Raw genomic sequence first — 57,671 nt, forward strand, 5'->3', positions numbered from 1 at the left:
GATTGTAGTCGTAAGTCTGCCGCTCCAACGGGGCGCCACCTCCGGCAATACCCAGCTCTTTTGCTTCCAGCTGACCGATGGGATCATAGGTGTTCCTGGCTACCGTCCGGATCAGACCAGGATTATCGTTCAACTGTTTATTGACTGCTTTCACCCTTCCCTGCGCATCATAGAACATAGTGGTGAGCACGGTGGTTTGCGGCGTAACCCCGCTCCGGTTATTTTTATGCCGTTGATAAGTGCTGACTACTTTTCCATTGAAATCGTAACGGGTAGTAATCACATCTGTACCGCCGGCAGCGTTATCTGACAGTATCTGACTTACCCGCCCTTTATCATTATAATAGCTGGTCGTGGTTAGCCAGGTATCAGTCCCGAGTATACGAACACGCGTTCCCGTTACCAGTCCTTTGGTGAGATTCCCTACTGTTACAGGTTCCACATAAAGGTTACCGGAGTCAGATGGTTTACCGAAATCGCTGCTCAGGGACGGTTTCACCCCCTGATAATCGTATTTGTCATAAAAAGTAAAAGTTAATGGTATCAGCGTACCACTGCTGAATACATCCGGCAGCGGATTGGTGACAACCATGTTCACCCCACCATTGTTCATAGAGGGGTTAATATTGATGTCGGCATCTGCGCCATTCCCGGTATCAAAACCACCTTCCAGTGTCACTGAATTGGTAGCTTCATAGAGGCTACGGTCATGGTAAGCGACTGTCAGATCAGCTGTACCCGGGAAAACATAGCTGCTGTTACCGGTATTTGTAGTTGCGCCGTTCATTTGGACCTGTAAAGCCTCCCGCGAGATGTCCCTGTTGTAGAGCGCTGTCTCCACCGGGCGGTTCAAGCCGTCATAGAAGGTCACATGCCACTGGTTCAGCGCACGCTGGTTGGCATCCCTCGTGAATACCAACCGGTCACGCACATCATACACCATTTCTACCATCCCTGCGCCGGGAACCTTTTTGGTGATCATCCGGTTTCTGCCATCGTAGGTATATTGAAAACAAAGTCCATCTGCGATAGCCGCCGTATTCCAGCCTCCTGTGATTTTCTCTACTCCCAACGGCGGAATCACAAAACGCAGATTGTTCAGATCATCATAGATATAATAGGTACACAGCCATCCCATATGGGCGGTACCGGCATTATTACCATTCAGACGTAACTTTTTAAGCACCAGCTGACCAGATTTGTCTTTATATTCCACCACCTGGCCTCCGTCTTCGTCTGTAGTCACTGTTACAGACAGCTGTCCGGCGGCATAAATACCCGGACTGACAGCGTTTCCGGCAGCATCCATATTCCATATACGTACAGAATCTCCTACCGCATTCACGAGATATTGAAGCGTCACCGGTTTGGTAGCCCAGCTGTTGCCTGGGACATATGTTTTCAGCACCCGGTTCAATGGAGATGCCTCAAACTCTGTTTTGCTATAAAATATCCGCTCATTGGGGTACTTACCGGAATTCCGGTAAAACTGGTCCTGATCGTTGAAAGCAGTCGTTTTGAACTTGCCGTCGGCAGCGGCGTGTATATAAGGGAGATACTTAAACTGTTCCCGACCGAAAGCATCGTATATCACCGGGGTGACCATATCATTCCCAGTGCCGCCCATACCTTTCGCTACCGTCTGCAGCGGCCGGCCAAGTCCGTCAAAGTATTGCGTGGCCTGCTTTACATCGGCTATCGGATTACCCTGGGCCACGACCGCCGCAGGGTCCGTAAGCGGCTTGGAAGGCTCCCAAGTCCGGATATAGTTGATAACCGTATTCATATAGGCACCGGGGATATTTTCAGGCGTAACCACAGGAAGGCCACTACCGCCAGGTTGCTGGCCTGAGACCATCTGGCTACCAGACAAAATAGCCGTAAACAACAAAAATGCAGAAATTTGGCTATAGCTACGTTGGTTTCTTTCTCTCATAGGTATTATTCTTGGGCAACAATTGAAAAGGGGATTTCACGAGATGAATATATAGAATCTTTCCCAGATGAAATAATACTATAAAAGAGAAGACCTTGGCAATAAATAATCATCGCTAAGGTCTTCATTTTTATTCTCTATGCTACAATATTAGCCTATTTGTATCCCGGATTTTGTTCCAGATTAGGATTCGCATCCAGCTGCGCCTGCGGAATAGGAAACAGTTTCCTGAACGCTGCATCAGCAGGATGGAACTGCCATTCACCGTTCCATTTGCCGAAGCGGATAAGGTCCTGCCGGCGGCAGCCTTCCCAGATAAACTCCCGGCCTCTTTCGGCCAGCAGGTTATCAAGCGTAAGGGTCACGAGTGGTTTGGCCACAGCGAAATTGCGGGCACGCACTTCATTCACCAACGTGAGGGCCGGACCAGCCTGACCGGTACGCAACAGGCATTCTGCTTTCAGCATGAGGGCATCGGCATAACGGAAAATTACGAGGTCGTTGTCCTGATCAGCGTAGGGAGTGTTCTTCTCGATTGCATATTTGACAATACGTACGCCTTCGGTCTGGGTGGCATTGGCCAGGTCATTAATTTCCGGTGTGAAGATCAATGGAGCACCCTGTTCTGTCTTCAGCGGCGTGCCATCCTGTGCGTATTGCTGCCCTACGAGGAACATGGTTTTACGTTTGTCATCATTGTCATAGGATTCATAATGTGCTTTGAGCGTACACCAGCCGTTCCATGGCGCGCTGGGCAAACCATAGGTGTAGCGGTTGTTGTAATGCAGCGTGAGATAGTGCAGCATCATACCTTTGGCATTGATAGCATCATAAGGAACGACAAAGATGTTCTCCTTGGAAGATTCATTGTGCGTGGAGAAATTGGCGAAATAGTCCGCCTCCAGCTGATAACCTTGCTTGGTAACGGAATCGCACATACGGATACAGTCGTTCCAGCGTGGCGTACCCGTATATACTTCAGCGTTAGCATACAGTCTCGCCAGCAACATGAAGCCCATGCCTTTGGTGACTTTACCGTAATTTTTGGTGTTCAGTTCTGCGGGTAACGCCTGGATATTATCCAGGACTTCTTTTTCAATGAATGTAAAGGCCTGCGCACGGGGCGTATTTTTAGGCGGCTCCGCCTGGCTAAAGGAAGTCACAATAGGAATATTACCGAAAGCGTCCATGGCCAGATAAAAGTGAAACGCACGCAGCACTCTCATCTGGGCCTTGATCTGGTCTTTGGTGGGCAACTGAATAGTGGATTGATCCAGCTTTTGCAGGATGGCATTGACCGGGTTTACACCATTCTGGTAGATGCTGTTCCACATATCGTTGATATACTGATGTGTTACCGGAAACTGGTGACTGATCAGCACGCGCCACAGGCCACCTTCGTTCCAGTCGGCGCCGCGGGAAGGCACCGTGGTTTCGTCGGTGGTGACTTCATTCATCTTCCAATAGGCGTCACGGTAGCTGCGCATATTGGCGTAGGCACCGTTGGCAAAAGCGTTGAGCTCATCTTCTGTTTTGAGGAAGTTATCATCTGTACCACGGTCATAGAAGGTTTCATTCAGCTTGGTACAGCTGAAAACGGAACAGGCCATGCCTGCCAGTAAGGTATATTTTAAGATACTTGTTTTCATGATCATCTTATTTATTTAAAGTTCACCGTAAAGCCCACTGCGAGGGAGCGTGTTTTCGGGTATACGTTCCTGTTATCGATACCGGGCGCAAGGCCGTCGATGGGCAGCTCCGGGTCCAGACCGGAGTACGCCGTCAGGATGAAGAGGTTCTGCCCGGAGATATAAACCCGCGGATTGGCGAACCGCTTACTGTTGGCCGCAGGGATGTTGTAGCCCAGGGTGAGGTTATCGAGCCGCAGGAACGCACCATTTTCGATGAAACGGTCAGACACGTAAGTACCGCGGATATTGCTGTTGGCATATTTGGCGATGATGTTCCTTCCGGGCATCCGGCTGAAACGGTCGCTGAGCACCAGTTCTGTGGCGTTGAAGATCTGATAGCCGAACAGGCTGCGCAACAGGAAATTAAGATCGAAGTTTTTGTAGCGGAAGGTATTCGCAAGACCAGCCTGATATTTAGGCAGACCGTTACCAGCCACGCGGCTGTCGCTGCGGAAGTCGAAGGAACCGTTGCCGTCGAGATCTTTGAACTGCTGGTTACCGTTGGCATCTACCCCGTCGAACTGCGGAATGTAGAAGGTACCGATGGAGTAACCCGGTACTACTTTCACGATCTGTACGGCGGTGAGGCCACGGGCGCCCACGGTGCCGGCATAGATAGCGTCGCTCTTGAACTGGTCGTTCGCGATAGACAGTATCTCATTATAGTTACGGGAGATGTTGAAAGAAACATCCCAGCTAAAATCTTTCCGCTGGATCACCCCGGCACTGAGTGACAGCTCCACCCCTTTGTTACTGATCTGTCCTACGTTGGCCAGAATAGTGGGGAACAGGTACGGCGGGGAAGGCACGTTGTAGTTAAACAACAGGTCTTTGGTGCGTTTGTCGTAGTATTCAAGGGTACCGGTCAGCCGGCCTTTGAATATACTGAAGTCGATGCCGGCATTAAACTGTGCGGTAGACTCCCAGCGGAGGTTGGGGTTTTCATTTTGTCCGATGATATAAGACGTTACCCAGCGGCCGTTGTCCAGTACTTTACCACCGGGACTGTAAGTCAGGGGTGATTTGTAGTTGTCGATTTCCTGGTTACCAGTAACGCCATAGCCTACACGCAGTTTCAGGTCTTCCAGCCAGGTGGTGCCAGAGAGGAAGGGTTCCTGTGTCATGCGCCATGCGAAAGAGGCTGACGGGAAGGTGCCCCATTTTTTATCCTTACCAAAACGGGTGGAACCATCACGACGGACAGTACCGGTGAGCAGGTATTTATCATGATAGCTGTAAAAAGCGCGACCGATGAAAGACACCAATGCGTTCTCTCCTGCCCCGGAGCCAACAGCCGGCAGATCGGCCTGTCCGGCGCCGAGATTATTGTAACCAAAGATGTCGGATACGAACTGGGTGTTACCAGCAGTCATGGAGTTGTTGAAGAAATTCTGATAGGAATAACCGGCAGTTAGTTTCAGGTTGTGCTGCTTCCATTGTTTACCATAAGTGAAATAGGTCTCCAATGTTTTGTTGTCCCAGGTTTTGGATTCGCGGGTGGCGGTACCGTTGCTGCCGGCGCCTTCAATTACCGGTGACTTTTTGGAATAATACATGCCTCTGTCGGCGGAAGCTCTTTCCAGTCCTAATAACAGATCGTAGGTCAGGTTTTTGGTGATATCGTAGGTAATCTTGGCAGATCCGATAAATTTATTGAATGCGCGCTGATGTTTGATCTGGTTACCCAGTGCTACCGGGTTGTAGTTATCGTTGATATCGAGCTTTTCGAAATAGGTGCCATCGGGTTTGTAAATCGGAGCGGTAGGGTTATAGGCGATGGACTGTTCCCAGATGCGGTTATCCCCCTGGTCATCCGGGTTCAGGCCCTGGTAGCGGTTTTTCTCCCCTACATAGTTCATGGACAGGCCTATACGAAGCCGGTTCTCAAAGATACCCTGATCGAGTGTGATGCGGCCGATGATACGTTCCAGTCCGGAATTGATGATCGCTCCTTCGTTGTTGAGATAGTTCACCGAAGCACTGTAGCGGGTATCGCCTTTACCGCCGCCCATGGAGAGATTATGGTTGTGGCTGACGCCTGTATGGGAAATAGCTTTCTGCCAGTTGGTACTGGAACCAAGGTCAAAACCATTAGGGTCGATATTATTATCCTTGAGATATTGGCGGTACTGGTCAGCATTCAGTACGTCATAGGTATTAGCGATTTGGTCGAAGCCCACATAGCCGCTGTAAGACACCTGTGGGGCCCCTTCTTTACCACGGCGGGTAGTGACAATGATAACGCCGTTGGCACCACGGGAACCGTAGATCGCCGCCGCAGAAGCGTCTTTCAGCACATCGATGGACACGATGTCATCCGGCGGCACCACGTTGATGTCGATACCGGGAATACCGTCCACCACAAACAGCGGTTGGCTGCTGGCCGACAGGGAGGAGGCGCCTCTCAGCCGGATGCTGATTTTTCCATTGGGGTTGCCGCCGGGTTTACTGATCACCAGACCGGCGACTTTACCCTGCAGCACCTGTACCGGATTGCTGATGATACCTTTATTAAAATCTTTGGGGGTGACGCTCACCACAGAACCGGTGAGGTCTTTTTTCTGGGTGGTACCATAACCAACCACCACTACTTCAGAGAGCGCACTGGAAGATTTTTTCAGCTGCACCTGCATACTGCCTTTCACCGGCAGTTCCAGCTGGTCATATCCAACGTAGCGGAACAACAGCGTGCCGCCGGCGGGCGCGTTGAGCTGAAAGCTACCGTTTTCATCCGTCACCGTACCAATGGCCGTGCCTTTCACCTGTACTGTTACGCCGGGCAGGGGACTGCCATCATCAGCGCCGGTCACTTTTCCTTTTACCTGGATGTTGTCCCAGCCGGTGTTCTCGGGGATAATGACCACCAGTTTGTTTTCCAGTTCTTTATAGGTAAATCCGCTGCCAGCCAGCAGTTTGTCCAGCAGCACGGGCAGCGGTTCATCTTCCGCATGCAGACTAACTTTCCGGTGCAGGTCCACTTTACGGTCGCTATACAAGAAACGAACGTCTGTCTGTCCGGAGATACGGTCCAGCACTTTTTTGATCTCCGTATCCTTGACCGACAGGGATACCCGGCGCTGGGAGTAGCCGGTGGCGGCCACCTGCAGACAGGACAATAAAACAATAACAAAAGACAGCTTCATAATGACTAGAGGCTTTAGTACCGCCGTTCTTCGCCGGCGGCAACGCGATTGGTTGACATTTTGCATTACATTTGTGATGATGGGTGAGAAAATAACAATGCCTTGTCCGCCCGGCCAAAGGGGATGTGCATTGTTTCTTTACCTGGAATTACAGGAAATGTTAGTAGCATTTCCTGTTTTTTTTCTGTGATGTTCTACTGTTTTTTTACTGATTCATAACGGTTTTTGCAGCTTATTTTTTAGTTGACGTGCTAAATATGGTAATAGTATTGCCCTCTACTTCATAGCGGAAATCTTCGATCAGCTGCATCGCATCCAATGCCTGTGTGACAGTCTCGCTGGCAAAGGCGCCGCTGAAGATATAGTGCTTTGGTTTTTCATCCCGGAAAGTGATATGTACGCCGTACCAGCGTTGCAGCAGTCTGGCCAGTTCTTCAAAGTCGATCTCGTCAAATTGCAGCCGGTTGCTTACCCAGGCGGTTTCTGTCAGGCTGCTGTCGGCCAGTGGCGATACGATCGCTGTTCTCGTCTGAGGGCCAACGTGTATGGTTTTCAGGTTTATTTTTTTCACCGGCGCCGCGATCGATGCGGTGGCGTCCAGCGATATTTTTTCGTAGGGCCGCAACCGTATCCTGCTGTCGGGGGTTTTATCAGCATATACTTCCACAGCACCTTCCAGCAAGGTGGTTTCACAGGACGGTTGTCCATGATAGGCTTTTACGTTAAAAGCGGTCCCCAATGCGTGGATATTAACGCCGGAAGCATGTACGACGAAAGGCCTGGCGGGGTCGGGCGCCACTTCAAAATAGGCCTCCCCTTCCAGCCACAGCTCACGGCGGGAACCGGTTAACACACAGCGTAGCTGGCTGCCGCCATTGAGATGTACGGTGCTGGCATCTGCCAAACGGAATGTTTTCCGTTCTCCGTCGGCCGTCCGTACTATTTGCTGATGGTCCCTGCCACCGGGCCTGAATAAAAGAAACATGCCCAGCAGGGTAACTGCCGCCGCTCCCCATATAGCCCAGGACTTTAGTCCTGGGAAACCTTTTGTTGTTGTTTTTTCGGGAGATGGGTGGGCCGGCTCCGCCACGGACATGATATGCCGGAAAACGTCCGCAGGTGGCGTACCGGTAACCGGAACCGCTTCCCAGTACTGTTCCAGCAAGGCTACCGTGGCCTGTTGTTCCGGGTGTGACCGCAACAGGGATTCCAGCTCAGCCCTCCCATCAGCATCGATGGTACCGGCCAACCGGGCAGTAATCAGTTCGTTCAGGCGTTGTTCATCTGTCATCATTCTTCCGGAAAGAAGTGCTCTCCGGATAACCAGACACGAAAAAAAACATGATTACGTACAAACGTTAAATTTTTTTTTGAAAGACCGTCATGGGTAGGTAAACGGAACAATTGGTTTACGATACAGGATTAGATGATTGCGTAGGCGGCGCCGGCCTATCGCACGGGATGCTGCATCGTTTGCAGCACTTCACGCAGCCTTGCCACTGCCCGCACCAGTTGAGTTTCCACCGTACGCGGGGATACATCGAGGATAGCTGCCACCTCCTTGTATTTGAACCCTTCTTCACGCACCATGCGGAAAACAGTTCGGCATTGCGGCGACAGCCGGCCTACCGCTGCATCCAGCTGCTGCTGCAGTTCTTTCCATTCCAGAGAAGGCTGCTGTGTGGGTTCCGCCGGCTCCTCTATGCTGTCAAGCCCCAGCCAACGGTGCCGCTGCTGGTCACGTATATAATTATAGCTGCGGTGACGGACCGCTGTATATAAATAGGTCTTCAGCCGTATAACCCCCACCGTTTGCCGGCGGTTTTTCCATAACTGCACAAATACATCCGATACGATCTCTTCCCCCGCTTCATGGGAGCCAGCCAGATCAGCCGCAAAACAAACCAGCCGGTTGTAGAAGTAATCAAACAACATACGGAACGCCGACTGATCATCCGCCCCACAGACCGACTGCCACAGGGTGTTTACTTCAGCGTCTCCCATACAATAGTTTTTAATAATACGTGCACCCGGGAAAACTACTCAAATTTTTATTGTAAAGCGATTTTTTCTCGCAAAGAACGCAGAGGGGCAAAGGGCGCAAAGATTTAGGAGAGCAAGTGTGCAAATACTGCTTCACTTCACTAGCTGTCCTGTTACAAAAAACAAGCGGAATGACGACAAGCAATCCGAAATTACATCACCAACCATCAGCATTTGCCAGAGATACCTTCCGGAAAAAAAGTAGTGGAAAACGGGCTTGACCTAACGGAAATGAATAAACTGCTATTGAAAAAAGCAGAAGAACTTACTTTATATATTATCAGGCAGGACAAGGAAATGACAGCGATGAAAAATCGAATGGAAGCTGTTGAAAAGCACTGAGCACAAACAGACATATGCCGCAGGCAGATAAGAGCGTACCCATTATGCTCTTATCTATTTGCGTTTTTATTCTCCGCTAAAATCTTTGCACACTTTGCGTGACTGCGTTGCCGTTTTCTGTGAAAAGGTTTAACTTCCTGTCATGAAAAATACCCTGCTGCTATTGTTACTATGCATAGGCAGTATCCGGGAGCTCACTGCACAAACGCGGGAGAAATGCTGTGACAATGCCACCTGCAGAGCTAAAGCGGTATCCTATGCACAAACCATATCTGCGCTCACAAAAACCCTGGGAAAATATCAACCACAGGACAGCGCCAACGAACAGCTGCTCACCCGGCTGAAACAAAAAAATCCACAAAGCTACCAGGATTTTATCCGGGTCAGCCGGCAAACCGCCACTTTCATCAACGACACCCTGAATGGTACCTGCTTCTCCGACGCACTGCCAGATGATGAGGCCAACAACGTATTTCAGTGGCTCGTGTATATGAACCGGCAGGATATTTCCCATCCGGATTTTCCCTCGTCAGAATTTTGCGGCGGACTGGAGAAACGCTTCGAGCTCAGTCAGGGCGCAGCCAATATCTTCAGCAACCAGGTGGCTTACCTCGGTACGCTGAGGGGTTATCTCAGTTATACTTTCGCCGGAGCCGGACAGTGTGGTGGCCGCCTTCGTGTGATGGCCGGTCCCGCCGTTTTCCTCCGCGGCAATACTTTCTACACCACCCTTAGCACCCGGCTGGCCGTCCGCGTCACCGATATCTCCGTGAAAAAGATACCCGTAGGCGTTGGTAACCTTAACGCCTACACAGAATACAATACCAGCTTTGTACATTTTAATCAGGTGGCATTGGGAGCGGAATTACAGCTAGGCCCATTTGGCCTCAACCTGTCGGTCAACAATGAACTGAAATCCGCACGTATAGGCTTTGCCGTAGGCATTGTCCTGTTCCATCAGCCTTTCAAAAAAAGATCATGAACGTACTCATTACCAGCGGCGGTGGCGCCAAAGGCGCCTTCAGCGTGGGAGCACTCCGCCAACTGATGACCACCACCGGCATCCGCACTTTTGATCTCATCAGCGGCACCAGTACCGGCGCCCTCATTGCAGCCATGGTGGCAGCCGATAAAATACCGGAGGTGACGGACATATACCTGAGCAACAGCAATGCCGATATCCTCAACAAACAAAACGCCATCGACAACATCCTCAATAACAAACCTTATCTGTATGACACCACTCCGCTGGAAAATCAGATACGGCAACAGATGACCGATGACGCCTGGAATACCATCCGACAATCGACTTCCGTGTTGTGTCTCAATGCCGTTTGCCTGCAAACCGGCCGCCTCAGCATTTTCTCCTCACGCCCTATCCAGGCCAGTATCCATTATGACAACCTCGTGATCAACTCCTCCGGGATGCTGATAAAGGCACTGCAAAGCAGTAGCAACCAGGCTGTTTTTATGCCGCCAGTCACCATCAACGACCGCCAGTATGTAGACGGCGGTAACCGTGAGGTAGTGCCTACCCGCGCCGTTGTCACCAATCTTTCGCCTGGAGAGGAGCACCGGATTTATATCCTCAGCAACAACCCCGATGCACAACAACCGGGCAACGACAATTACACCGCCCTCCTCGATGTGCTGATGCGTGCCGTGACTATCTTCATACAGGAAGTACGGGAAAACGACCTCGAAGTGCTACGCAACTTTCAACGCACCGCCACGGGCCCCGTCAAGGTATATTATATCAGCCCGGAAGCAGAACTGGACCCCGACTTCCCCACAGGCCTGCGCTTTGACAGGCTGCTGATGCAGGCCTGGATGAAACAGGGACAGCTACGCGCCAAGGCCATACTGGAGCAGTACCCTGGCGGCAATTGGTAGATGAGCGGATTTTATACCCCAGCTACATTCCCGGCATATACGTTTCCTCCAGGTGCATCTACGTGTTGGTTCACGTGCTGATCCACCTGTAGATATTGTCCACATGCATAGCATGCTACCGGTTCCACACACCACGTACGAAATCGGACACATTTGCGCCAAAACCGGACGGACATCAACTGCTTACCGCCTGACAGACAAGGGTTTCGAACATGGCATCTTCTTAGCGGGATCAGCTACCAGCAGATTAAAATTCCCGATTATGCTAAAAAACTACTACGCCGCTACCCTCCGGGGGATGATCAAAAACAGATTATTCACCTTTGTCAATATCAGCGGACTGTCCATCGGTCTGGCCCTCGGCATTATCTTCCTCCTCTTCGTAAAAAATGAGTTGCAATACGACCGGTTCCACCCTAACCTGTCCGCGATCCATACCATTATGGTCAACGATACAAGGGAAAACATCATTTATACCGGTCAGGCCTCCACACCGGCCCTGGCATCAGCCATCCGTGGTGGGTTACCGGAAGCAGACCATGTGGCGCGTATTGCCAACGGCGGCGATCAACTGTTGGGCATCGGGGACAAAAGCACTTACGAAAACGGTCTGTATGCCGAACCAGATTTCTTTAATATTTTCCAGTTCCCCGTTATTGCAGGCAATCCCGTTGCGGCCCTCTCCGATCCCGGCTCCATTGTGATCACTTCCCGCACTGCCCGTAAGTTCTTCGGCACCGATGATGCCATCGGCAAAATTTTTCAACATAATCGTGCCCGTAGCCTCAAAGTGGGTGCCGTCATCAAGGATATTCCCGACAACAGCAACTTCCGGTTCGATGTGATGTTGCCCTATCGTCTTATAGAGCTACAGACGCCAGGCATCTCAGATCGATGGAATTATAACGCCATGCAGACTTACATCACCCTGAAGCCACATGTCAATCTGGATGTATTTAACGCCAAACTAAAGAAACTCGTTGGCACCCGCTATGGCAACTGCACACCGTTTGCCTATCCTTTCGCCGATTCACATCTGTACAACCGTTTCAAAAACGGGCAGCCTGCAGGTGGCAGAATACAAATTGTGCAGTTCACCGTCATCATCGGCATCTTTGTATTATTGCTGGCCTGCATCAATTTCATGAATCTTGCTACTGCCCGCTCCGCACAGCGCGCAAAGGAGGTAGGTGTCCGTAAAACCCTCGGTGCCACCCGGCGGCAAATTATGACACAGTTTTTCACAGAGTCGGTGGCCATGGCCTTTAGTGGATTGATAGCCGGCATTCTGCTGGCCAAACTGAGCCTGCCTGCCATGAACCAACTCCTTCGCACCCACCTGGAGATGGACCTGTCTGACTGGAAACTGTGGTTGTTCATGATCGGTCTTACGTTTTTTACCGGCCTGACAGCTGGTAGTTATCCAGCCTTTTTCCTCAGTGCCTTCCGTCCCGTGAAAGTGCTGAAAGGCCCGATATTCCAGAGCCGCAGCGGAGGCCTTCTTCGTAAATGCCTCGTTACTTTTCAGTTCATGATTTCCATTTTTCTCATCATATCAACACTCGTTATCTTCCGGCAGCAACAATACATACAACAGCTCCCCCTCGGCTATGACGCCGAAAACCTGATCGATATTCCAACCCGTGGCAATATGGCCGGTCAATATGACGCCATGCGGGAAGCCTTCCTGCAAATTCCCGGGGTAACACAGGTGTCTGCCGGCAATGACAACCTTGTGCGCTACAACGGCGCCACTAATGACCTGGTATGGCCCGGCAAAACGGAGGACCAGAACTTTATGGTCAGCATCAGCCAGGTACAATACGATTGGGTGAAGACCGCCGGCCTGTCACTCGTGGAGGGCCGTGATTTCAGCCGCGACTTCGGCGATACGACCGGCTGTATCCTGAATGAAACAGCCGTAAGAAAGATGGGGCTCAAACCTCCGGTGACCGGCACTATGTTAGGCAACAACATGGTTATCGGGGTAGTGAAAGATTTTTCCTTCAATGACCCGTTTGACACCCCTGCTCCGCTGGCCGTATATCTCAATACCGGCACGCTCAACCATATTTTCGTGCGACTGGTAAACGATGGGCAATGGCAGCAGCAGGTGAAACAACTGGAAGCAGCCTTTAAAAAAACCGCTCCCGGTTATCCCTTCGAATTTCATTTTACCTCAGAAGCGCAGGAACGCAGGTTTGACGGCGTTCGTTCTACCTGGCACATGATCAGTGTCATCGGCACCCTTGCCATTCTGATCTCCTGCCTGGGATTACTCGGCCTTGCCGCTTTTATGGCAGAAAAACGCACGCGCGAAATTGGTATCCGCAAAGTATTTGGCGCCAGTATCACCCGGTTGTGGCTCATGTTGTCCGGCGAACTGCTAAAACCTGTGCTGCTGGCATTCCTCCTGGCATCACCACTGGCCGCGTGGGCCATGCATCTACTGCTGCGGAACCTGGACCATCATGCACCACTCTCCTGGTGGATGTTTCTCATCGCTGGCGTATTATCAGTTGCCATAGCGCTGTTAACTGTCAGCTACCAGGGTGTCAAAGCTGCCATGACCAATCCGGCCGACAGCCTGAAGGCAGAATAGGAACCAACATTATACAGTAGGGACAGACACCGCAACAATGCCCAGGGGGTTAGCCGCCAGTTACCTTCCCAGCGGTCCCGATGCGCCTAGGCTCCCAACAAATACAGCAGCTGGTCAGCCTCTCCATTTTTTCCGGGAAGTATATGCAAATGCACTTCCAGTCCGGGGTTGACCGGATGCTCCGTTTGCCGCAACGGCTTCAGGAGATATAAGGTATCACCTAAACGGATATACGTCTCATGTGCCGCTTTGCCTCTTTGTAAAGGGAACAAAACCTCCGTGATCTTACCTATAATAATAACCTTCTCACGGTTATGATATTGGCTTACCAGCCGTTTATCCGTTTCCGTTAACACCGCCGGCGCTTTCACCGCCAATGCATCCGGATATGTTACCTGTAACAACACACCAGTAACACTGATATGCAGCTGTACATGTTCACCCACTGCACCTGTGGCCCGTTCAATCACGCCCGGATACCAGGAAGCCAACTGCCTGCCCAATACCGAAACACCCGGCAGCGGCACCGCTACCCGGTACACCTCGCCATTGTCTGCCACATAATCCACCCCGCCCCGGCCATTGGCCAGTAACGCCTTCAACTCAATATCCACAATTCCTTTGCGGCCATTATCAATACTAAGCTGACTACGCCGCCGCATCAACCACACTCCCCGCCACATAAAATAACAAAGCGAGAACATCAGCAGAAATATAAGCCCCACGCCAATCGTAAAACCGGCGGTATCAGACGGGATAAACAGCAACAGCCCAAACACCAGCGTAACAAGGGTAAAAAATATCAGCAGCCTCAAACGACGCCCCTTCACCCGGCCCAGGCTTTGCAACAATTGAATATCAATATCAGTCAGTTGGGTTTCTTGTCTCGTCATACCGCGAAGGTACTAAAAGGAAATTGTCAGAACGATGACAACCCCCACCCCCAAAGACTCCACTCCCTGGATTCGGTATCTTTGTAAAAAAGAAAATCATGACATCTATCTATATTATTCGTGCGACTCTGGAAAATATCACACCATTACAGACACTTTCTGTCACAACTTTCCGGGAAACCTATGAAGCCTACAATACACCGGAAGATATGCAACATCACCTATCCACACACTTTAATACGGCACAACTCTCAACAGAAATCAATTCCCCCGACATCAGCTACTACATTGCCTTCCAACAAAACACCCCCATCGGCTATATCAGGCTCAACACCGGCCAGGCACAAACAGACCTGAAAGATCAGGACACCCTGGAAATAGAACGGATCTATGTATTGCAACAATTTCAGGGACTCAAAGCAGGACAACTGCTGCTCGACAAAGCCATCGCGGTAGCCCGGGAGAAAAAGGCCGCCTTTATATGGCTGGGCGTATGGACCAAAAATGAAAAAGCACAGGCATTCTATCACAAGCAAGGTTTTGTTCCCTTCGGTCAACATATCTTCCGGCTCGGCGCCGATGAACAAATGGATATCCTGATGAAACGGGATATTTGATTTGCATTCCCGGAATGACGTCCCCGCCCCTGGGAATCCATGCCACAAGATCCCAGGGTTAAAACCCTGGGCTACGATGTTATTCAGGCTGTTTTTGTGCCATGATTTTCACAAAAATGCGATGGCTGCGAAGGAGTCTACAAAATCAAAGCCCGAAAACTTTAGCACTGAAATTAAAACCCTGACCCTGTCCGTAATAAAATTGTATCTATAGCATTTTATTAGATTTCCTGCCTGAAAACAGCCTGAATAACATCGTAGCCCAGGGCTTCAGCCCTGGGTTTAATGGGTTTAATGGGTTCAATGGATTTAACACGTTTAATCCGTTTAATGAATCACCGGCAACACCACCGATGAAGGATGCGCTGCATCATGATACACCCGGATATTAGCCTTCTTAAAATCTTTTTCCTGTGCTTCGTAAATATTAATGAACTGCTGCGGATTGCGGTCTGCCAGCGGAAACCAGCTGCTCTGTACCTGCACCATGATACGATGTCCCTTTAAAAAAGTATGAGCGATGTCGGGCAAATCAAAACGTACTTTCTCCACTTTTCCGGGTGTAAAAGCCTCCGGATGAACGAAGCTGTTACGGAAGCGGCCACGGAAAATATCACCACGCACCAGCATCTGATACCCACCCATTGGATGCGGGCCACCGGCATCACGGGTCATATTGGGCTGCGAAGCGCCCGGGTAACTAAAATCATCCGGGAACACATCAATGACCTTCACCACAAAATCAGCATCGGTACCGGTAATGCTTACACTGAGATCGGCGGTAACAGCCCCTCCCAGCGTAACCGGCGCGGTGAGCGGCTCCGTTTCAAATGTCAGCACATCGGAACGACGGGAAGCAAACCGCTGGTCATCGGTCATATAGTCACGGGTACGTATATAATGTATGTCGCCGGTATAAGGCACCGGATGGGCCGGATCACTCACATATTCGCTGTAAGGGCGCGCAGCGGCGGCGGGAAGCCCCCACCCCAACGCGCCACCGGACTGGAAGTACAAAGGCTTGTGCTGCACGTCCGGCGATGGCCATGTGGTAAACTGCCGCCAATGGTTTTCTCCTGTAAAGAAGATAGTGGCTTCGGACAGCGCTGTCAAGGAGCCTTTCTCTTTCAGGTAATAATTAAAGAAAGGCACTTCCACATGTTCCTGGTACCAGGCGGCTGTATTATCGCCAAATTGTATGTTGCCCAGCCGGGAAGCATCTGTGGCAGCCCATTGACCATGATACCAAGGCCCCATCACCAGTTTGTTGAAATGGGCAGGCTGTTTTTTCTGTTCAATAGCCTTGTACAAATTCCAGGCGCCGTAACAATCCTCTGCGTCAAAAAGACCACCCACCACCAGCATGGCGGGTTGTATCCGCTCCACATGCTGCCGCGGGTCGCGGGCCTTCCACCAGTCATCATAATTGGGATGGGAGATGATCTCTTTCCAGAACGCGAGACTGTCGCCTGTCAGCTTCGTAAAATTGGGAATGGTACCGATCTGCAGATAGGTCTGGTAGTTATCGGCACAAGGCAGCTGTAACTGCTGTACCGGCGCGACTGACACCGGGTGAGGATGAGGATACCCGAAACCTTTGGCATAAAAATTAAAACAGTCCATCAGGAAAAAGGCACCGTTGTGATGGAAGTCATCGCCATAGAACCAGTCCGTCACCGGCGCCTGCGGACTAACAGCCTTCAATGCCGGATGCCCGCTCAATGCGCCCATGGTGCTATAAAACCCGGGGTAGGAAATACCGAATATACCGACCCTCCCATTGTTATGCGATACATGATGCAAAAGCCACTCAATGGTATCATAGGTGTCGCTGGCCTCGTCAATATCGGTTCCTTTCTTATCCGGATTAAACGGACGGATATTGGTAAACTGTCCCTCGCTCATCCAACGGCCACGCACGTCCTGTATGACAATAATATAACCCTCACGGGCATACGTGTTCCAATAGGAGTTCCACAGTTTGGGTGACAGGTCTTTGCCATAAGGGGCGCAGGAATAAGGTGTCCGGGTCATCAGCACCGGGTGCTGCTCACTGCTGTCAAGCGGTTGATAGATAGTGGTGAACAACTGCACCCTATCACGCATACGGATATACTGTTCTTTTTTGATATAGTGGGAATGTACCCATACGGAGTCCGCGGCAGACCGTGCGGCTGCTGTCAATGACAACAGCACGCACAGTATACCTGAATAAATATGTTTCATGGTTCCTCGTTTAACCGCCTTTAATACCCCTTGTTCTGCGGGAAATTGGCGGGATCATTATGGATATTGATTTCACTCTGTGGGATGGGAAACAACAAACGGTCGGCATTTAACACCGGCGTGGCCAGGTTGTACTCCTGCTTCAGGTGAGCCTGTAATACCGCCACGCCATTGGTGCTGCGGGCCAGGTCAAACCAGCGGTCGTTTTCAAATGCCAGCTCCACTCTCCTTTCACGGAAAACAGCATTGCGGAAACTGGCCTGGTCCGGCAGATCTGTCGCTGTTTTCTCCGCCAGCCCGGCCCTTTTGCGGACGGCATTGAGGAACCCGAAAGCTGTTCCCGGGCCGGTAGCGCCGCTGTACGCCTGCTCATTCAGTGCCTCTGCCTGCAATAGCAGGATATCAGCATAACGGAGCACCGGGAAATTGCTGCCACCATCGTTGGTGGCGCCGGGCACATCGAAGTATTTTTTTACATAGTTGCCCTTTACCACATTGGTAGCGCTGTTATTATAGATGGTATCCAGCGATACACCCAGGCGTTTGTCTCCCGGCTCATAATTCGCCACCAGGTCATGGGTAGGCCGGTTATTGTTGGAACCACCATATTGCACACCATTATAATAGAAAGACACCGGTACCATATCGGCGAAGTAGTTGTTGCCCTCGGAAGGATTAAGGCCTTTTTTGAAACGCACGGCAAACAGCATTTCCGGATTCACCACGTTGGCCGGTTTGTAGAGATCAGCGTATTCATTGAGCAGACTGTAGGTGCTGCCGGTATTCTTCAGGACTGTCAATGCATCGGCCCATTTTTTCTCTGTCACCAGCACTTTTCCCAGCAGACCGTAGGCACTGCCGGCGGTGGCCCGCCCATAGTCGTTAGCGTTAGCATATACTGCCGGCAACAAAGACGCGGCGGTTTGCAGGTCGCTCTCTATCTGCGCATATATTTCTGCTGCGGTATTCCTTTTATGGTTCAGCGCCTGCGAGGTGGTTTCCATTTTGGTGACCAACGGCACCGGTCCGTATAGCCGTACCAGGTTAAAATAAGACAACGCCCGCAGGAACAGCGCCTCCCCTTTATATTGTTTTTTGGAAGCGTCAGGTATAGCGGAAGCATCGATCTGGTCCAGCACCGCATTGGCCCGTGTGATGATCACATAAGCACCGGCATAACCGTCACTGATAAAAGGATTGGTGGTTACTTCGGTAAAAAAGTCGATCTGGGAAGCTACGCCCGCCAACGCTCCACGGTCCCAGATATCGGTATTATCACTCCGTACTTCCATCAGGTAGTAATAGGTTTTGCCGTAGGTCTGGGTACTTTGCAGACCATCATAAATAGCATTTACTCCCTGTTCAAAATCAGATGCGGTCTTAAAAAAAGTGGACGTAGTTTGGTTGGACTGCGGCGTGAGGTTGATAAAATCCTTGCTGCAGGCGCTGAAGGTAAGCATGCCCAAAAGCGGTAGTATATATTGACGTTTCATATGGCCCTGGTTTTAGAATGAAAGATTTAAGCCGGCGATAAAGGTTTTCGGTAACGGATAAGTACCGTAGTCTTCTCCCTGTGACAGCGGACTGTCAGGCCGGGCATTTACTTCGGGGTTGTAACCGGTGTAATGTGTCCAGGTATAGATGTTCTGTCCGGACACATACACGCGCAGGGCGCTGACATGGTTGCCCAACAGTTTTTTGTTGAAGGTGTAGCCGAGGGTCACATTACGCAAACGCACAAACGAACCGTCTTCCACATGGAAAGAGCTGATCTGGGCGCTGTTGGCATTGGTGACGCGGTTGGCACGCATCACGTTGCCATCGCCGGGGTCTTGCGGCGATTTCCAGTAAGACAGGGCATCAGCCATCTGGTTGGCGTTACCTTCCATATTAAAGATAAAGCGGCGTTGCAGGTTCAGGATCTCGTTACCATGCACCCCTTGCAGGGATATCGCCAGATCGAAGCCCTTGTACCGGAATTCGTTAGTCATCCCCCAGATAAAATCCGGGAAATAGCTGCCGATGGCGGTACGGTCGTTGGCATCGATTTTTTTGTCGCCATTCACATCTACGAAACGACGGTCGCCGGGTTTGGCGGTGGCGTAATGCGGATAACCGTTGATCTCGTCCTGGTTTTTAAACACGCCCCCGTTCACGTAACCGTAGTAGCTGCCGATAGGCTGGCCCACCGCGGTGATAAACAGTTGGGAGATGGTACCGTTACCACCGTCTGATAGGATCGGGGCGTTACCCGGACCGAGTTGCAGCACTTTATTTTTGTTGGCCGACAGGTTGAAGTTGGTGTTCCAGCTGAAATCACCGGTAAGGTTGCGGGTAGTCAGACCGAATTCCACGCCGCTGTTCTGCACCTTGCCCACATTTTTGAGCGCAGTAGGAAAACCGGAGCTGAAAGGCACCGGCACATTCAGCAGCAGGTCGGACGTGGTGGTTTTATAATAATCCGCGCTGAGGTAGACACGGTTTTGGAAGAGGCCGAGGTCCAGGCCGGCATTGAACTGCACTGTCTTTTCCCAGGTCAGGTCCGGATTGGCTGGCTGGGCAAGCCCGGCGCCGTTGACCACATTGCCGTTGCCACTGCCAAGTATATAGTTATTGGAGGCCAGCAGATCGTAAGAAGCGTAGTTGGCGATCTGGAAGTTACCGGAGGTACCATAGCTCACACGGGCTTTCAGCTCGGAGATCACAGGCACTTTAAAGAAAGCTTCATTGCTGATCAGCCATCCGCCGGAGACAGAGGGGAAATACCCCCATTTGTTGTTGGCACCGAAACGGGACGAGCCGTCGCTACGCAGACTGGCGCTCACGAAATATTTGTCGTCGTAGTTGTAGTTGATACGGCCCAGATACGACAACAATGACCATTGGGAGGTGTTGGACGTGCCGCTGGTAATGGTAGCTGCATTAATCGTATGTACGGCATCGTTAGGAAAGCCGGTGCCCACGGTTTCGTTGGCCCTGGTGGTATTTTTCTGGGAGGTATACCCCGCCAGTACGTCGAAGCGGTGTTTGGATGCTTCGAAGTGGTAGTTCAGCGTATTTTCCCAAAGCCAGTTCACCGATTGCGCCGTCTGGGCGGACCCTTTCGGCACGGTGGGCGCTGCCTGCTGGATGGGTTTATAACTACCCAGGGTGGAAGGCCGGTAATAGTTACGGTTGAAATAATTGATATCTGTTCCGAAGAAGGTCTTAAAGGTCAGTCCTTTAATAATCGTGTATTCACCATAGATATGTCCGAGGTTACGCACGTGGTCCAGCTTATCTTCAATCTGGGTGGCAAGGGCCACCGGGTTTTCCCCACCGGAATAACCATAGGCCCACACGTTTTGTTTGTTGGTGGCCAGAGAGCCATCGGGGTTATACACCGGGAAGATAGGCGATGCTTTGAGGGCATTGCTCAGGATACCGTCAAATGTCCAGGGCCCTTCACTATTGATCAGGTCATAATGATCGAAGGTGGGGTTCAGGGAGATGCCGACTTTCAGCCGGGGGGTGAGATTGGCCGTAAGATTAGCCCGTACGCCATATCTTTTATACCCGGAAGCGATCACGATACCTTTTTGATCGAGATAATTACCGGAGATATAATACTGGAACTTATCATTACCGCCGGAAGCGGAGAGCGTATGGTTTTGTACCGGCGCCGTGCGGAATACCGCATCCTGCCAGTCGGTATTCACCAGTCCCTGTTCTCCTTTGATGTAGGGCAGTGTTTCCGGGGCTATCTGGAAGTTGGAGTTGCCGCGGGTGGCGTTATCATCGTTGATACTACCGCCGGGTTTAGCGTCCAGGTAGGCGTTGTTTTTAGCATCAAGGGAGAGCCTGGCCCATTGGTAGGCGTCCAGCATTTTGATCTTTTTGCTTACCTGTTGAAAACCGCCGTAGGCGTTATAACTAAATGAAGGCGGACCTTCTCTTTTTCCTTTTTTGGTGGAGATGAGCACTACGCCGTTGGAGGCCCGGGAGCCATAGATAGAAGCTGCGGAAGCATCTTTAAGGATTTCGATGGACTCGATGTCGTCACTATTGAGGGTGCTGAGCGGGTCCGGCGATTTCTGAAAGGAGGCCTGGCCGGTGATGCCGACGACATCGGTGGTGCCTTGCAGGTTCTTCAGATCATTGGACAACGGGAATCCATCTACGACGTAGAGCGGGTCGGTGCCGGCAGAGATGGAATTGAGGCCTCTGATGCGGACGCTGAGGCTGCCGCCGGGCGCGCCGGTGTTCTGGATCACCTGTACCCCGGCCACTTTGCCGGCGATGGCCTGGGCAAAGCTGGATACCGGCTGGTCTTTCAGTTCCGCTGCGCGGATGGAGGACACAGCGCCGGTCACCTCGCGGCGGCGTTGTACGCCGTAGCCCACCACGACTACCTGGTTGAGGGAGGAAGCCGATTCTTTGAGGATGATGTTGACCTGAAGTAGTGTTCCTGCTTTGAGGCTATAGCCTGAAAGCTCCTGGGGCTCCAGGCCGATGAAAGTGATGCGGAAGGTGTAAGGCCCTCCGGGGGAAAGGTTGGGAAACTGAAACACGCCGGCCGCGTTGGTCTGCGTGGAGGAAGAGGTGCCGGTAGCCGTATTGATGGCGGTAACGGAAGCTCCCGGCAGGACTTCGTTGCGGTCGTTGCGTACGGTACCGCTTACGCCTGCACGCTGTTGCGCCAGCAAAAACATCGGGGAAGCAAGGGTCAGTATCAACAGGAGGATAGCCCATGTCCGCTTACGTGCATTAATGTAGAATAAGTCCATAGGTAACTTTTGGTTTAAACAAATGTGTGGTTTTACCAGGTGCCCTGGTAGTGGTCCTAGTAGTAACAGCTTGACAATCTTTTTGTAAAAAATGATGGCGCAGGTGTGCCAGCGCTATAACAAGATCCCAATTTCAGGACTGGTGGTTTTGACATTTTTAGCCCATGACTTCAGCCGGGAGAAACGTGACATCCATCCATTATTCTCCCTGAAAATGATGGTGATTCACCTTTCGTCGGTAGCTGCATATAGGGGGTCCTGTTATATAAAATATGTCAACTGCGATTGATTCCGGTTGCCGTACTGCTGCCCTTTTGTCAGCAGCATGATGATTATTCTGTAAGCGCGGTAAAAGTACTCACAAGTTTTTAGTCTACCAAATTTATAGACTTTTAACTTTCCTTGTGCCCTACCACTCATGTATTTTTAAATTCTTCCGATAGTTATTATCAATTTAAATTAAATTATTATATTCGTGAAAATATATATAAACGATGACCGCAATCAGTCATGATAAATTACTGGAGTTGGGTTTCATTTTTCAGCCGGCAAAAAGGTCGTATAAAATCGAAATCGGGGGGTCAGCATTCGGGGTAGTGGAGAGTGGTCCACGGTGGTTGTTTTCACCGTTACCGATGGAACACGTTTCACTCGTTACCGTTAATTCACTGGAAGAACTGGGCGACATCGTTTTTGCGGAAACAGGGGTAAGACCAGGGGCCGGACAAACAGCATAACCGGAGATTGCGGGCACTACTTAAAGTTTTACTTTACTTTAAACAATTTTAATAAAACTATTGATAATCTGATAGTTAAAATATAGACATCTTATCAACCAGATATAAAAAAATGCAGGTCTAAAAAACCTGCATTTTTATTAAGTACTACATAAAAAACGGGCTATTTCAGCCATTTTTTGAGGTCATTAAGAAAAGAAACCTGCTGATCGGCGAACACATTATGCCCCGCTCCCGCTAAATAACCGACCCGGTCGCTGCCAATTATATCCGTCACCGCTGCTACCTGTTTTTCAGAAAACAGTCCGTCATCCTTTCCATAAACCGCATATATTTTCACCCTCTTGGCCACCAGGTTTTTGAGCTCCGGCAGCATGTTCAACGTAGTGTAATGTTCATGCTCCCAATAACCGGTTGGCGCCAACCGCGTCATCTGGCTGGCATATTTTTTCACCACGGAATCCTTCTTTGTTTCCTGGTAGATAACCTTCGCCTCTTCTGAAAAATGCGTCGGTCCATACAAGCCATTCATCATCGCATGCCCTAGCGTATAAGAGTTATATGCCAATCCGGCAGTATCCATTTGTTCAATCATCCCTATATACCGAAGGCTCATACTGTCTTTTTTCTCCTGGTAAATGCCTTTCACTTTTGCCAGAATGGTACGGTAGGTTTCCTGCGCATTCAGTAACGCGTCTGCCAGTACAATGGCATCCACCGCAGCCGGATTTTTCCCGGCATACTTAACGGCCAGCACCCCTCCGAAACTATGACCCAGCAAAACCGCCTTTTTCAGTTTATAGGTTTTATAAAGACCATCAATGTCTGCCAGCGCCTCGCCGAAAGTAAATTGAGCGGTGCTGTCCGGAGAACGGCCTTCGCCCCTGCGGTCATAAACGATCACAAAGAAACCTTTATCGGCCAGCCGGGCAGCAGTGCTTACTTCAAAAAAAGCAGCATTGTACCCCGGGCCTCCATGCAGGAAAATGACCGGTTTGTCTTTAGGGTTGCCATAAGTCTTTACATATAAGGTCTGGGAATGCGCCCGGCAAAATACCAGGCATAACAAGGCAGTGAGGATTTGTTTCATGAAACGGGAAAGGGATTTTTTTACCGGGCGAAAGTAGTAAAAAAGCACCTTACATTTGCGCTCTAGACATTTATTATGAAAGCTACAATTTGTGTAACCTCCCTTGTACTGGCGATACTGTGCCTGTCTTTCACAACCGGGCCAAGAAAACAGTATTGCAACAACCGTTTCCAGTTTTGTATGGAGTATCCGGACGATTTTAAAGCCAACGGGGAATCAGGGAACGGCGACGGCCAAACGTTTTCTGCCCCTAAGAGCACGGCTAAAATATGGGCCTACGGTCACCTCGCACTCGACCCAAGAGACCTGGACGAAAATGCCGACCCTGATCCCCTGAAGCATGAATTCAAAACATCCACCGAAGGGCTTAAACTGGCTTACAAAGTCATCAAACCCAACTTTTACATCTTTTCCGGCACTAACGACAAAGGAGATATTGTCTACTGTAAAACTGCCAGACATAAGATCAACTACATGGGCAGCCCTGATTCCGAAGTGCTTCAGAGCATCATGATCATTTACCCGGCAGCCGAACAGGATAAATACAAAGATTATTGTACCTACATCGCGGGAAGCCTCAAATAAAAGAGGCTCCCCTTTCTCCCCGTTTATTGATCCTACGCGAATTATTATTACCTTCCCTGCCTGAATAAAAACAACCAAAGTCAGTAACTGTTACCACGTGAACATGAAACAGGATTTCACCAACAATCCTGTCAAAACAGCTGAATAATTCTCCGGATGAGCAATGAACCAGTAACATTCCGCGACCAGCCCACTGCCGGCCAACCGCAGGCGGATACCGCCAACGCCCAACTATGGGATGAAGTGCGCCAGAACAATCAGGAGGCACTGGTAGCCCTGTACGAAAAGATGTACCTGTCGCTGGTCAATTACGGCATCCGCAGCTGTGGCGATGCGGAACTCACCAAAGACGCCATCAACGATGTTTTCCTGGAAATATGGGACAAACGCCACCAGCTGAACAACGTCCGCAATGTGAAATCGTACCTTTTTACGTACCTGCGCCGCAAAATATTTGCCGGCATACGCCAGTCACAGCAGACCGGCGCCGCAGCCGATGCTTTCGCGACGGCAGCCCCTTACGAGCTTTCCTATGAAGCCCGTATTGTGGCCGTACAAACCACCGAAGAGCTGCGGCAGAAGGTACGCAGGGCCATTTCACAACTCACGCCCCGCCAGAAGGAACTGGTGGAGCTCCGTTATTTCGATGGACTGCCCATGGAAGAAGTGGCCCGCCGCACCGGTATCACTACCAAAACAGCCTACAACACACTCGGCTCGGCACTCAAAATATTGTCTGCCGCCTTCTCCCTGCTGATGCTGTTGCATATCAAATCGCTCCGTACCCTGCCCGCACAGGATGCCACCTTGTCCATACACGACAAAGGTCCCCTCATCGGCCCACTGTCTGTCAACCTTTATTTTAATATCATCAACACACTGAAATAAAGGCCTTTATCTCCCTTTAACTTATATAGAAAAAAATATTTTGGGATTCTTTGGGAATAACCCGGGATTCCACACACTATATCATAGTAACACGTCATGGAAAACGCTTTTATCTCCACTGAAGATTTTTTACAAGACGATTCCTTCCTGCGCTACTGTATGGGCGTAAGCGAGGAAGATACCCGCCATTGGGAAGACTGGATACGGGAGAACCCCGACCGCCAGGTACCCTTTGAGCAGGCCAGAAAGATATTTGATGCCATTAACGGGCAACAGGGACAGCTACATGCTGCAGTCGGCCAATTCAGGTTGTTGCTCCGGGAGCATGTTGCCAATACAACTGCACAGGCGCCTGCTGCCTTAACCCCTCCTGCCCGGGGCCAACAACGCCGGCTCTACTGGTGGTCTGCCGCCGCAGTACTGGTACTCGTGGCTGCCACCGGATGGTACCAGTATAGCCGTTACCGTGAACAGCAGCACTTCACCGCCGCCCGGCCGGCCCATGATGTACTGCCCGGCACCACCAAAGCGATGCTCACACTGGCCGACGGCACCTCCGTTCCCCTCGACTCCGCCGGCTCCAGCCAGTTTGAAGAAAAAGACGGCACCCGTATTAGTAAAGGCCAGGGCTCCCTGGTATACGACCACTCCGGCAATACCGAAGAAAAAATACTGTTCAATACCCTCGCCACGCCACGCGGCGGTGAATACCAGATCACCCTCCCCGATGGCAGCAGGGTATGGCTCAATGCCGCATCATCCCTGCGCTTCCCCACCCGGTTCGCCGGCAACGACCGTACCGTATACCTTAACGGGGAAGCCTACTTTGAAATAAGTCCCAATGCACAGCAACCATTCCACGTACAGCTCAGCGACAACCAAATCACTGTATTAGGCACCAGTTTCAACGTTATGAATTATGCCGATGAAAACAACATCACCACCACGCTCGTCACCGGGAAAGTCATGGTATCCCGGCCCGACGGACAACAAGCCGTTCTGGCCCCCTCCCAACAGGCGGTCATCACCAAAGGACAAAACCGTATCACGGTATCCGAAGCAGACGTCGATAAAACCATCGCCTGGAAAACAGGGATGTTTGAATTTGAAGATGACAATCTCCCGGCTATTATGCGGCAGATCGCCCGGTGGTATGATGTAGAAGTTGTCTATAACGGCAATATCCCGGACCAGCACTATTCCGGCTCCATCCGTAAAACGTCTACCCTGTCGCAGGCCTTACGCATCCTGCAAACAGCCGGTATTCAATATTCCATCACCAACAAAACCATTACAATTAAGTCATTTTGATATTTGGCCATTTGGTCATTGGAAGTCAGCCAGATTACGTTAGGATCTACAGTCAGGAAAATCAAAAAATAAACAAATGCCTAAATGAAAAAATGCCTAAATGAAAAACCGGACATGTCGCCACATGCCCGGTAGAAAGTTCTGGCAAACAAAAAACAATTGTCGTAAAGCCTTATTGCTCACCAAAAACCTAACAAAGTTATGCCATTTAGAAATGCCGTCAAACACCGGTGGTCCCCGGTGTGCGCGCAAATGCTGAAAGTTATGAAGCTAACTGCTTTTCTGCTGCTGGTACTAGCCCTGCAGGTCAGTGCTACCGGTTACTCGCAAAAGCTGACCCTGGACATGCGCCGTGTACCACTCACCAAAGTGCTCCGGGAAATCAGAAAACAAACCGGCTATACCTTTTTCTACAACACCGAAATGCTGAAAACGGCCGACAAAGTATCCGTTTCCGCCAGTCAGGCCAGCCTGGAAGATGTCATGGCCCAGTGCCTGGCAGGCAACAAGCTGAACTACAGCGTGGTGGACAATACCATCATCCTGTCGGTTAAAACCGATGGCACGGACGTAAAGCCTGTCGCCAATATTTCCGTATACGGCCGTATCACCGACGCCCTCACCGGCGAACCGCTGACAGGCGCCTCTGTTAAGCTGAAAGGCAGCACCAAAGGCACCAGCACCGACGCTAAAGGCAACTTCGCCCTCGAACTGCCCGATGGCGGCGGCACCCTCGTCATCTCCTTCATCGGATATGAGACCATCGAGAAACATGTCACCAAAGCCGGTCCCCTCGATATCACCCTGCAACAGAAAGCAGTACAGAGCGAGGAACTGGTGGTGGTAGGCTACGGTACCCAAAAACGGAAAGACGTGACAGGCTCCGTTTCCTCCGTTCGCGTGAATACCATCAGCGCCAATGTCTCAAAAAATATCAGCGGCGCCATCCAGGGCCGCGTTCCCGGCGTATCCGTGGAATCCGCCAGCGGCGCTCCCGGCTCCGGCCTCAATATCACCATCCGCGGTCTCAGCACCCTTGGCAACAATGCACCACTGTTTATCGTAGACGGCGTGTTCGTGAACAGCATCGATGGCGTAAGCCCTAACGATGTGGAATCCATCGAAGTATTGAAAGATGCGGCCACCGCCAGCATCTACGGTTCCCGCGCGGCCAACGGCGTGGTGATCGTTACCACCAAAGGCGGTCTGAAAGAAACAGCTCCCAAACTGGAAATCGACAGCTGGTTCGGCGTTCAGTCCGTTCCCAAGAGAATGAGCCTCCTCAACGGTGAACAATGGACTAAACTGATGCAGGCCAACATGACCGGCATCCCCAACTACAACGGCGTTAACACCAACTGGCAGGACGCTATCTTCCATCAGGCTACGATTGCCCGTACCAACGTTAACTTTAGCGGCGGCTCCAAAAACTTTACGTACAACCTCTCCGGCGGATACCTGAAAGAAAACGGTACCATGATCAATACCGACTACTCCGCTGCCAACTTCCGTGTAAAAACACAATACGAAAAAGGCAGAATTAAAATAGGCGAGACCGTTATTATCAAAAGAGGTGTCAGCCGCCTCGCTCCCGGCGGCGGCGACCAGACCCACAGCCTCGTGGGCAGCGCCCTCGTGATGCCGTCTACCGTACCGGTATACGATCCCACACAGGACCTCGGCGGCTACGGCAGAAGACCGATATACATGAAAAACCTGTCCAACCCCGTTGCCCTGCTGGAACAGGTAAACAGAAGCTCGAAAGACCTGAACCTGCTGGCCAACGCCTTCGTGGAAGTGAAACTGATCGAAGGGCTCCGCTACCGCTTCAACGTAGGTCTGACGGAAGCACAGGGTTATATCCGCACCTATACCGGTATCTACAATGACGGCAACGCCGCCAATACCTTACCCGACCTTTCAGAGGGCAGCTCTATCTCCAACTCCTGGCTGGTGGAAAATACCCTGAGCTATACCAAAAAACTGGGCAAACATAACATCGATGCGGTAGCCGGTTATACCGCCCAGAAAAATACCTACTCCGGTTTCAACGCTTCCCGCAACGATCTGCCGGACGGTACTTCCGTACTGGGCGCCGGCACAGCCAACTCCCAGAAAAATGATGGCAGCGCCAGCACCAGCGCTATCCTGTCCACCTTCGGACGGGTGATGTATTCCTACGATTCCAAATACCTGTTCACCGCATCTATCCGCAGAGACGGTTCCTCCCGGTTTGCGAGCGACTACCAGTTTGGCTCCTTCCCTTCTTTCTCTGTTGGCTGGAACATCCACAATGAAAACTTTTTCTCCGGTCTGCGTGATGTTGTCAGCAACCTGAAACTGCGCGGCAGCTGGGGCGTACTGGGCAACCAGGAAATCGGCAACTATCTTACGCAGTCTGCCATCTCCAGCGGTATCAACTACGTACAGGGCAATACGCTCTGGCCAGGCGGCACCGCCAGCGCTTATGCTTCTCCCCTGGACCTCTCCTGGGAAGAAACCAAGATCGTCAATGGTGGTATCGATGCAGGCTTCCTCAACAACAAACTGTTCTTCATCTTTGAAGTCTTCCATAAAAAAACCAATGGCGTACTGCTCGGTGTGCCATTCCCCCTGTCTGTGGGTAAAACGGGCACGCCTACACTCAATGCCGGCGTGATCGAAAACAAAGGATATGAAGCTTCCGTGGAATATGCCGACCAAACCCGCAGCGGTCTCAAATACCGTGTGATGTTCAACCTTTCCCATACCGCCAACGAAATGACAGCCATCACTGTCGGCTCCGGCAGACAGGAATTCGGCGACATCTCCAGGGCCAAAGTAGGCGCACCCATTGGCTCCTTCTTCCTCATCAAAACCGATGGCATCTTTAATTCCCAGGAGGAAGTCAATACCTATAAAGGCAAAGACGGCAATCCGATCCAACCGGACGCCAAACCTGGTGATATCCGCTTCGTAGACTACAACGGCGACGGCAAGATCGATAACCAGGACGTACAGAATGTTGGCAGCCCCTTCCCAAAAATCACCATGGGCCTGGCCGCTAACCTGTCTTATAAAAACTTCGACCTGAACCTCTTCTTTGAAGGCGTGTCCGGTAACAAGATCTATAACGGCAGAAGACAATGGATGGAAAAAATGACCGAAGTGACCAACCTGTCCACCGCCGTACTTGACGCATGGACACCGGAGCATCACTCCAACTTCCCCCGTTTCACCCTCTCCGATCCTAACAATAATAAAAGAGAAAACAGCGACAGATGGCTGGAAGACGGTTCCTACATCCGTTTCAAACGCCTGGAATTAGGTTATACCATGCCTACCGCTCTCACTGGCAGATGGGGCATTGACAAGGTCAGATTTTTTGGTTCCGCTGAAAATCTCTTCACCGCCACCAAATACAAAGGTTACAATCCGGACCTGGGCGGTGGCGCCCTCTCCCGCGGTATGGACAATTCCTGGGATGCCTATCCCCTGTCACGCACCTTCCTGCTGGGCCTGAACCTTTCCTTCTAACCATCAAAAAAAGTTGTACGCAATGAAAAAATCAATCAAATATATCGGCGCACTGGCACTGACGATGGCGCTGGCCGGCAGTTGCAATGAACGCGACTTCCTGACACAGACAGATCCCAACAGGATCACCGAAACTAATTTCTGGAAAGACGAAAGCAGCTTAAGCATGGCGCTGGCCGCCACCTACAGCCCGCTGCGCCTTCCGCTCTACGGCTACTGGGGCGCTTTCACCGGTGTACAGGACATCAACGCCATGGGCGACGATGTATTTACTATCCCCGGTGAAGAAGCAGGTACCTGGGCCATCGCTTCCTATACCAACGATGAAAACAACAGCGACGCCGCCGATATCTTCGACAGGACCTATCAGTGTATCCATCGCGCCAACCTTATCCTGGCACGTATCGACAAAGTGCCCATCGATGCCGCTAAAAAAGAGATCTATATCGCAGAAGCCAAATTCCTCCGTGGTCTGTCCTATTTTATCCTTGCCTCCAACTGGGGCGCCGTACCACTGCGCACCGAACCGGTGGAAACCACCAACGCCTATGCCGCCTCCTGCGCCAGTAAAGACGAAGTATGGCAACAGGTGATCAGCGACCTGTCCGCCGCCAAAGACAAGCTGCCGGTAAAACGCGATCCCAAAGAGCAAGGCAGGGCCACCAGTGGCGCCGCTATTGGTTTCCTTGGCAAAGCCTACCTCTATATGGAGAACTACCCGCAGGCCGAAGCGACCCTGACGCTGCTCACACAGGCTCCTTACAGCTATGGCCTCGTAGACAATTTTGAAGACAACTTCACCGACGCCAACGAGTTCAACAAAGAATCCATCTTTGAATGGGTATGTGCGCCCCTCGGTGACCCGTATGGCCCATGGGGCGCTGAAACCGCCAACTCACCGATGTTTAACTACATCCCGCAGTTTATCGGTCCCCCGGCAGGTGGCGGATGGTTTAAATATGTGCCGTCCAACTACCTCGTGTCACAGTTTGTAAAAGAACCGCGCCCGGCTGGTTCAGATACCAAATTCGACAAACGCATGTACGCCACGCTGATGTGGAAATACTCCACCCTCGGCGAAGCAGACAACACCTTCTACGATAACAAAACGTTCGACGACCTGTGGGGTTCCGCACGCGCCAAAATCTTGCGCCTCTACCCTGATACCAAGCTGGATACCACTACCAACGGCCGTTTCCTGATCAAAAAATACACGGGCGCCTGGCGTAATGTGGCCAATGCCGACAACTACTGGGGCGCCACACCATCTACCGCCAACTATCGCGTGATGCGTTTCGCGGAAGTCCTGCTCATGCGCGCAGAAGCAGCCACCCGTAACGGCCACACCGGCGTAGCACTGGCAGACATCAACCAGATACGCACCCGCGCCGGCCTTGCGCCCAAAACCGCAGCAGACCTGCCCGGCGCCGATCAGCTGATAGCAGAAATAGATCACCAGAAACTGCTGGAAATGTTCTACGAACAAAACAGGATCTATGACCTGCGCCGCTGGAACAAGTCAGCCGCTCAATTAGCGTCCATCCTGACAGCCCGTGAGAAACAAGGCGCCAACACTTTCAAAGCCAAACACTATGTATTGCCTATTCCTGCAAGAGAACTGAATGCCAATCCCAAGGCTACACAGAACGATCTGTGGAAATAATATTCATCACCCCGGGCCAAAAGCCCGGGGCTATTTCGTTTCCCAGGACTGAAGTCCCGGGCCAAGCTAACTGCCATGCACACACGCCTGCTATGCCTGCTGCTCCTGCTCTGCAGCTGTACCGCCCACACCGTCCGCATCAACATGGATGTTCCGCCAGCCCTTCAGGACCAGCTGAAAGCCACTGCTGTACCCGGGGAAAGCCTGCCGCCGGAATTTGAGCAAGGGTTACTGTTACTGAATCAACGCGATGACCCCGGCATGATATACCTCGTCAATGCCGCCGGACGTATTGTCTGGTATCACCAGGTGAAAGGTACCGGTTTCAAAACCGCACACCTGACCAACGAAAAGACATTCCTCTGTATCCTGGGTGATAAAACTTTCCCCACCAGTTATGGCAATGAAATACTGGAGATCGATCTGCGTGGCGACACCCTGCTGCATCTGAAAAAAGGTCAACAGGATTTTAATGCGGACGTGCACCATGAGGTACTGCGCAAAGGTCAGGATGCCATCGTAGCGCTTACCAGCGTTGAAAAGATAGTAGACCTCTCCCTGCAGGGCGGCAGTGAACAGGACACCGTAAAGAGCGACGGCATCGTGGTATTTGACCGCGAAGGCCACCGCCGCTGGCAATGGAGCGTATTCGACGCACTGGAACCTACTGCCGATACAACTATCATGCACACACGACATGACTGGATGCACGCCAACAGCTTAAGCTTCGACAAAGACAGCAATTATCTTATTTCCTTCTACAACAATGGGCAGATCTGGAAAATCAATGCACAAAGCGGCAAGATAATGTGGAAGTTCGGCAAAGGCGGCGACTTCGCCATTCCCGATTCCGCCGCATTCGACATGGGACATGCCGTACATATCAATGCCGACAATGACCTGATGTTGTTCGACAACGGCGTATCACGCCAACAGTCGCAGACGCTGGCTTTCCGGCTCAACGACAGTTCCCGGCAGGCTACCGTGACGCTCCGGTCTGTACTGCCACCCTATCTCTTTAATGAAAGGATGGGCAGCGCTTACCTCGTTGGCCATAATCATGTAGTACAATGCTGTTCCAAACGCAACACCGTCATACTGACCAGCCGCAACGGCCGCCCGCTGTGGACCTTGCGCACCACTTTCATTCCGTACCGGGCTGAGTTCATCTCTCCCTCGCAGTTATTACCCTATGTCATCGCAGAATGACATACAAAGCTTTTGTTTATGACTACAACACAATATATCCGTACCGGTTGTTTCCTGGCAGCAGCTGCTGCTGTGATGATCTGGTCCTGTAATACCGGCAGCAGCGCCAAAACACCGGCAGCAACGATCAGCACCGCACCGGAGTTGTTGAAAGTGGATACCAGCACCATCCCGAAAGACAAGTACGGCGAGATGGTCCGTTATGGCCGCGAGCTGATGCTGAACACCGCCTATTATATCGGTCCGGAGGGTATAAACGGCCGTTACCTGGGCAATAAAATGAACTGTACCAACTGTCACCAGGATGGCGGCACCAAAGCATTTTCGTTCAACCTGATGTTGTCCCATCAGGAATATCCGCAGTACCGCGCCCGCGAAGGAAAGGTGCTTACGCTCGCAGAACGGATCAACAATTGTGTAACGCGGCCGCATAATGGCAAACCGCTGCCACTGGACAGTAAAGAGATGGTCGCTTTTCTGGCGTACCTGAGATGGATCAATAGTTTTGTGCCGAAAGACAAACCGCACCAGGGCAGTCACAACCTGGCGGTAAAACTGCCTGATACCGCCGCTGACCCGGAAAAAGGAAAAACATTATACCAGGAACATTGTGCCCGTTGTCATGGCAAAGACGGAGAAGGCCAGCTGGCCGGCGTTACGTACACTTATCCACCGCTGTGGGGGCCTAATGGTTACCAGCCCGGCTCCAGCATGCACCGTGTGATCAAGCAGGCACAGTGGCTGAAGGCCAATATGCCTTATGACAAAGCTTCGTGGAACAAACCGTTCCTCACCGATGAAGAAGCCCTCGACATCGCCGCGTTTGTGAACAACGACAGCATACATGCCCGTCCGGATGTCAAAAACTACGACTATCCGCATGTGGCTGAAAAGGCCATTGACTATGACAAAGGGCCTTTCGCGGATACTTTCTCCGCACGGCAACATAAGTACGGGCCATTCCGCCCGGTGATCAGTTACTGGGAACAGAACGGCATGAAAGCGTCTTATTAATCAGGAATCCTAATCATTAGCTATACTACGACACCCTGCAAAAGCTTCCCTTACCGGGAAGCTTTTTTCATTTTCGTCTCCGGGGATTATAAAAAATCTCCTAAAAACGTATAGCCTCCTCAGAAAAATAATTTGGTTGTAATAGAATTAATCTCTACCTTAATTGTCGGATTTCTACTATGCTCTTTTTTCCTGGCCGCGTCGTAATAGAACCTCAAAGATTAGTGGATACCCCCAAATAAGCCAGGAGGAAGACCCGAGAATAGTATTTCAATTTGTTTAAGACGGGAAGTTCAGAAGAAGCGTAATTAATTGTTGCTTATGTCATTTCCAGCGGCGACTATCGGGGATCTTCATGTATGCTCACATGGAGGTGGCCCTGTCCTTGGCCCGGGATGCCCAACCGTATTAATTGGTGGCAAACCAGCGGCTGTTATCGGGGACAGTTGTGTTTGTCCTTTAGCACCTGATGCCATCATTACTGGCTCTGCCACGGTGTTGATTGGTGGTAAACCGGCAGCACGTATAAGCGATAGTACAGCCCATGGAGGTGCCGTAACAACAGGTGCCGCGAATGTCCTGATTGGCTGATTTCACAGATTATCAAAACATTTTTTGTGTTTATTGTTTGCCTTCGGCAGATGATGAACAGGGATTGGATTGCATTTTCTTAACGTTGGTCTTTTGTCTGCTTCAAGACAGGAGGCCGATCGGGAGTGGATTGTTTTTTCCTGAACATGGATGTTCTGCCTTCGCCCCCCTTTTTAAAAAGACACAATTTTATATATACAGTTGTTTGCAGCAAAAGGATACAGTTTAAAATATACATATGCTGACCGAAATACTGACCATCATCAGGGATAGTCTTACGCCCCAATTTGCAGGCGGAGATTTCGATCTGGGCAACATCGCCAGTCCGGGTAACGCAGCACCGTCTGTGCTGCTGACACTGGTGAACCTGAAAGAAGAACCCTCCCTTAAAAACACAGCTTACTCCCGGGTAAACAACGCCACCCTGAGAACGGAATATTTCAATCCCTATGTATTTCTGAATGCGTACATCCTTTTCAGTTCCCGTAAAAGCAACTATAAGGACGCCGTATCAGACATCGGAAAGATCATTCGTTTCATTCACGGACAAAACCAGTTTTCTATCAACTACAATGGTACAGACTATCGTGTGGTATTAAACATGTATTCTCCGTCGTTCGAGGAAATGAACCATCTGTGGGCCATCCTGGGCGGCAAGGTATATCCCAGTATTATGTATGTGATGCGCGTGATTGAACTCCACAACACCAACGTGGTGACAGGCGACGGCGTGATCGAAGCCATCACCGGAAAATTCAGTGTTATTGACCCTAAAAAGTGATTACCTCTGATGGAAAATATAACCGTAGCATATCAGCATGTTTGTGAAATTGCATTGTCCCACCAATATGTGACAGCCACCCAGCCGGCCCTGCCGGCAACTGAGTGGATACAGTGGTATCCTGATATCGCCACGCTTCAGTTGCTGGATGATAAAAAACTAACCGTGAGGGCCTTCAATGGCGGCCTGCGGCTGATCACGGCCATCAAAGCAGATAAAGACCCGATTTGTGATCTCAGCAATACGAATATCAGGATAGGGTTTACATTCATTCCCGCCGTAGCGGCCCATACAAAACTGGACGCTCACTTTCTCGTGGGCAACCAGGAAGGAAGATATGTATTTGGCAATGCCATTGCCAAAGCCAATGGCAGCACTTATCCTGACATTTCCCAGCAGACCGTTACCGTGGCCGCTCCTACAGACAGTGAAAGGCTTTTCGGTTACATCGAAATCAATATCATCCGCGGCCCCGGTAACTATGACCTGCTGGATACCGGTGGTAAACTTAAATACCAGAAAGGAACAGCCAACAGCAAATTCTCCCTGATATTTCAACAATAAACTTTTTATAACCATCACTTCTTAAACCCCATCACATGCTCAATTTAACTGCCATCAAAACACCCGGCGTTTATATAGACGAAGTGCCCAGGTTCCCGCCCTCTATTGCAGCGGTGGAAACAGCCATCCCGGCATTTATCGGGTATACGGAAAAAGCAGACATGCTGAGCCCCGGCGACCTGCACAATACACCAACACGTATCGGCTCCATCGCCGATTACCAGCTGTATTTCGGCGGACCGGCCAAACCCGTTGTCAACGAAGTGCAGCTCGATCTCAACAATCAGTTCTCCAGTGCCAAAGTAGATTACCAGTGGTTCCTCTACGATTCACTACGGCTGTTTTACGCCAACGGTGGTGGTGATTGCTACATCGTGTCTGTTGGCCTCTATACCGCCGGAGCACCGGTCCAAGGCGATATCCAGAATGGTATAGACGCCCTCGTCAAATACGATGAACCTACCATCATCCTCTTCCCCGACGCCGCCACCCTCGCCGGCACCGCCCTCTATGATCTGCAGGTCTCTACCCTGAAACAGTGCGACGATCTGAAAGACCGGGTAGGCCTCTTCGACCTGAAAAGGACCGATGCACAGGGCGCGGAATTCCGCGATAAAATAGGCATCAACAATCTCAAATACGGGATGGCCTATACGCCGTGGGTACAGGTGGCGCTCGACAAAAACATCCTGTATGCCGATATGGTAGGTAAAATCAAAAAAGCCGGCGTACTCATTCCCTCCCTTAAAAACTTTACGACAGATACCAACGTCCAGAAAGTGATCGACGACCTCGACAACCTGGCGGCTGACAATAAAAAAATCAGTACCGAATTCAATACCCTCCTGGGCACGGATAGCCTGGACAGCCTCTTCAATAAAAAAATCAATAAATTCATCCTCAGCGGTACCGCCACTGACCTTCAGGATGTATTCAAATACCTGCTGGATATTGCCAATACCGTCAATACCCTCGACACTACCACTCCGGCGCCGGGCACCCTCAAAAACGCCGATATGGTAGTGAACCTCAAAAACACGGTACTGGCGCTGAAAGACCGCTACACCAACCTGATCAACTATCAGGCTGACCTGAAAGCGCTGGCTACTCCGGGTTACACCACACAGACCTTCGCCGGCACTGCCACCGCCGACTGGGGCGGTGTATTAGGTGCCGCCGGTACGGCAAACGGTGTACTTTCCGGCCCTACCGACAAAGCCAAGATGCTCAGTGTGGTCCCCCTCGTGCAGAATGAGTTCTATGCCATTCAAAGCACCATACAGGCAGGCATCCTCGGTGCAGCGGCCATCCTCGAGAAAGCGAAAAACGACGCCCTCTCTGCCGGATTTCCGCTGTTCAAAAGCATCATCGCAGGCATCAACAACACCAGCATGGCACTGCCGCCCAGCGGCTCTATCGCAGGCGTGTATGCCCAGGTAGACAATGCCCGCGGCGTATGGAAAGCGCCCGCCAATGTCAGCATACTCGGTACCCCGGACGTTATCTACTCCAATAGTGAATTGAATCAGCTGAACGTGGATGTTGTATCCGGCAAATCCGTCAACGCCATCCGCGCCTTCACCGGCAAAGGCACCCTCGTATATGGCGCCCGTACCCTCGCCGGCAACGACAACGAATGGCGCTACGTCAGCGTAAGGCGTTTCTTCAACATGGTGGAAGAAAGCACTAAAAAGGCCACTCTGCAGTTTGTGTTCGAGCCTAATGATGCCAATACCTGGGTAAGGGTGCAGGCGATGATCGAAAATTTCCTGCTCACCCTCTGGCGCCAGGGTGCCCTGCAAGGCGCTACCCCCGATAAAGCATTCTATGTGGCCGTCGGCCTCGGTAAAACGATGACGGCACAGGATATCCTCAACGGCTTCATGATCATCGAAATAGGAATGGCCGCTGTAAGACCCGCAGAATTTATTATCCTGCGCTTCTCCCATATCCTGCCACAAGCTTAATCCATCTTTTCACAATTAAAACCTTACCACAATGGCTGAATATCCAATTCCTAAATTCCATTTTGAAGTCAAATGGGGAGACACCACGATCGGCTTCACGGAAGTCACCGGTCTCGACAGACAGGTAGATGTCATCGAATACCGAGAAGGACAAAGCAAAGACTATAACAAAGTAAAAATGCCGGGCCTGCAGAAAAGCAGCAACATCACCATGAAACGCGGCACCTTCCCCAATAAAACCGAATACTTCGACTGGTTTAAGGAAGTCAACAACCTCGGTAAAATAGAACGGCGCACCATCACTATCAAACTGCTGAACGAAGTGCATCAGCCGGTGTTCACCTGGTCCGTACTCAACGCCTTCCCGGTGAAAGTACAGGCCAGCGACCTGAAAGCAGATGCCAACGAGATAGCAGTGGAAACAATAGAAATCGCGCACGAAGGAATCAGCCTGGTCAAATAACCAAATTTCAAAATCAATAAATCTCCAAATTTCTATGGCTGGTTACTACCCACCGGTAGGCTTCCACTTCAAAGTGGAGTTTACCGGCCTCGGCAAAAGTGACAACGATACCCGCTTTCAGGCTGTCACCGGCCTCACGGTGGAATATGAAACAGAAACCGTGAAAGAAGGCGGCGAAAACAGGTTTGAACATACCCTGCCCGTGAGGACCAAATACCCCGACCTCACACTCAAAAGAGGCATGCTGCTCACCGATTCGAAAATATTCGACTGGTGTATGAAAGCCTTTCAGGACAGGGAGTTCACACCTTCCGATATCGTTATCACGCTGCTCAACCATGAGCATGAGCCTATCCGTACATGGAACGTTGCGCAGGCCTGGCCTAAAAAATGGTCCATCACGGAACTCAACGCTGAAACCAGTTCTATTGTGATAGAAAGCCTGGACCTCCGGTACCGGTTTTTTACCGTCAGCTAAAAAATACTGCTATGCCCATCCAGATACGGGAATTACATATCCGGGTGGTGGTCAACGCCGGCGAAAGCCCACCCGGCAGCACTGCTGCCACCGGTGGTGGCGGCAACCAGCAACCACCGCCCGACAAGGCTGATGCCGATAAAGACCTAATCATCGCGGAATGCGTGGAGCAGGTAATGGCAGTGCTGCGCGATAAACTGGAGAAATAATCCCGCGTTAAATCAATAACCCCATGAGTGTCGACAAAGGCAAACTGGAGAAAGTAAAGATCATCGCATATAAAAAGCCTGAAATGGACGATGCGTCCAAAACAGGTGACTTTGATGCGTTCATCAATCCCGAAAGCTACCAGTTGAACTATAAGATCGAATACAGCGAAGGACAGGGACAAGGCACCAGTGGCAAACAACAGAAGTTCAAAGCCATCGCACCGGATGAACTGGCCCTCGAACTGATGTTCGATTCCACCGGTATCGCCGATGATCAGCCACGAGCCGATATATGGGACGATATCAAAAAGTTCAAAAAACTGCTGACAGACTATGAGGGAGATGCACATGAACCCCGGCACTTCCGGGTAATATGGGGGCCAATGGCATTTGCAGGCAGGCTCACTTCCCTCAACATCACCTTCAAACTGTTTAAGCCCGACGGACGCCCCATTCGTGCTGTCGCCAAGGTTACCTTCAAAAGCAGCATTGACGACAAAAAACGGGTGGCCAAGGAAGATCCGCTGTCTCCCGATCTGACGCATCAACGTACGGTGGCCAATGGCGACCATCTGTCGCTCATGAGCTTCCGGCAATACGAAGATCCGTCCTACTACTTTCAGCTGGCCCGCGCCAACAACCTCACCAATTTCAGGAAACTGATACCAGGTACCGTCATTAACTTTTTACCTCTGGAAGATGCCCGATAACCGCGAGATACAAACCAAGGGAACACCCTCTGTGACTACCGTCACCGTCCTTTCCGGCGGCCAGGAAGTGCCACGCTCCTACCCGATCGCATCGGTGATGGTCAACAAGGAAGTGAACCGGATCCCCGCCGCCACCCTGATCTACCAGGACGGAGAAGCATCCAAACAAACATTCGCGCTCTCCGACACCGATCTCTTTATTCCCGGTAAAGAGATAGAAATCAAGGTCGGCTATGGCGGTAAGGATGAAAGCATCTTCAAAGGCATCGTGATACGCAATAGCATCAAAGTGCGCAAAAACATATCCCTGTTCACGATTGAATGCCGGGATAAAGTATTTGCAGCCTCCATCACACCACAGGAGAAATACTACAAAGACCAGAAAGACAAGGAAGTCATGGAAGATATCCTTTCTGCCTGGAGCATGCAGAAAGAGGTCGGTACGACCACCTACAAACATCCGGGGCTGGTACAGTATCATCTGACTGACTGGGACTTCCTCCTGGAAAGGGCTACAGCCAATGGCTTGCTGATAGCCATAGACGACGGCAAAGCTACCATCAAAGCACCGGACCTGAGTCAGCAGCCGGCGGAAACCATCCAATATGGTTCCTCCCTACTGGAACTGGACCTTGAAATGGATGCACGTACACAACCCGCCGGACTGAAAAGTTACTTATGGGATTATGCCAGTCAACAGCTTACCCCTGTTGAAGCGAAAGAACCAACCGGCACACTGGGTGGTAACATCAACGCCAAAGATCTCGCTAAAAGCATCAAAACAAAAGATACGGAACTGAAATTCAACAATAAGATCAGCAGTGCCGAACTGCAGCCCGCTACAGACGGTATGCTGCAACAAGCGCGCCTGTCACGGATTACCGGTCGCGCCAATTTCCAGGGCACGCCGAAAATAAAACCCGGCAATATCGTGGCGCTGAAAGGGGTCGGCAAACGTTTTGAAGGCAACGCATTCGTTTCCGGTGTCCGTCACCAGATCGTGAAAGGCAACTGGACCACTGATATTCAAATCGGTTTTCAGCCCCCCGTTCCGGCAGGCCCGCAGGCGCCTGCATCCCGTATCACCTCATTGCAGGTAGGCGTTGTCACACAACTGGAAAATGATCCTGAGGGAGAAGACCGCATCAAAGTCACCCTTCCCTTCATCAACAGCAAGGAAGACGGTATGTGGGCGCGTATCAGCACCCTCGATGCCGGCAAACAAAGAGGCTCTTTCTTCCGGCCGGAAAAAAACGATGAAGTGCTGGTCAGCTTCATAGATGGGAACCCCAACTACCCCGTAGTACTGGGAGGCCTCAACAGCAGCGCGTTGCCCGCTCCGCTCAAAGCCTCCGACGACAACGACGAGAAAGGGCTGGTGACACGCAGCCAGATGAAAATGATTTTTAACGACAAGAAAAAAAGCTTCCAGCTGGATACGCCCTCGGGCAAAAAATTCACGTTGTCGGAAGATGCAGACATCCTCCAACTGGAAGATGAACACGGCAATAAAATCACGATGAACAGCAGCGGTATCAGCATCGAAAGCCCCAAGGACATCTCCTTCAAAGCTACCGGCGCTATGACCGTAGAAGGCAAAACAGCAGACGTAAAAGCTTCTATGGGCTTTAAAGCCGATGGCGGCGGCGGTTGTGAGCTGGCAGCAGGCAACGGCATGACAAGCGTCAAAGGAGGAATGGTAAAAATAAACTGACACACATGGACAACAACAGCTTTCTGGGCAGAGGCTGGAGCTTCCCGCCCGCCTTCAATAAATACGGCACCGTTGCCATGCTTGAAGATGTAGACGACATCTACAGCAGCCTGCATATATTACTGACCACCGCCACCGGCGAGCGGATCATGCAGCCCCGCTATGGATGCGATATGCAGGAATTCGTATTTGAACCGATGGACACCGGCCAGAAAACACTGATGCTCGAAAAAGTGGAAACAGCCATCCTTTTCTACGAACCGCGCATCAAAGTCGAAAACCTCGAAATTGACGGCAGCAACGAATGGCAGGGTATCGTATACATCAAAATAGATTTTATCGTGAAAACATCCAATTCACGGTTCAACTATGTGTTCCCCTTCTATATCAAGGAAGGTACCGAGATACCCAACTTCTTATATACCACCCCCAATATCACTGATACTTTGTAAACCACTATTATGTCACAGGATTGCCCGTTGGTATTGGACCCTTTATTTATTCCGGGAAGCGGCACTTCCCAGCAGGACAGGCAGTTGCCTGCGCTTGACCCTGCCTATGCCCCGGTGGACGAACACAGCACCGCCGATCACCTCGTGTTCACACAGAAACTATCCGCGTTCCTGCTGTTCATCAACAACGACAATAACAGCGATGGCACTACCTGGGAAAGTTTCTTCAACAAAGATATTTCCACCCAGCTGTCACTGATCGTCACACAGCAGACCAGCGACTTCGCCGATACCCTGAAAAAATTCCTGCAGCCATTGCAGGAAGGCACAGCACCCCTGGCCCAGGCCAAAAACTTTTACGGGAAAATATTCAGCGCCCTGTTCTCCCTCGCCTGGCAGATAGAGAACATGCGGGCACAGTTGCCCGATACCCTGCTGCTGAAAGCCGTAGTGCAATCCCTGATCACCACCCGCCTCAAAGACCAGCTCAAAAAGCTGCTGGCCTATTACAACAAGGCCGTCACTGACGGGCTGATCAACCCCAACGCCAATATCTATACGAATATATTCGGTACCGTGTCAGAAGACGCCGACATAGCAGCAGGACATAGTCTCCCGGCCATCTGGAACAGTACCATCACGGTGGACCCGGACATTTACAGCCCGGCGACCACCAAAATTAAAAAGCTCTATTTCGCCGCTAATCACAACTTCTTCAAAAGCGCGATCGATGTCTTTATCAAAGCCATCGTCAAAATAACGGCTGCTGCCGCACAGGAATTGCAAGACACGCTTGGAGAGTGGGACAGCCACGAGCCACACAACGCGTTGTTCCTCGCTTTCCTGAAACTGTTGCAGTTCTCCCGTACACAGCTCAACGAACTCACTCAAAGACACCTGGAACTGTATTACCAGGAGATACTGCGCCTGCGGAAAAAGCAGCCCGTTCCGGATAAGGTGTTCATGACCTTTGCCCTCGCCCGATTCGCCGATGAATACCTGCTGCCCAAAGGCAGCCAGCTGAAAGCCGGGAAATTCCCCGACGGCAGCGACGCCTGCTACGCTACAGATGCCGACCTGGCCATCAACACCGCCACCATCAGCGATATGCGCAGCGTATATGTATGCCCGGTGGAAGATGTCAACCCGGCTGTTTCCAAAAACCGCGTGTACGCATCACCGTTACCCGCCAGTAAAGATGGCAACGGTCTGCCTTTTGACAACCCGAATACGCCCTGGCATCCCTTTGCCAATAAAAAACTGGCAGACTACACCCAGGTGCAGCAGGTGAACATGCCGGTGGCACATATCGGCTTCGCATTTGCCTCCCACTACCTTTTCCTGCGGGAAGGCAATCGTACCATCACCCTCAGCGTTGCCACCAGCAGCCCTGTCACCGGTCTGAATGCAGCCGATTTTATAGCGGCTGTCACCACCGCCGCGGGATGGACGCCCCTTGCTATCACAGGCCTCGCAGCTGCCGCCACTGGCAACGGCTTTGTGCTCACCTGCTCCATGGCCGCCACCCTCCCTGGTACCGTGCCTTTCAATAAAGCCATACACCAGGCAGCCTTCGATACCACCGACCCGGTGCTGCGTATCCTGCTCAGTGACAATACCAGCGCAACTTCTGCGTGGGCGAAGCTGAAAGACACGGTCATCACCGGTTACACGCTGGAAGTAACCGTGGACAAAGTCAAAAATATCCACGTTCAAACGGATACCGGCGTCATGGACCCCTCCAAACCATTCCTGCCTTTCAATGCGGTGCCCGCCCCCGGCGCCATGCTGATGCTGGGATGTGATGAGATATTTCAGAAAAACAACGCCCGCGTAACGCCCATGTTTATGTGGAAGCAGGGCACGGAACATGATTTCGGCGAATCACCGCAGCTATATATCCTGCGGCATAACGACGGATGGAAGATTATCCGTCACCCGCTGGATATCTTCGACGCTGATATCAACGGTCTGCTACATAACAAACCCAGAGAACATTTTTATATCGACGATAAAACCCAAATAGCACCGGTTTACAGTAACCTGAATACACCTTACTCTCCCGCCAGCACCACAGGGTTTGTGCGGTACAATCTCACCACCGACCTGGGCTATCAGACCAGCCTCGCGCAACGGATGGCCTACCTTACAAAAGCAGCCAACGGCGGTGATCTCACCAGTGTGCCCACGGGGTTGTTTACCCCGCCCACCCTACAGGAGATGTACCTCCAGTATGTGGCAGACACACAAACCGAAGCGACTTTCTTTCATGTATATCCTTTCGGGGAGAAACAAACGCCTGTCGGCTATCACCTGCTGCCGCAATTCCTGCACGATGTCACCGCCAACAAACCCAGTCTGGCAGAATTTTACCTGGGACTTCAGCATTTCCTGCCCCCCAGGCAGGTGACCTTGCTGTTCCAGATAGATGAAAGCACCGCCAACCCGCTGGTAAGCAAACCAGACAACCAGGTACGGTGGCATTACCTGAAAAACGACGAATGGATAGCCTTTGACAACGCGGCCGTGGCCGACGGTACCGATAACCTGATACGCAGCGGCATCATCGCCTTTAACATCCCAAGGGAAGCAGGCCTGGGCCACCACGTCATGCCCGACCAGCAGTACTGGCTGAAAGCCACCATCGCGGAGGCAGACGAGGCGGTTTGTAAAACGGTGTCTATCGTCACTCAGGCCGTATCCGCCACTTTTGTGCCCGGTACGGACCTCACGCAGACACTGGCTTCACCCCTGCCGGCAGGCACTATCGCTAAACTGGCCACCCCTCAACCGGAGATCAAAACGGTAACACAGCCTTTTTCTTCCTTCGGCGGTACGCCGCAGGAATCCAGCCAGCAGTTCTATATCCGCTGCAGCGAACAACTGCGGCACAAAGGGCGCAGTGTCAACAAATGGGACTATGAGCACCTCGTGTTGCAACAGTTCCCGAACCTCTACCGCGCCAAATGTATTCCGCATACCCGATTCGAAAACGGCATTTACAACGAAATGGCGCCGGGGCATGTAACGGTGATCACCATCCCCTCCCTGTTGCAACGCAATGGCATTGACCCGTTGCGGCCTTTTACCTACATGAGCGACCTGCAACGGGTGAAAGAATATCTCCAGAAACTGGTATCGCCCTTCGTTCACCTGCACATCTGCAATCCGGATTATGAACAGGTACGCGTAGAAGCCAAAGTATGTTTCTTCCCGCAATATGATGAGACAATGTTCACCCATCAGTTAAAGGAAGAAATCACCCGTTTCCTCGCGCCCTGGGCTTATACCGACGGAGCGGACCTGCGGTTTGAGAACAGGATCACCAATGCGATGATCGTCAACTTCATGGAAAAAAGATACTATGTCGACTATGTGACAGACGTAAAACTTTATCACGCCGGCATATTAAAAGATATTATCACGCCCGACCGGCAATCAGCCATCATTGTACCGGTAAAGGCCACAGACCACGTGATCACGCCCATCCCCGCCAAAGCTGCTGCTGTGGTGGATAATGGACCGGATTGCGGATGCGCATAAAGCACAAGTCATTGTATCATGGAAAAACAGAGAACCATACTTCGCAATATCAAACTGAAACCGCCGGAAGACTTCAACTTCCTGCGGCAACAGGGCATGAACTACATCCAGCAGCTGGGCAGCCGGTTCTGGACCGACTATAACCTCCACGATCCCGGCATCACCACGTTGGAGCTGATGTGCTTTGCCATTACCGACCTGGCCTACCGCACCGGTTTCCCGACGGCTGATATCTTTGCAGCGTACATGGATAAAAGCCAGTTGAACAAACAGGCCTTTTTCCCCGCCCATGAGATCCTGACCATGAATCCGCTCACGGTCAATGACTACCGTAAACTGATGATCGACCAGGAAGGTATCCACAACGCCTGGCTGGCGCCCCGGCATTGCAGTTGCGACGATCACACGCCCCCGGAAGCGGAATCCGGTTGCGCAGACCAATGCAACTGCGAAACAGATATTTATGCAGATGAAAAAAACGGTCTGCTGACCTATAAAAGTCACACCCCTGATGGTAAACAGGCCTTCGAAAAGGTAAACATCAAAGGGCTGTACGACGTACAGATCGCACTGGAAGATGATCCCGTATACGGAGACATCAACGATGGCAGGGTATACCAGACCCTGACCTATGGCACCAGCCGCGCCACCATAGAACTCCGCCTGCCTTCCTATGAGACCATTCTCCAAAAATGGAATGACTGGAAAGACCTGACAGACAATACGATCACCGTGACTGGCGTAGCGTTGAATAAAATTGTTGACAACAACAATACCCCCATCACTGACGTCAATCTGTCCAAAGCCATGCAGAGCGCCATATTCGTCGATCTGCAACTGACACTCAGCAATGCGGCCGTCATCAGTTTCACCAATGCGGTATTAAACATATACCTCTCCTTTGCCGACGCCGGCACATTGATGAAAGCAGACATCACCAACGTCCTGCAACAGGTGCCGGGTATCATCAGCACGTATAAAAACGGGGTGGAAAAAACACATGCCCTGATCAATACCACCCGCAGCAATCTCAACGCACACCGGAATCTTGATGAAGCTTTCTGCCACATTTCGCTGGTACCGATGGAAGACATCAGTATCTGCATGGACGCCGAACTGAAGCCCGATGCGGATATTGAAAAAGTACAGGCAGAGATCATGGTAAAAATTGAACAGTACCTGAATCCTAATATTCCAATTTATTCCCTGGCGCAGCTGCTGAAAGAGAATACTGATATCACAGAGATATTCAACGGTCCGAGGCTGCATAACGGGTTTATCAAAAACGAAGACCTCGACCAGGCCGTTATCAAACAGGAAATACATGCCTCAGACATGATCAATCTCATCATGGACATACCTGAAGTGGTGAGCATTACCAATTTCCTGATGACCAGCTATGATGAACGGGGTGAAGTGATCTATCACAGCCAGCCTTGGGTGCTGCCCATAACGACGGGCCACCAGCCACGGCTATACGTACAACGCAGCAAGTTCCTGTTTTACAAAAACGGGCTTCCCTTCCTCGCGGCCAACGAGGCGGAACTCAACAGCATCCTGCAGGAGCTGCGAAGCAGCGGCGAATATCTCAAAACCACCGGCATCAATAATGAACTGGATATACCTGCTGCTACCATCAGGAATATGGAAGACTATTACCCGGTGCAGTATTCCTACCCGCTCACCTATGGTATCGGGGAATTTGGCCTTTCAGACACGGAGCCGGCCGTACGCAAAGCACAGGCGCGGCAGCTCAAAACTTATCTGCTGTTCTTCGAACAGCTGCTGGTCAATTATCTCGCGCAGCTGCAACATGCCGGAGACTTATTCCTGGTGGACAGCAGCCAGTTGCAGAGTTATTTTACCCACTGGTTGTCAGACAGCGACATCAAAGGTGTTACGGCGCTGTATGCAGGCCTCACACCGGCAGCACTGCAATCGCTCACAGAGCCGGTCAACGGCGGGCTTGCACGACGCAACCGCTTCCTCGATCATCTGCTGGCACGGTTTGCAGAAAGTTTCAGTGAATATGCGCTGGCACGTTACACCAGCATCCCCACAGAACAAACCGCCATGCAAACAGCGCTGTTGCAACTGAAAACAGACTTCCTCAGTAATTACCCCGAAGCAAGCTACAACCGCGCCAGAGCATTCGATTATTCCATCGCCGTTCCCTACGCTCCCGGAAATATTGCCGGACTGCAACGGCGGTTGAACAGCCTGCTTAACATAGACGCCGCTACCAGCTTCGTGATCATAGAACACCTGCTGCTGCGGCCCCGCATACCCGGACAGGTATTGTTGCCCATCTGCCTCGACAGCGGTTGCCATACCTGTTATGATAACGATCCTTATTCGTTCCGGCTCACTTTTGTGATGCCGGGATGGCTGGAACAAAATATGAAAATTGATTACCGGCGGTATGCGGAAAAAACCATCCGCCAGGAAACACCTGCCCACCTTTTACCCAAGATATGTTGGGTAGATAACAAAGCCTGTGATGATACGCTGTTGTGCGATCTGACAGACCTGCTCTGGGGCTTGCAGGTGCCGCTGCCCGCGACTAAAGAGGAAGATAAACTACGCCAGTTGTGCCTGGTGGCGGAAGCAGCGATAGCTGCCATGAACAATGCCTACCGTCAGGCGCTCAGCGCCGGCAACAACGTATTTCCGGTGAAAGCCGAAGCGGAGCAGTTTTTTGATGATAAAGTAAAAGACGGCATCGCCAATGGTGTTCCCGGTATTACACCTGCCAGTATTGATACGGTTAAAGCCTGGATGGTGGACTATTGGCTGAAACACACCAACTGTTTCATCTTCACACGGCTGGAACTGGCCTGGTGCGCCTGGTTGAGCGCCAACGCCAAACTCACCGCCAAAGACAATTATCTCGAAAATACATTGGCGGAAGCACTGCTGAAAGTCAATCCGGGAAAAAAACAAAAGGATATCTGCCAATGTGCCCAAAGCCTGATGGAGCAATATGGTGAAGCCATCCGCCTGTGGGTAACCGCTCAGTTGCCCACCGGCCTGCAAAAAGCAGCGTTCGACAGTATGATCAATGCCATCGCGCCTGCCTGCAACGGCATCGTTACTACGGCTGTCAATGCAGTCTTCACCACTTTTTATGATCCGGATAAAATACAACTGTTACAAACACACGCCACGCTGATACAGGTCATGTCGGAACTGAAAAGCATCTATCCGCCGGCCACGCTGCACGACTGCGAAGACGGCAATGATGTAAACCCCGTCCGGCTGGGCGCTACCGCTATCGGATAAAACCGGCAGAAAAGGATAAAGCTATTGTTAAATCATAGAAGTCATTATCATCATTATGATACCTTCCATCCAAAAGTACCCTCAGTTTGAGGCGAACCAGATACTCACCAACGAACAACTGAACCTGTTGTTCGGGTACAATGATGAACAAACGAGGCTGACCAGAAGCCATCTGATCGGCATCGGTATCATTTGCGGCCTGGATGCCATCACCGCGGCGGATGGAAAGTCCGTTACCATCACCCGGGGCGTGGGCGTCACCTCCGCCGGATACCTCGTGGTCCAGGATACCGACCTGGTGTATACCGCCTCCCAAAACTATTCCCTGCCGAAGGAAATAGCTTATCCGGTATTGCAGAACAACGCAGGGGCCAACCTGTTTCCGCTATGGCAGCTGCTGCCGCAGATACCCATCAGCAACCCCGATCCTTCTGCACGCACTCTCGATAATCCTTTTCTGCTGGACAAAGTGGTGATGCTGTTCGTAGAGCTGAACAAAACCGGCAACAAAAACTGTTTGCCTAATTCCTGCGATGATAAAGGTTCCACCGTAGGCATTACCATACAACCATTGTTGATACGGAAAAGCGATGCAGACAAAATCAAGGCGGTCATCCCCGGCTACCCCGACAAAGCAGCACTGCCGGATATCCGGATGCCCCGCTTTGATGTAGCGAAAACAGCGCTCAATACTACCCCCGATGTGATCAAGGCATACAAGATCATACTCACCAAAGCCTTCATTGACAAGGTATTTGCCAACCTGAAGAAACTATCAGACATATTTGCCTTCCTGAACAGCAATGCCACCGCCCTCGGCAACCTGATACAGAACAATACGATTTTCAGTTATGATACCGACAGTACCATTAAACTGCCGGTGGAATACTATTACCAATACTATTATGATTTTGTCAGTGATCTGGTAGATACCTACAACGAGATAAAGAATAAATCAGGATCTGTACTGGCAACCTGTTGCCCCAACCCGGCGTGGTTTCCGAGGCACCTGTTTTTGAAAGAAGCCATCAATCCGCCATCACCGAGCGCCTATCGCCATTATTTCCTGCCGTCGCCGGCAGTAGCGCGGGAAGAACAACGCACCGAAGAGATTGTGCAGCTGCTCAACCGCCTTTACATGATGCTGCTGACGTTCCCGAAAATAGCGGCTCCCACTATTATTGCAGGCGGCGGGGTCAACAACTCCGACTTGCGGGTCACACCCAGTTACCTCGGCAGCAATTTGTCCGGCAAGGCTATTCCTCACTACTACAGTGAGGATAAACAAAGCAACAACCGGCAATTGTTTGAATACTGGAACTACCGGCTTACCAAGGCAGGCAAAGCGAATCAGAACTTGTCCTATCGCGCCATCGAATATCCTGCCACGGAAGATTTTGTTAAAAATCCGTTGCGGTATGATATCGAGCCATATAACTTCTTCCGGATAGAAGGTCATGTAGGCAAGAACTACAAATCAGTGGTTAACTACCTGCAGGGCATCATCAATAACAACCGGCTGCCTTTCGATATTGTAGCGATAAAAACCGGCAACAAGCCCGATGCCCTTACCGGCAGCACTTTTGACGCACAGTTTGCAGATCTGGAAAGTGAATTTCTGCTGATACAGGCAGACATTATCTGCAAAGGCGGCGCCAACGCCACCATCGACGCTTTCAAAAAACTGACGAAGCTATCGCAGCTCAATGACCCGGTACCGCCCAGTAACCAGACCATGCTGGCCATGTTAAAGGCGCTGACCATCGGTGGTATTCCCTGCGATGTATCTGAGCTGGTAAAACTGCTGGACATCTACAAGACACGAATGACGACATTGCAGCAACAGTTCCTGCTTAGCAACTATGCAGAAAAACATGTGGGGTTGCAGCATAAAGGCGGTGTGCCCACTGGTGGCACGTTTGTGATCGTGTATCACGGTGACGTATCTACGCCGTCACAGCCCGGGAAGTTTTTCGGGGACCTCATCTACCTCGATGCTGTCACCAACAAATACAAACTGGATGAACAGGCCTTTAAGTTTTATCATCCGGATGCCGGCACCGCTTCTGTCATTGGTAGTTTGCTGGGACAAATTGACCCGGCCAATCCGCAGGCGGGTGAGTTCATAGAGAAAACTTTCCAGCCAATTATCGGCAAATACAGAAACCCGGGGCGCAGGCCTTCCTTTGGAGGCAGGGGCATTGTCGGCGGATTTGGAGTTGGCACGCCGGTCGCCCTCGCTGAAGGCATTGTGTTTGCGGACTTCTACCTGCCCTACCAGTGTTGCGGCGATGGCAGTACCATTCAGTATACAATCAACGAAATCTCACAGGCGCTGGCAGTGGACATTACCGGCTCGGAATGCATCGATGGTCAACAGGTGGTGCATTTCCTGGTCACCGGCGGCACGGCGCCGTATAAGGCCAATGGCAATACCGTCAACAGCCGGTTTGATCTTCAATTTGGCAGCAATCAGTCCGGTACCGTTGTAGTGACCGACAACACCGGTGGCAGCGTGACCATACAGGTGCCGGCCAAAACCTGTGAACCTCCTTGTAACCTGCCATGCAAAGGCATCGTTACCCGTTGCCTCTACCCCACCTGGATGGTGTTACCAAACCAACACGTCTATGACGCCAAGCTTATTTTGATTGAAATTGCCTACCTCACCATCACTGATGAAAACGGCCTGGTACTGTTTGATGAACAGTTTGTCAAAGATATTACCGACTACCTCCAGCAAACCGGTGGCATCAAAAAAGCCAACTATCATGATTTCATGAAAGCGGTAGCTGACATGATCAATAAGCGGGTGGACAAGCTGTCCAAGGGCAGCCTGAAGATCGAGTACCTGGTGAAAGATGATAAGGTCAGCGGACAATTCATGATCACCTCCTATCCCTGCCAGTCATTTGACCTGCGGATACGAATGGATATAGATGGCTATTATTACGATTACCGCTATACTAATACCGGTGTGGACGCTCAACTGCAAATCCGTGATCAACACAGCGACCAAACGAGACTGCCTAAATACGGCTGCTTTATCGACGATCAGTGCAAAGGGACCAATATTCAAAAGCCTTGTGCCAATGATACATTGGTGATCAAACGGGAAACAGACACCTTCTACTTTGTTACCGGTGAATTCAAAGCTATCTACTGGATTGCAGAATTCGGAACACCTGGTTTCGGCACAGGGCCGCAGTACCAATTGGACGCCAATAACCGGATGACGGAGAAGCTCAGGGTTATCGCTATTGATAACAATGGTTGCTGGGCATACGCGGAATATCTGCGCGCCAATGGCTAAGTCAGGAAGGATAAAAAATATCCAAATAAACAAATGACCCAATAAACATGCATCTCATTCAAAAACAGCTGGTAGACGTGACTTTCAACGGTCCGGAATCGCAGGCACTGCAACTGCAGCGTGAGCTGTCTGCCCTGTGTGAAAATGAGTTGTTGCCAGCCATCGAAAAAGTGCTGGCGCCCTATGATTTTTTAGAAGATGACCTGATTTTTGATTATCTTAGTATCAGTGTTGAAGACCTGCGGACCAATAATTTCCGGCAGTTGTTTACAGACGCTGTAGCGCAGCAGTTGAAAGCAACGCTTGCGCAAAAGATACCACTCCTTTCAGGGGAAGTATCTGCCACTACCTCCGACGTAATAAGGATAAAAAATAGAAAAAGAAGAGAAGCACAAAGTGCCAATCATCGGAATGTTGAGCAAATACTCTTCCATTTTCTCCTGCATGGCGTATATCCCTGGTGGGTATTGCCGGACAGGGTCAGGGAATGGAAGGGTGTTATGCTCAACATTTTTTTTACGTCCCATCCGCATACCACGCAACTACTGCATATACTAAGAACAGCTCCCATAGCGCGTGAGCGACTGGTAGCACAATTTCCGGCAGACTGGCAGCAACAGCTGCTGCAACAGATCGCCCCGGACGTATATTCCGCTACGTTATCTGCCATCACAACATTGCAACGGTATATTCCGCACATGCAGGATATCACGGAACCGGCTATACGTAAATGGCAACTGGAAATGGTTGCGCGGGAACAGGCCTCCCCTTCAGCGGCAACATTGCTCCCAATGTTGGGAGCAACGCCGGAAGCAACGCTGATAGCCAGCGCGCTGACCAGCCTAACACCAGCAACACTGCCACAACTGCAAAAACTAGTCAAAGCGCACCTGCCCGACCCGCTACAAGCCCGGGTACAGGAACAATTGGAACAACTGGCAGGCATCTCCCTAAATGAAAAAACAAATACCTACCCTATCCGGGAGGAAGAGCATAACACCACTGCCACTGACGGCTACTATGTACATAATGCCGGACTGGTATTACTGGCGCCTTTCATCAGCCGGTTCCTGCAATATTGCGAGGCGGCAGACGACAAAACACTGCTACGGCCCGGCTACGCCACGGCACTGCTGGAATGGCTGGCCACCGGCCGCACAGATGTCGGCGAAGAAGAAATGGTGCTGAACAAAATACTTTGTGGCATACCGTTATCACAAACGATTGAACGCATTACCGCCATTGAACCGGCACATCAGGAAGAAGCGGCCAGTCTCCTTTCGATGGTGATCAGTAACTGGCCTTCCCTGAAAAACACCAGCATGGAAGGGCTGCGGGCCAGTTTCCTGCACCGCCCCGGCAAACTGTCGGTCCGTGAAAATGACGACAACTGGCTGTTGCAGGTAGAAGGGGAAAGCTATGACGAATGGCTGTTGCCCGATATACCATGGGGATATAACATGGTGATACTACCTTATACCCCACATAAAATGATCTGGACAGAATGGATATAACCGCTTAAACCAAAAGGAATGAAAGCAGGTGCAGATGCGGCCCCCAAAACGTCTGCCGCACAAAAAGCCCCCAAAAGCGCCCCTTCATTGAAAAATGAAGAGAAGCCCTTTTTTGCGCCTGCCATGTCACCGGTACAAACCAAGCTGAAAGTAGGCAGCCCAAACGACCCCGCGGAAAAGGAAGCAGATAACATGGCCGATAAAGTAATGCGCATGCCGGCCGAAAAGCCGGCAGCCAATGTCGCTGCAGGAAAGAAAATACAGACCAAAAAAGAAGAGCAACCCAAACTTCAAGAACCCAAAAAGATACAGGCCCAAAAAGAAGAGCAGCCCAAACTTCAGGAACCAAAGAAGCCACAGCCTCCAAAAGCAGATCAACCCAAACTTCAGGAACCAAAGAAGATACAGGCTAAACATCAGCAAGGTAAAATGCCTCTTGCCAAACAGAAAGAAAAGAAAGAAGAGAAGACGGTTCAACGAAAAGGAGAAGGCACTCCTATCACCGCTACCAACGAAATCGGGGAAGGCATCCGCCAGCAGAGCACCGGCGGCTTTACGCTCTCAGACGATACCCGGAGCTTCATGGAAACCCGGTTCAACGCCGATTTCAGCAATGTACGCATACACACAGGGCCGGAATCGGCACAGCTCAACAATCAACTGGGCGCCAAAGCCTTCACCTATCAGAACCATATCTTTTTTAACAATAACCAGTACCAGCCCGATGCACCGGCAGGCAAACACCTGCTGGCCCACGAGCTGACCCATACGATACAGCAGGGACAAAGCATACAACGCGCCGAAGCAGGCAAACCCGAAATGGCCAAACCCGCCACAGCCAAACCAGTCACGGCAGCTCCTACCGCTACTGCCATGGCGCCACAGATACAACGGTTCCTCGGCATCGATATCCCCTCCTGGCAGGACGTGCTTGACTGGCTCGCGGAAAAAGCTTACAACATCCCCGGCTACCGCATGTTCACCATCGTGATCGGCGTGAACCCGATCAATGGAGAATCAGCCGACCGCAGCGCCGCCAATATCCTGCGGGCCATCGTGGAATTCCTGCCTGGCGGCCACCTGATCACGCAGGCGCTGGACAAATACAGCGTATTTGAAAAAGCCGGTAGCTGGGTGGAACAACAACTGAAGCGTTTCTCCGGCCTCTTGGGCGAAGTCAAATCCGCCGTCAAACAGTTCATGGACGATCTCGACTTCCTCGATATCATCCTGCACCCGGTACGTACCTGGGAAAGAGCCGTTGCTATCTTCACCAAACCGGTGAGTGATATCATCGACTTTATCAAAAGCATCTTCCAGGCCATTATGCAGTTCATCCGTGATGCGGTACTGAAGCCGCTGGGTGAACTGGCCGCCAAAGCACCCGGATTTGACCTGCTCTGCGCCGTACTGGGCACCAACCCCATCACCGGCGAAACAGTGCCCCGTAATGCCGATACCCTCATCGGTGGTTTCATGAAGATGATCGGACGGCTGGACATCTGGGAGAATATCAAAAAAGGCAACGCCATACAGCGGGCCTTCGACTGGTTCCAAAAAGCCATGAAAGGGCTGGTAACACTGGTGACCAGCTTCCCCGGACAGTTCATCGCCATGTTGAAGTCACTGGAGGTGATGGACTTCATCATACTGCCCAACCTGTTCAGGAAAGTATTCGGTGTATTCGGCAGCTTTGCCACCGCCTTCTTCAACTGGGCCATGAACACCATCTTCGATCTATTGGAGATCATCTTCTCTGTAGTGGCCCCGGGCGCGCTTCCTTATCTGTCCAAAGTGCGCAGTGCCTTCCGCACCATCATTGAAAAACCGGGAGTATTTGTAGGACACCTGATCAATGCGGTGAAGAAAGGGTTTAACCAGTTTAAAGACCGTTTCGGTAACTGGCTGAAGAAAGCCCTGACCAATTGGCTGCTCGGCTCTCTCGAAGGCGCCAATATCTATATTCCGCAATCTTTTGCACCGAAAGAGCTGCTGAAACTGGGCCTCTCCGTGTTCGGCCTCACCTGGCAGAAACTCCGTGTAAAACTGGTAAAAGCCATCGGGGAAACAGCCGTCGCCGCGCTGGAAACCGGCTTCGACATCCTGAAAACGCTGGTCACAGAAGGTCCTGCAGCAGCATGGGACAAGATACAGGACAAAATAGAAGAACTGAAATCACAGTTCTTCCAGGAGGTCACTACCTATGTTACCGTTACCGTGGTACAGAAAGCCATCACCAAACTCCTCTCCAGCCTCAACCCTGTCGGCGCTTTCATACAGGCTATCATTACCATCTATGATACCATCATGTTTGTGGTCCAGAAGATCAAACAGATTGCGCAGGTAGGTATGGCCGTTATCAACAGCATCGTGGAAATTTCCAGTGGCAATATCGGTAAAGCCGCTAACGCCGTAGAAAATGTGCTGGGCGGCCTGTTGAAGATAGCTATCAGTTTCCTCGCCAATTTCCTCGGTCTGGGTAAGATAGCCGACAAAGTGGTGGAAATCATCAAAAAGCTGCAAGCCCCGGTAGACAAGGCGATGGACAAACTGGTGGACTGGATCGTGACGGCCGGGAAAAAACTGCTGGGCGGCATCAAAAACAAGGTATTGGGGTGGCTGGGCATCACACAGGGCTTCACGGCCAAAGATGGCGAATCGCATACCATCACCTTTAAAGGCAAAGATGCCAACGCCAACGTCTATGTGAATTCCAGGCCCAAGCTGGTGACCGACTACCTCAACGAGCTGGCCGCCATACCCGAAAATGGTCCTTACATTGGCGCAGCCAGGAGTGCATTCGACAACATCGCCAAACTGAAAGCTAATGACCCGGGAGACGATCCGGTTAAGACAGCCAAACAGAAAAATGATATCGAAGCCGAATTCAAAAAGCTCGCTGCTGCATTTAGCCAGATGAAAGGCGGCACACAACAGACTATGGACAATGTGCCCATTGTCTTTAACCGCAGCAGTCTGACCACGCCGGTGGAACATAAAGAATTTGACGACCAGCTCAAAATGCAACAGGATAGGCTGCAACAAATGACTATTCTGATCTGGCTCAGAAACAGAAACACTTTTGAACAGATAGGCAGGAGCAAACAAGGTACCAGGGCTCTGCGGCGCGAAAAAACACTGGAATGGACAAATCTGAAAAACCAATATATAGCAGCAGGAAAAAGCCCTGCTGACGCGGAAAAGCAGGCCGATGCCGATCTGAAAGGCAAAGCCAAACTTCATGTCATTGACCAGGTGGCCGGCGGGTACGACGATGAATTTGCCAAAGCCTCCGGCCTCTCCCGCGTTAATTCCATTATTGGCCCGGGTTGGGTGAATAAGATCCCGCTCATCCTCGAAAAAATCAAAAAAGTAGACCCTAAAGCGCAGGAAACAGCTAAAATAAACGTAACATTATCCTAACGTAATATCATATGCAACAGATCGAAACCTTTCTGACAAACCTACCGCCGGACAAAGGCCCCTTTCCCGCCATCGCGCCCGCTGTGCAGGAAAAATATGCGTCGCTGGTGCCCGGCTTCCTCATCGATATCTGGAAGAACAACGGCATCTGCTCGTTTGGAAAAGGTTTTATCTGGACAGTCAACCCCGACGACTATACGGACATCCTGCCGAAATTCGGAGAGCAGTACAAAGATGCCGTGGCCGTGCTGCGTTCCGGCATCGGCACCGTCTTCTTCAAACAGGGGAATGAATATCTTTTCTTCGACCCTGTATATCTCGACGTATCCTCATTGCAGGAAGTACCGCTGGAAATCATCATGAACTACACCATCGGCGACAAAAGACCCGCCAATGAGCTGTTCTATCAAAAGCTGTATGAACAGGCGTTGAAACGGCTCGGTCCACCGGCATTTGACGAATGTTTCGCCTTTGTGCCCGCCATTGCCCTTGGCGGAGAAAT

General features: G+C 51.1%; 38 protein-coding genes (1 of these 38 running past the window's edge). 28 read left to right on the plus strand and 10 right to left on the minus strand.

Annotated elements, in window-relative coordinates; genetic code table 11:
• The 5 genes from HHL17_RS23260 to HHL17_RS23280 form a co-directional block, all read right to left on the minus strand.
• The coding region (locus HHL17_RS23260) for a DUF6443 domain-containing protein (RefSeq protein ID WP_240975957.1) at positions 1-1,936 on the minus strand (1,936 nt) is incomplete at its 3' end.
• 155 nt (positions 1,937-2,091) lie between these two features.
• The gene (locus tag HHL17_RS23265; RefSeq protein WP_169227253.1) at positions 2,092-3,585 is read right to left on the minus strand and encodes a RagB/SusD family nutrient uptake outer membrane protein; all 1,494 of its coding nucleotides are present in this window, start codon (positions 3,583-3,585) and stop codon (positions 2,092-2,094) included.
• A gap of 11 nt (positions 3,586-3,596) precedes the next feature.
• A complete protein-coding gene (locus tag HHL17_RS23270; protein WP_169227254.1) occupies positions 3,597-6,770 on the minus strand; it encodes a TonB-dependent receptor in 3,174 nt (1,057 codons plus the stop codon).
• Between the two features lie 232 nt (positions 6,771-7,002).
• Positions 7,003-8,064 carry a FecR family protein gene (locus HHL17_RS23275; RefSeq protein WP_169227255.1) on the minus strand — a complete coding sequence of 354 codons (1,062 nt, stop codon included), beginning with the start codon at positions 8,062-8,064 and terminating at the stop codon, positions 7,003-7,005.
• 155 nt (positions 8,065-8,219) lie between these two features.
• Positions 8,220-8,774, minus strand: a complete 555-nt coding sequence (locus tag HHL17_RS23280; protein WP_169227256.1) for an RNA polymerase sigma-70 factor — start codon at positions 8,772-8,774, stop codon at positions 8,220-8,222.
• Between the two features lie 523 nt (positions 8,775-9,297).
• Between HHL17_RS23280 and HHL17_RS23285 the strand changes: the two genes are divergently transcribed.
• From HHL17_RS23285 to HHL17_RS23295, 3 genes are all read left to right on the plus strand, one after another.
• Entirely contained in the window at positions 9,298-10,137 is an 840-nt protein-coding gene (locus HHL17_RS23285) for a hypothetical protein (protein ID WP_169227257.1), read from the plus strand.
• Positions 10,134-11,048 carry a patatin-like phospholipase family protein gene (locus HHL17_RS23290; protein WP_169227258.1) on the plus strand — a complete coding sequence of 305 codons (915 nt, stop codon included), beginning with the start codon at positions 10,134-10,136 and terminating at the stop codon, positions 11,046-11,048. Before HHL17_RS23285 ends, HHL17_RS23290 begins: the two co-directional genes overlap by 4 nt.
• 262 nt (positions 11,049-11,310) lie before the next feature.
• A complete protein-coding gene (locus tag HHL17_RS23295) occupies positions 11,311-13,650 on the plus strand; it encodes an ABC transporter permease (protein ID WP_169227259.1) in 2,340 nt (779 codons plus the stop codon).
• An 86-nt stretch (positions 13,651-13,736) separates the two neighbouring features.
• Here the strand turns inward: HHL17_RS23295 and HHL17_RS23300 are convergent, their stop codons facing one another.
• Complete coding sequence (locus HHL17_RS23300; RefSeq protein ID WP_169227260.1) at positions 13,737-14,543, minus strand: hypothetical protein; 807 nt, start codon at positions 14,541-14,543, stop codon at positions 13,737-13,739.
• A gap of 98 nt (positions 14,544-14,641) precedes the next feature.
• On the opposite strand from HHL17_RS23300, the gene HHL17_RS23305 reads away from it, so the two are divergent.
• Positions 14,642-15,160 (plus strand): GNAT family N-acetyltransferase, encoded by a 519-nt coding sequence (locus tag HHL17_RS23305; RefSeq protein WP_169227261.1) that lies wholly within the window; start codon positions 14,642-14,644, stop codon positions 15,158-15,160.
• Positions 15,161-15,487: 327 nt separating this feature from the next.
• On the opposite strand, the gene HHL17_RS23310 is transcribed toward HHL17_RS23305, so the two are convergent.
• From HHL17_RS23310 to HHL17_RS23320, 3 genes are read right to left on the minus strand one after another with little or no spacing between them, the layout of a single operon-like run.
• The gene (locus HHL17_RS23310) at positions 15,488-17,386 is read right to left on the minus strand and encodes a CocE/NonD family hydrolase (protein WP_169227262.1); all 1,899 of its coding nucleotides are present in this window, start codon (positions 17,384-17,386) and stop codon (positions 15,488-15,490) included.
• 20 nt (positions 17,387-17,406) lie between these two features.
• Complete coding sequence (locus HHL17_RS23315) at positions 17,407-18,879, minus strand: RagB/SusD family nutrient uptake outer membrane protein (RefSeq protein WP_169227263.1); 1,473 nt, start codon at positions 18,877-18,879, stop codon at positions 17,407-17,409.
• 12 nt (positions 18,880-18,891) lie between these two features.
• A complete protein-coding gene (locus HHL17_RS23320) occupies positions 18,892-22,152 on the minus strand; it encodes a SusC/RagA family TonB-linked outer membrane protein (RefSeq protein WP_169227264.1) in 3,261 nt (1,086 codons plus the stop codon).
• A 494-nt stretch (positions 22,153-22,646) separates the two neighbouring features.
• Here HHL17_RS23320 and HHL17_RS23325 point away from each other — a divergent pair, with 494 nt between their 5' ends.
• Positions 22,647-22,889, plus strand: a complete 243-nt coding sequence (locus HHL17_RS23325) for a hypothetical protein (protein WP_169227265.1) — start codon at positions 22,647-22,649, stop codon at positions 22,887-22,889.
• Between the two features lie 163 nt (positions 22,890-23,052).
• Here HHL17_RS23325 and HHL17_RS23330 read toward each other — a convergent pair whose 3' ends face one another.
• Positions 23,053-23,979, minus strand: coding sequence for an alpha/beta hydrolase (locus HHL17_RS23330; protein WP_169227266.1), 927 nt, complete (start codon positions 23,977-23,979; stop codon positions 23,053-23,055).
• Between the two features lie 75 nt (positions 23,980-24,054).
• Here HHL17_RS23330 and HHL17_RS23335 point away from each other — a divergent pair, with 75 nt between their 5' ends.
• From HHL17_RS23335 to HHL17_RS23445, 23 genes are all read left to right on the plus strand, one after another.
• Positions 24,055-24,564 (plus strand): hypothetical protein, encoded by a 510-nt coding sequence (locus HHL17_RS23335; protein WP_169227267.1) that lies wholly within the window; start codon positions 24,055-24,057, stop codon positions 24,562-24,564.
• Positions 24,565-24,720: 156 nt separating this feature from the next.
• A complete protein-coding gene (locus HHL17_RS23340) occupies positions 24,721-25,452 on the plus strand; it encodes an RNA polymerase sigma factor (protein ID WP_169227268.1) in 732 nt (243 codons plus the stop codon).
• 96 nt (positions 25,453-25,548) lie between these two features.
• The gene (locus tag HHL17_RS23345; protein WP_169227269.1) at positions 25,549-26,763 is read left to right on the plus strand and encodes a FecR family protein; all 1,215 of its coding nucleotides are present in this window, start codon (positions 25,549-25,551) and stop codon (positions 26,761-26,763) included.
• Positions 26,764-27,027: 264 nt separating this feature from the next.
• Complete coding sequence (locus tag HHL17_RS23350) at positions 27,028-30,279, plus strand: TonB-dependent receptor (protein WP_169227270.1); 3,252 nt, start codon at positions 27,028-27,030, stop codon at positions 30,277-30,279.
• A 22-nt stretch (positions 30,280-30,301) separates the two neighbouring features.
• Positions 30,302-31,942 (plus strand): RagB/SusD family nutrient uptake outer membrane protein, encoded by a 1,641-nt coding sequence (locus tag HHL17_RS23355; RefSeq protein WP_169227271.1) that lies wholly within the window; start codon positions 30,302-30,304, stop codon positions 31,940-31,942.
• A 75-nt stretch (positions 31,943-32,017) separates the two neighbouring features.
• Entirely contained in the window at positions 32,018-33,151 is a 1,134-nt protein-coding gene (locus tag HHL17_RS23360; protein WP_169227272.1) for an aryl-sulfate sulfotransferase, read from the plus strand.
• A gap of 18 nt (positions 33,152-33,169) precedes the next feature.
• A complete protein-coding gene (locus tag HHL17_RS23365; protein ID WP_169227273.1) occupies positions 33,170-34,165 on the plus strand; it encodes a c-type cytochrome in 996 nt (331 codons plus the stop codon).
• Positions 34,166-34,486: 321 nt separating this feature from the next.
• Positions 34,487-34,756: a PAAR domain-containing protein gene (locus HHL17_RS23370; protein WP_168873429.1), complete on the plus strand. Its 270-nt coding sequence runs from the start codon at positions 34,487-34,489 to the stop codon at positions 34,754-34,756.
• Between the two features lie 238 nt (positions 34,757-34,994).
• Positions 34,995-35,537: a DUF4255 domain-containing protein gene (locus HHL17_RS23375; protein ID WP_169227274.1), complete on the plus strand. Its 543-nt coding sequence runs from the start codon at positions 34,995-34,997 to the stop codon at positions 35,535-35,537.
• Between the two features lie 9 nt (positions 35,538-35,546).
• Entirely contained in the window at positions 35,547-36,101 is a 555-nt protein-coding gene (locus HHL17_RS23380) for a hypothetical protein (RefSeq protein WP_169227275.1), read from the plus strand.
• Positions 36,102-36,136: 35 nt separating this feature from the next.
• Entirely contained in the window at positions 36,137-38,068 is a 1,932-nt protein-coding gene (locus HHL17_RS23385) for a phage tail sheath C-terminal domain-containing protein (RefSeq protein ID WP_169227276.1), read from the plus strand.
• Positions 38,069-38,099: 31 nt separating this feature from the next.
• A complete protein-coding gene (locus tag HHL17_RS23390) occupies positions 38,100-38,531 on the plus strand; it encodes a phage tail protein (RefSeq protein ID WP_169227277.1) in 432 nt (143 codons plus the stop codon).
• Positions 38,532-38,565: 34 nt separating this feature from the next.
• Positions 38,566-39,009: a phage tail protein gene (locus HHL17_RS23395; RefSeq protein WP_168873425.1), complete on the plus strand. Its 444-nt coding sequence runs from the start codon at positions 38,566-38,568 to the stop codon at positions 39,007-39,009.
• A gap of 11 nt (positions 39,010-39,020) precedes the next feature.
• A complete protein-coding gene (locus HHL17_RS23400) occupies positions 39,021-39,218 on the plus strand; it encodes a DUF5908 family protein (RefSeq protein WP_169227278.1) in 198 nt (65 codons plus the stop codon).
• A gap of 23 nt (positions 39,219-39,241) precedes the next feature.
• On the plus strand, positions 39,242-39,928 hold the full coding sequence (locus HHL17_RS23405; protein WP_169227279.1) for a CIS tube protein: 687 nt from the start codon (positions 39,242-39,244) through the stop codon (positions 39,926-39,928).
• A complete protein-coding gene (vgrG, locus tag HHL17_RS23410; protein WP_169227280.1) occupies positions 39,918-41,642 on the plus strand; it encodes a type VI secretion system tip protein VgrG in 1,725 nt (574 codons plus the stop codon). Before HHL17_RS23405 ends, vgrG begins: the two co-directional genes overlap by 11 nt.
• Positions 41,643-41,647: 5 nt before the next feature.
• Entirely contained in the window at positions 41,648-42,094 is a 447-nt protein-coding gene (locus tag HHL17_RS23415; RefSeq protein WP_169227281.1) for a GPW/gp25 family protein, read from the plus strand.
• Positions 42,095-42,103: 9 nt separating this feature from the next.
• Complete coding sequence (locus HHL17_RS23420) at positions 42,104-45,637, plus strand: baseplate J/gp47 family protein (protein WP_169227282.1); 3,534 nt, start codon at positions 42,104-42,106, stop codon at positions 45,635-45,637.
• An 18-nt stretch (positions 45,638-45,655) separates the two neighbouring features.
• Complete coding sequence (locus tag HHL17_RS23425) at positions 45,656-48,919, plus strand: hypothetical protein (RefSeq protein ID WP_169227283.1); 3,264 nt, start codon at positions 45,656-45,658, stop codon at positions 48,917-48,919.
• A gap of 55 nt (positions 48,920-48,974) precedes the next feature.
• Complete coding sequence (locus tag HHL17_RS23430) at positions 48,975-52,232, plus strand: hypothetical protein (protein ID WP_169227284.1); 3,258 nt, start codon at positions 48,975-48,977, stop codon at positions 52,230-52,232.
• A gap of 47 nt (positions 52,233-52,279) precedes the next feature.
• Entirely contained in the window at positions 52,280-53,746 is a 1,467-nt protein-coding gene (locus HHL17_RS23435; protein WP_169227285.1) for a contractile injection system tape measure protein, read from the plus strand.
• 18 nt (positions 53,747-53,764) lie between these two features.
• Positions 53,765-57,169 carry an eCIS core domain-containing protein gene (locus HHL17_RS23440; protein WP_169227286.1) on the plus strand — a complete coding sequence of 1,135 codons (3,405 nt, stop codon included), beginning with the start codon at positions 53,765-53,767 and terminating at the stop codon, positions 57,167-57,169.
• 11 nt (positions 57,170-57,180) lie between these two features.
• Positions 57,181-57,671: the 5' portion of a T6SS immunity protein Tdi1 domain-containing protein gene (locus HHL17_RS23445; RefSeq protein WP_169227287.1), read on the plus strand. Its footprint extends 67 nt past the window's final position; only the first 491 of its 558 coding nucleotides appear in the window; it begins with the start codon at positions 57,181-57,183; its stop codon lies off the right edge, out of view.

Source organism: Chitinophaga fulva, from assembly GCF_012927205.1.
Taxonomy (GTDB): domain Bacteria; phylum Bacteroidota; class Bacteroidia; order Chitinophagales; family Chitinophagaceae; genus Chitinophaga; species Chitinophaga fulva.

Coding starts and splice junctions, on each gene's coding strand:
- HHL17_RS23415 (WP_169227281.1), top strand. CDS start 41,648: ATGGACAACAACAGCTTTCTGGGCAGAGGCTGGAGCTTCCCGCCCGCC.
- HHL17_RS23290 (WP_169227258.1), top strand. CDS start 10,134: ATGAACGTACTCATTACCAGCGGCGGTGGCGCCAAAGGCGCCTTCAGC.
- HHL17_RS23335 (WP_169227267.1), top strand. CDS start 24,055: ATGAAAGCTACAATTTGTGTAACCTCCCTTGTACTGGCGATACTGTGC.
- vgrG (WP_169227280.1), top strand. CDS start 39,918: ATGCCCGATAACCGCGAGATACAAACCAAGGGAACACCCTCTGTGACT.
- HHL17_RS23355 (WP_169227271.1), top strand. CDS start 30,302: ATGAAAAAATCAATCAAATATATCGGCGCACTGGCACTGACGATGGCG.
- HHL17_RS23375 (WP_169227274.1), top strand. CDS start 34,995: ATGCTGACCGAAATACTGACCATCATCAGGGATAGTCTTACGCCCCAA.
- HHL17_RS23345 (WP_169227269.1), top strand. CDS start 25,549: ATGGAAAACGCTTTTATCTCCACTGAAGATTTTTTACAAGACGATTCC.
- HHL17_RS23405 (WP_169227279.1), top strand. CDS start 39,242: ATGAGTGTCGACAAAGGCAAACTGGAGAAAGTAAAGATCATCGCATAT.
- HHL17_RS23395 (WP_168873425.1), top strand. CDS start 38,566: ATGGCTGGTTACTACCCACCGGTAGGCTTCCACTTCAAAGTGGAGTTT.
- HHL17_RS23310 (WP_169227262.1), bottom strand. CDS start 17,386: ATGAAACATATTTATTCAGGTATACTGTGCGTGCTGTTGTCATTGACA.
- HHL17_RS23275 (WP_169227255.1), bottom strand. CDS start 8,064: ATGATGACAGATGAACAACGCCTGAACGAACTGATTACTGCCCGGTTG.
- HHL17_RS23380 (WP_169227275.1), top strand. CDS start 35,547: ATGGAAAATATAACCGTAGCATATCAGCATGTTTGTGAAATTGCATTG.
- HHL17_RS23330 (WP_169227266.1), bottom strand. CDS start 23,979: ATGAAACAAATCCTCACTGCCTTGTTATGCCTGGTATTTTGCCGGGCG.
- HHL17_RS23350 (WP_169227270.1), top strand. CDS start 27,028: ATGAAGCTAACTGCTTTTCTGCTGCTGGTACTAGCCCTGCAGGTCAGT.
- HHL17_RS23365 (WP_169227273.1), top strand. CDS start 33,170: ATGACTACAACACAATATATCCGTACCGGTTGTTTCCTGGCAGCAGCT.
- HHL17_RS23435 (WP_169227285.1), top strand. CDS start 52,280: ATGCATCTCATTCAAAAACAGCTGGTAGACGTGACTTTCAACGGTCCG.
- HHL17_RS23295 (WP_169227259.1), top strand. CDS start 11,311: ATGCTAAAAAACTACTACGCCGCTACCCTCCGGGGGATGATCAAAAAC.
- HHL17_RS23360 (WP_169227272.1), top strand. CDS start 32,018: ATGCACACACGCCTGCTATGCCTGCTGCTCCTGCTCTGCAGCTGTACC.
- HHL17_RS23340 (WP_169227268.1), top strand. CDS start 24,721: ATGAGCAATGAACCAGTAACATTCCGCGACCAGCCCACTGCCGGCCAA.
- HHL17_RS23280 (WP_169227256.1), bottom strand. CDS start 8,774: ATGGGAGACGCTGAAGTAAACACCCTGTGGCAGTCGGTCTGTGGGGCG.
- HHL17_RS23270 (WP_169227254.1), bottom strand. CDS start 6,770: ATGAAGCTGTCTTTTGTTATTGTTTTATTGTCCTGTCTGCAGGTGGCC.
- HHL17_RS23300 (WP_169227260.1), bottom strand. CDS start 14,543: ATGACGAGACAAGAAACCCAACTGACTGATATTGATATTCAATTGTTG.
- HHL17_RS23400 (WP_169227278.1), top strand. CDS start 39,021: ATGCCCATCCAGATACGGGAATTACATATCCGGGTGGTGGTCAACGCC.
- HHL17_RS23285 (WP_169227257.1), top strand. CDS start 9,298: ATGAAAAATACCCTGCTGCTATTGTTACTATGCATAGGCAGTATCCGG.
- HHL17_RS23325 (WP_169227265.1), top strand. CDS start 22,647: ATGACCGCAATCAGTCATGATAAATTACTGGAGTTGGGTTTCATTTTT.
- HHL17_RS23305 (WP_169227261.1), top strand. CDS start 14,642: ATGACATCTATCTATATTATTCGTGCGACTCTGGAAAATATCACACCA.
- HHL17_RS23315 (WP_169227263.1), bottom strand. CDS start 18,879: ATGAAACGTCAATATATACTACCGCTTTTGGGCATGCTTACCTTCAGC.
- HHL17_RS23390 (WP_169227277.1), top strand. CDS start 38,100: ATGGCTGAATATCCAATTCCTAAATTCCATTTTGAAGTCAAATGGGGA.
- HHL17_RS23425 (WP_169227283.1), top strand. CDS start 45,656: ATGGAAAAACAGAGAACCATACTTCGCAATATCAAACTGAAACCGCCG.
- HHL17_RS23370 (WP_168873429.1), top strand. CDS start 34,487: ATGTCATTTCCAGCGGCGACTATCGGGGATCTTCATGTATGCTCACAT.
- HHL17_RS23385 (WP_169227276.1), top strand. CDS start 36,137: ATGCTCAATTTAACTGCCATCAAAACACCCGGCGTTTATATAGACGAA.
- HHL17_RS23265 (WP_169227253.1), bottom strand. CDS start 3,585: ATGAAAACAAGTATCTTAAAATATACCTTACTGGCAGGCATGGCCTGT.
- HHL17_RS23320 (WP_169227264.1), bottom strand. CDS start 22,152: ATGGACTTATTCTACATTAATGCACGTAAGCGGACATGGGCTATCCTC.
- HHL17_RS23420 (WP_169227282.1), top strand. CDS start 42,104: ATGTCACAGGATTGCCCGTTGGTATTGGACCCTTTATTTATTCCGGGA.
- HHL17_RS23440 (WP_169227286.1), top strand. CDS start 53,765: ATGAAAGCAGGTGCAGATGCGGCCCCCAAAACGTCTGCCGCACAAAAA.
- HHL17_RS23430 (WP_169227284.1), top strand. CDS start 48,975: ATGATACCTTCCATCCAAAAGTACCCTCAGTTTGAGGCGAACCAGATA.